The 56,894-nt window shown below is 67.6% G+C and carries 54 protein-coding genes and 2 pseudogenes (2 of these 56 only partly in view); 27 read left to right on the top strand and 29 right to left on the bottom strand.

Annotated features, from left to right (window positions below):
• Both KIH27_RS03125 and KIH27_RS03120 read left to right on the top strand, forming a co-directional pair.
• Positions 1–758, top strand: partial view of a carotenoid oxygenase family protein gene (locus KIH27_RS03125; protein ID WP_214091444.1) — the 3' portion only. Its footprint begins 685 nt before the window's first position; the window shows 758 of its 1,443 coding nt (coding positions 686–1,443); the start codon falls outside the window, past its left edge; it ends in the stop codon at positions 756–758.
• Positions 759–817: 59 nt separating this feature from the next.
• Positions 818–1,096, top strand: coding sequence for an Mtp family mycobacterial-type pilin (locus tag KIH27_RS03120; RefSeq protein ID WP_214091443.1), 279 nt, complete (start codon positions 818–820; stop codon positions 1,094–1,096).
• Positions 1,097–1,108: 12 nt separating this feature from the next.
• Here KIH27_RS03120 and KIH27_RS03115 read toward each other — a convergent pair whose 3' ends face one another.
• The 6 genes from KIH27_RS03115 to KIH27_RS03090 all read right to left on the bottom strand — a co-directional run bounded on the left by KIH27_RS03115 (position 1,109) and on the right by KIH27_RS03090 (position 8,817).
• Positions 1,109–2,401: a pyridoxal phosphate-dependent aminotransferase gene (locus tag KIH27_RS03115; RefSeq protein ID WP_214091442.1), complete on the bottom strand. Its 1,293-nt coding sequence runs from the start codon at positions 2,399–2,401 to the stop codon at positions 1,109–1,111.
• A gap of 65 nt (positions 2,402–2,466) precedes the next feature.
• The gene (locus tag KIH27_RS03110) at positions 2,467–5,262 is read right to left on the bottom strand and encodes a (Fe-S)-binding protein (RefSeq protein ID WP_214091476.1); all 2,796 of its coding nucleotides are present in this window, start codon (positions 5,260–5,262) and stop codon (positions 2,467–2,469) included.
• 205 nt (positions 5,263–5,467) lie between these two features.
• Positions 5,468–6,853 carry an Hsp70 family protein gene (locus KIH27_RS03105; RefSeq protein ID WP_214091441.1) on the bottom strand — a complete coding sequence of 462 codons (1,386 nt, stop codon included), beginning with the start codon at positions 6,851–6,853 and terminating at the stop codon, positions 5,468–5,470.
• Positions 6,850–7,476, bottom strand: a complete 627-nt coding sequence (locus KIH27_RS03100; protein ID WP_214091440.1) for a hypothetical protein — start codon at positions 7,474–7,476, stop codon at positions 6,850–6,852. The genes KIH27_RS03105 and KIH27_RS03100 overlap by 4 nt, the downstream gene beginning before the upstream one ends.
• 58 nt (positions 7,477–7,534) lie before the next feature.
• Positions 7,535–8,200, bottom strand: coding sequence for a hypothetical protein (locus tag KIH27_RS03095; RefSeq protein ID WP_214091439.1), 666 nt, complete (start codon positions 8,198–8,200; stop codon positions 7,535–7,537).
• 50 nt (positions 8,201–8,250) lie between these two features.
• Positions 8,251–8,817: a hypothetical protein gene (locus KIH27_RS03090; protein WP_372451289.1), complete on the bottom strand. Its 567-nt coding sequence runs from the start codon at positions 8,815–8,817 to the stop codon at positions 8,251–8,253.
• A gap of 144 nt (positions 8,818–8,961) precedes the next feature.
• Here KIH27_RS03090 and KIH27_RS03085 point away from each other — a divergent pair, with 144 nt between their 5' ends.
• A complete protein-coding gene (locus KIH27_RS03085) occupies positions 8,962–10,428 on the top strand; it encodes an amidase (RefSeq protein ID WP_307856768.1) in 1,467 nt (488 codons plus the stop codon).
• Here KIH27_RS03085 and KIH27_RS03080 read toward each other — a convergent pair.
• The 3 genes from KIH27_RS03080 to KIH27_RS03070 are packed head-to-tail and all read right to left on the bottom strand — an operon-like array spanning position 10,391 to position 12,780.
• A complete protein-coding gene (locus KIH27_RS03080; RefSeq protein WP_214091438.1) occupies positions 10,391–10,573 on the bottom strand; it encodes a hypothetical protein in 183 nt (60 codons plus the stop codon). The two genes, KIH27_RS03085 and KIH27_RS03080, sit on opposite strands and share 38 nt — an antisense overlap.
• 5 nt (positions 10,574–10,578) lie before the next feature.
• Positions 10,579–12,054: an amino acid permease gene (locus KIH27_RS03075; protein WP_214091437.1), complete on the bottom strand. Its 1,476-nt coding sequence runs from the start codon at positions 12,052–12,054 to the stop codon at positions 10,579–10,581.
• Positions 12,055–12,072: 18 nt separating this feature from the next.
• Entirely contained in the window at positions 12,073–12,780 is a 708-nt protein-coding gene (locus KIH27_RS03070) for a potassium channel family protein (protein ID WP_214091473.1), read from the bottom strand.
• A gap of 71 nt (positions 12,781–12,851) precedes the next feature.
• Here KIH27_RS03070 and KIH27_RS03065 point away from each other — a divergent pair, with 71 nt between their 5' ends.
• Genes KIH27_RS03065 through KIH27_RS03055 form a run of 3 tightly spaced genes read left to right on the top strand, consistent with a single transcriptional unit; the run spans position 12,852 to position 14,546 of the window.
• Positions 12,852–13,733, top strand: coding sequence for an alpha/beta fold hydrolase (locus KIH27_RS03065; RefSeq protein WP_214091436.1), 882 nt, complete (start codon positions 12,852–12,854; stop codon positions 13,731–13,733).
• A 31-nt stretch (positions 13,734–13,764) separates the two neighbouring features.
• On the top strand, positions 13,765–14,040 hold the full coding sequence (locus KIH27_RS03060; protein WP_214091435.1) for a type II toxin-antitoxin system TacA family antitoxin: 276 nt from the start codon (positions 13,765–13,767) through the stop codon (positions 14,038–14,040).
• Positions 14,037–14,546, top strand: coding sequence for a GNAT family N-acetyltransferase (locus KIH27_RS03055; protein ID WP_214091434.1), 510 nt, complete (start codon positions 14,037–14,039; stop codon positions 14,544–14,546). Before KIH27_RS03060 ends, KIH27_RS03055 begins: the two co-directional genes overlap by 4 nt.
• 636 nt (positions 14,547–15,182) lie before the next feature.
• Here the strand turns inward: KIH27_RS03055 and KIH27_RS03050 are convergent.
• The gene (locus tag KIH27_RS03050; RefSeq protein ID WP_214091433.1) at positions 15,183–17,099 is read right to left on the bottom strand and encodes an SIR2 family protein; all 1,917 of its coding nucleotides are present in this window, start codon (positions 17,097–17,099) and stop codon (positions 15,183–15,185) included.
• Positions 17,100–17,385: 286 nt separating this feature from the next.
• On the opposite strand from KIH27_RS03050, the gene KIH27_RS03045 reads away from it, so the two are divergent.
• Entirely contained in the window at positions 17,386–18,654 is a 1,269-nt protein-coding gene (locus KIH27_RS03045; protein WP_307856767.1) for an MFS transporter, read from the top strand.
• 97 nt (positions 18,655–18,751) lie between these two features.
• Here KIH27_RS03045 and KIH27_RS03040 read toward each other — a convergent pair whose 3' ends face one another.
• Entirely contained in the window at positions 18,752–19,126 is a 375-nt protein-coding gene (locus tag KIH27_RS03040; protein ID WP_214091432.1) for an ArsR/SmtB family transcription factor, read from the bottom strand.
• 89 nt (positions 19,127–19,215) lie between these two features.
• On the opposite strand from KIH27_RS03040, the gene arsM reads away from it, so the two are divergent.
• On the top strand, positions 19,216–20,007 hold the full coding sequence (gene arsM / locus KIH27_RS03035; RefSeq protein ID WP_214091431.1) for an arsenite methyltransferase: 792 nt from the start codon (positions 19,216–19,218) through the stop codon (positions 20,005–20,007).
• Positions 20,004–21,526: pseudogene (gene arsB, locus KIH27_RS03030) on the top strand (ACR3 family arsenite efflux transporter). The gene arsM and the pseudogene arsB overlap by 4 nt, the downstream one beginning before the upstream one ends.
• A 109-nt stretch (positions 21,527–21,635) precedes the next feature.
• Here arsB and KIH27_RS03020 read toward each other — a convergent pair.
• Together KIH27_RS03020 and KIH27_RS03015 are read right to left on the bottom strand one after the other, a co-directional pair.
• A complete protein-coding gene (locus KIH27_RS03020) occupies positions 21,636–22,424 on the bottom strand; it encodes a DUF2182 domain-containing protein (RefSeq protein ID WP_214091428.1) in 789 nt (262 codons plus the stop codon).
• Complete coding sequence (locus KIH27_RS03015; RefSeq protein WP_214091427.1) at positions 22,421–22,879, bottom strand: heavy metal-responsive transcriptional regulator; 459 nt, start codon at positions 22,877–22,879, stop codon at positions 22,421–22,423. Before KIH27_RS03015 ends, KIH27_RS03020 begins: the two co-directional genes overlap by 4 nt.
• Before the next feature lie 135 nt (positions 22,880–23,014).
• On the opposite strand from KIH27_RS03015, the gene KIH27_RS03010 reads away from it, so the two are divergent.
• Both KIH27_RS03010 and KIH27_RS03005 read left to right on the top strand, forming a co-directional pair.
• A complete protein-coding gene (locus KIH27_RS03010) occupies positions 23,015–23,305 on the top strand; it encodes a DUF1490 family protein (RefSeq protein ID WP_214091426.1) in 291 nt (96 codons plus the stop codon).
• 55 nt (positions 23,306–23,360) lie between these two features.
• Positions 23,361–25,679: pseudogene (locus KIH27_RS03005) on the top strand (copper-translocating P-type ATPase); the annotation flags it as partial.
• A gap of 482 nt (positions 25,680–26,161) precedes the next feature.
• Here KIH27_RS03005 and KIH27_RS03000 read toward each other — a convergent pair.
• Genes KIH27_RS03000 through KIH27_RS02985 form a run of 4 tightly spaced genes read right to left on the bottom strand, consistent with a single transcriptional unit; the run spans position 26,162 to position 28,371 of the window.
• Positions 26,162–27,121 (bottom strand): M56 family metallopeptidase, encoded by a 960-nt coding sequence (locus KIH27_RS03000; RefSeq protein WP_214091425.1) that lies wholly within the window; start codon positions 27,119–27,121, stop codon positions 26,162–26,164.
• Positions 27,118–27,498: a BlaI/MecI/CopY family transcriptional regulator gene (locus tag KIH27_RS02995; RefSeq protein WP_214091424.1), complete on the bottom strand. Its 381-nt coding sequence runs from the start codon at positions 27,496–27,498 to the stop codon at positions 27,118–27,120. Before KIH27_RS02995 ends, KIH27_RS03000 begins: the two co-directional genes overlap by 4 nt.
• A gap of 4 nt (positions 27,499–27,502) precedes the next feature.
• On the bottom strand, positions 27,503–28,006 hold the full coding sequence (locus KIH27_RS02990; protein ID WP_214091423.1) for a hypothetical protein: 504 nt from the start codon (positions 28,004–28,006) through the stop codon (positions 27,503–27,505).
• A 29-nt stretch (positions 28,007–28,035) separates the two neighbouring features.
• Entirely contained in the window at positions 28,036–28,371 is a 336-nt protein-coding gene (locus tag KIH27_RS02985) for a hypothetical protein (RefSeq protein ID WP_214091422.1), read from the bottom strand.
• Between the two features lie 437 nt (positions 28,372–28,808).
• Here KIH27_RS02985 and KIH27_RS23265 point away from each other — a divergent pair, with 437 nt between their 5' ends.
• Positions 28,809–28,892: a hypothetical protein gene (locus tag KIH27_RS23265; protein ID WP_372451291.1), complete on the top strand. Its 84-nt coding sequence runs from the start codon at positions 28,809–28,811 to the stop codon at positions 28,890–28,892.
• A 527-nt stretch (positions 28,893–29,419) separates the two neighbouring features.
• On the opposite strand, the gene KIH27_RS02975 is transcribed toward KIH27_RS23265, so the two are convergent.
• From KIH27_RS02975 to KIH27_RS02960, 4 genes are read right to left on the bottom strand one after another with little or no spacing between them, the layout of a single operon-like run.
• Entirely contained in the window at positions 29,420–31,129 is a 1,710-nt protein-coding gene (locus KIH27_RS02975) for a TniQ family protein (RefSeq protein ID WP_214091421.1), read from the bottom strand.
• Between the two features lie 31 nt (positions 31,130–31,160).
• Positions 31,161–32,231, bottom strand: coding sequence for an ATP-binding protein (locus KIH27_RS02970; protein ID WP_214091420.1), 1,071 nt, complete (start codon positions 32,229–32,231; stop codon positions 31,161–31,163).
• Positions 32,228–34,282, bottom strand: a complete 2,055-nt coding sequence (locus tag KIH27_RS02965) for a TnsB C-terminal domain-containing protein (protein WP_214091419.1) — start codon at positions 34,280–34,282, stop codon at positions 32,228–32,230. Before KIH27_RS02965 ends, KIH27_RS02970 begins: the two co-directional genes overlap by 4 nt.
• Positions 34,279–35,010, bottom strand: coding sequence for a TnsA-like heteromeric transposase endonuclease subunit (locus KIH27_RS02960; protein ID WP_214091418.1), 732 nt, complete (start codon positions 35,008–35,010; stop codon positions 34,279–34,281). Before KIH27_RS02960 ends, KIH27_RS02965 begins: the two co-directional genes overlap by 4 nt.
• 267 nt (positions 35,011–35,277) lie before the next feature.
• Here KIH27_RS02960 and dnaK point away from each other — a divergent pair, with 267 nt between their 5' ends.
• The 4 genes from dnaK to KIH27_RS02940 are packed head-to-tail and all read left to right on the top strand — an operon-like array spanning position 35,278 to position 39,327.
• Positions 35,278–37,128 carry a molecular chaperone DnaK gene (gene dnaK, locus KIH27_RS02955; protein ID WP_214091417.1) on the top strand — a complete coding sequence of 617 codons (1,851 nt, stop codon included), beginning with the start codon at positions 35,278–35,280 and terminating at the stop codon, positions 37,126–37,128.
• Positions 37,125–37,754 (top strand): nucleotide exchange factor GrpE, encoded by a 630-nt coding sequence (grpE, locus tag KIH27_RS02950; protein ID WP_214091416.1) that lies wholly within the window; start codon positions 37,125–37,127, stop codon positions 37,752–37,754. Before dnaK ends, grpE begins: the two co-directional genes overlap by 4 nt.
• A 23-nt stretch (positions 37,755–37,777) precedes the next feature.
• Positions 37,778–38,959, top strand: coding sequence for a molecular chaperone DnaJ (gene dnaJ, locus KIH27_RS02945; protein ID WP_214091415.1), 1,182 nt, complete (start codon positions 37,778–37,780; stop codon positions 38,957–38,959).
• Entirely contained in the window at positions 38,956–39,327 is a 372-nt protein-coding gene (locus KIH27_RS02940) for a heat shock protein transcriptional repressor HspR (RefSeq protein WP_214091414.1), read from the top strand. Before dnaJ ends, KIH27_RS02940 begins: the two co-directional genes overlap by 4 nt.
• A 168-nt stretch (positions 39,328–39,495) precedes the next feature.
• Here KIH27_RS02940 and KIH27_RS02935 read toward each other — a convergent pair whose 3' ends face one another.
• Positions 39,496–40,389 carry an aldose 1-epimerase gene (locus KIH27_RS02935; RefSeq protein WP_214091413.1) on the bottom strand — a complete coding sequence of 298 codons (894 nt, stop codon included), beginning with the start codon at positions 40,387–40,389 and terminating at the stop codon, positions 39,496–39,498.
• A 57-nt stretch (positions 40,390–40,446) separates the two neighbouring features.
• On the opposite strand from KIH27_RS02935, the gene KIH27_RS02930 reads away from it, so the two are divergent.
• Together KIH27_RS02930 and KIH27_RS02925 are read left to right on the top strand one after the other, a co-directional pair.
• Positions 40,447–41,193: a DUF3592 domain-containing protein gene (locus KIH27_RS02930; protein WP_214091412.1), complete on the top strand. Its 747-nt coding sequence runs from the start codon at positions 40,447–40,449 to the stop codon at positions 41,191–41,193.
• Between the two features lie 16 nt (positions 41,194–41,209).
• Positions 41,210–42,778, top strand: a complete 1,569-nt coding sequence (locus KIH27_RS02925; protein ID WP_214091411.1) for an acyl-CoA carboxylase subunit beta — start codon at positions 41,210–41,212, stop codon at positions 42,776–42,778.
• A 13-nt stretch (positions 42,779–42,791) separates the two neighbouring features.
• Here the strand turns inward: KIH27_RS02925 and KIH27_RS23160 are convergent, their stop codons facing one another.
• The 5 genes from KIH27_RS23160 to KIH27_RS02900 form a co-directional block, all read right to left on the bottom strand.
• A complete protein-coding gene (locus tag KIH27_RS23160; RefSeq protein ID WP_214091470.1) occupies positions 42,792–43,097 on the bottom strand; it encodes a DNA-binding protein in 306 nt (101 codons plus the stop codon).
• Between the two features lie 95 nt (positions 43,098–43,192).
• Positions 43,193–44,344, bottom strand: a complete 1,152-nt coding sequence (locus KIH27_RS02915) for an FAD-binding oxidoreductase (RefSeq protein WP_250149495.1) — start codon at positions 44,342–44,344, stop codon at positions 43,193–43,195.
• Between the two features lie 74 nt (positions 44,345–44,418).
• The gene (locus tag KIH27_RS02910; RefSeq protein ID WP_214091409.1) at positions 44,419–44,679 is read right to left on the bottom strand and encodes a hypothetical protein; all 261 of its coding nucleotides are present in this window, start codon (positions 44,677–44,679) and stop codon (positions 44,419–44,421) included.
• Positions 44,666–45,136, bottom strand: a complete 471-nt coding sequence (locus tag KIH27_RS02905) for a hypothetical protein (protein ID WP_214091408.1) — start codon at positions 45,134–45,136, stop codon at positions 44,666–44,668. The genes KIH27_RS02910 and KIH27_RS02905 overlap by 14 nt, the downstream gene beginning before the upstream one ends.
• Before the next feature lie 74 nt (positions 45,137–45,210).
• The gene (locus KIH27_RS02900) at positions 45,211–45,441 is read right to left on the bottom strand and encodes a ribbon-helix-helix protein, CopG family (RefSeq protein ID WP_214091469.1); all 231 of its coding nucleotides are present in this window, start codon (positions 45,439–45,441) and stop codon (positions 45,211–45,213) included.
• Between the two features lie 178 nt (positions 45,442–45,619).
• Here KIH27_RS02900 and clpB point away from each other — a divergent pair, with 178 nt between their 5' ends.
• The 7 genes from clpB (at position 45,620) to KIH27_RS02865 (ending at position 53,355) form a co-directional block, all read left to right on the top strand.
• On the top strand, positions 45,620–48,166 hold the full coding sequence (clpB, locus tag KIH27_RS02895) for an ATP-dependent chaperone ClpB (protein WP_214091407.1): 2,547 nt from the start codon (positions 45,620–45,622) through the stop codon (positions 48,164–48,166).
• Positions 48,167–48,281: 115 nt separating this feature from the next.
• On the top strand, positions 48,282–49,511 hold the full coding sequence (locus KIH27_RS02890) for a PecA family PE domain-processing aspartic protease (RefSeq protein ID WP_214091406.1): 1,230 nt from the start codon (positions 48,282–48,284) through the stop codon (positions 49,509–49,511).
• Between the two features lie 73 nt (positions 49,512–49,584).
• Positions 49,585–50,502, top strand: a complete 918-nt coding sequence (ttfA, locus tag KIH27_RS02885; RefSeq protein WP_214091405.1) for a trehalose monomycolate transport factor TtfA — start codon at positions 49,585–49,587, stop codon at positions 50,500–50,502.
• On the top strand, positions 50,502–51,281 hold the full coding sequence (locus tag KIH27_RS02880) for an SDR family NAD(P)-dependent oxidoreductase (RefSeq protein WP_214091404.1): 780 nt from the start codon (positions 50,502–50,504) through the stop codon (positions 51,279–51,281). The genes ttfA and KIH27_RS02880 overlap by 1 nt, the downstream gene beginning before the upstream one ends.
• A complete protein-coding gene (pyrE, locus tag KIH27_RS02875; protein ID WP_214091403.1) occupies positions 51,268–51,816 on the top strand; it encodes an orotate phosphoribosyltransferase in 549 nt (182 codons plus the stop codon). The genes KIH27_RS02880 and pyrE overlap by 14 nt, the downstream gene beginning before the upstream one ends.
• A 5-nt stretch (positions 51,817–51,821) precedes the next feature.
• The gene (locus KIH27_RS02870) at positions 51,822–52,712 is read left to right on the top strand and encodes a hypothetical protein (protein ID WP_214091402.1); all 891 of its coding nucleotides are present in this window, start codon (positions 51,822–51,824) and stop codon (positions 52,710–52,712) included.
• On the top strand, positions 52,705–53,355 hold the full coding sequence (locus tag KIH27_RS02865) for a TrmH family RNA methyltransferase (protein ID WP_307856766.1): 651 nt from the start codon (positions 52,705–52,707) through the stop codon (positions 53,353–53,355). The genes KIH27_RS02870 and KIH27_RS02865 overlap by 8 nt, the downstream gene beginning before the upstream one ends.
• Positions 53,356–53,357: 2 nt before the next feature.
• Here the strand turns inward: KIH27_RS02865 and KIH27_RS02860 are convergent, their stop codons facing one another.
• Positions 53,358–54,353, bottom strand: a complete 996-nt coding sequence (locus KIH27_RS02860; RefSeq protein WP_214091400.1) for a heme-binding protein — start codon at positions 54,351–54,353, stop codon at positions 53,358–53,360.
• Between the two features lie 75 nt (positions 54,354–54,428).
• On the opposite strand from KIH27_RS02860, the gene KIH27_RS02855 reads away from it, so the two are divergent.
• The gene (locus KIH27_RS02855) at positions 54,429–55,547 is read left to right on the top strand and encodes a glycoside hydrolase family 76 protein (protein WP_214091399.1); all 1,119 of its coding nucleotides are present in this window, start codon (positions 54,429–54,431) and stop codon (positions 55,545–55,547) included.
• On the opposite strand, the gene KIH27_RS02850 is transcribed toward KIH27_RS02855, so the two are convergent.
• Positions 55,544–56,236: a DedA family protein gene (locus tag KIH27_RS02850; RefSeq protein ID WP_214091398.1), complete on the bottom strand. Its 693-nt coding sequence runs from the start codon at positions 56,234–56,236 to the stop codon at positions 55,544–55,546. The genes KIH27_RS02855 and KIH27_RS02850 overlap by 4 nt on opposite strands.
• 87 nt (positions 56,237–56,323) lie before the next feature.
• Between KIH27_RS02850 and fbaA the strand changes: the two genes are divergently transcribed.
• Positions 56,324–56,894, top strand: the 5' portion of a protein-coding gene (gene fbaA, locus KIH27_RS02845; protein ID WP_214091397.1) for a class II fructose-bisphosphate aldolase. It continues 464 nt past the right edge of the window; 571 of the gene's 1,035 nt are visible here — the first part of the coding sequence; its start codon is at positions 56,324–56,326; its stop codon lies beyond the right edge, outside the window.

Genomic DNA, 56,894 nt, shown 5'->3' with positions numbered 1-56,894 from the left:
CTCCGCCCGGGCTGCGACTGGCGACCCGGCTGATCCTGAACGCGCTCATCGGCCGAGTCCGCATCCCCGACCCGATCACCGCCCGGCTGCCGGCGGGCAACAGTGCCGAGCGGCGGATGCCCTACCGGTGGAACCCGAAATACCCTGCGCGGGTGGGGGTCATGCCCCGCAAGGGTGGCAATGGCGACGTCCGGTGGTTCGAGGTGGAGCCCTGCTACGTGTTCCACCCGATGAACGCGTACGACGAGGGTGACGCCATCGTGCTCGACGTGGTGCGCCACCCGAAGATGTTCGACACCGACTTCAACGGCCCCAACGAGGGGACGCCCACCCTGGACCGCTGGGTCATCGACCTCGCCGACGGCAAGGTCCGGGAGTCCCGGTTCGATGATCACGGGCAGGAGTTCCCCCGCATCGACGAACGCCGACTGGGCAAGCGGCACCGGTTCGGTTACTCGGTCGGGATCGACGGCGCAGCGCCGGACTCGACGCTGTTCAAACACGACCTGATCGGCGGCACGACCGCGATGCGCTCGTTCGGCGTGGGAAAGCAGTTGGGCGAGTTCGTCTTCCAGAACGCACCGGGTGGGGCCGGTGAAGACGATGGCGTGTTGATGGGATTCGTCTACGACGCCGCCACCGACCGCAGCGAACTGGCCATCCTGGACGCGCAGACAATGGACGACGTGGCGGCTATCAAACTGCCGCACCGGGTTCCCGCGGGATTCCACGGCAACTGGGTGCCGGCGGGACGGTAGGGGCCGCTCACCCTGCCGATAACCTTCCGCTGACGCTGCGGCGGTGGTAGAAAACCCACATGGGGAATATCGCTCGGATCGCCCTTGTCGCGGCAGCGTCAGGGCTGGTCGCGTTGGGTGCGGCGGGCGCGGCACAGGCCGAGCCGCGCTACCACTGGTGCCCGGGTGAGCAGTGGAGCGGCTGGATGGGCGGCAACTGGAACGGCAGCTACTGCCACGACAACCACTACCTGGACAACGTGCCGCACACCCCGGAGTACTGGCAGGGCGGCGGCACCTACGACCCGAGTTGGCCGCCGGGACCGCCGCCGTACCACGTCCCGCACTACATCAACTGAGTACGCCGCGCACTACGTGCGGTAGCCCACCAGGAAGTTGCCCAGCCGCTCGATGGCCGCCGACAGGTCACGAGCCCACGGCAGCGTCACGATCCGCAGGTGATCCGGTGCCGGCCAGTTGAACCCGGTGCCCTGGGTGACCAGGATCTTCTCGGACATCAGCAGATCCAGCACCAGTTGCTCGTCGTCCTCGATCGGGTAGACCTCGGGATCCAGCCGCGGGAACGCGTACAGCGCGCCGGCCGGCTTCACGCAGGACACGCCGGGGATCTCGTTGAGCTTGGTCCACGCCACGTCGCGCTGCTCCAGTAGCCGCCCGCCGGGCAGCACCAGGTCGTCGATGCTCTGGTGTCCGCCGAGTGCCACCTGGATCGCATGCTGCGCCGGCACGTTCGGGCACAGCCGCATGTTGGCGAGCAGGTTGATGCCCTCCAGGAAGCTGCTGGCGTGCTCCTTCGGGCCGGTGATCGCCACCCAGCCGGCCCGGTAGCCGGCGACCCGGTAGGCCTTGGACAGGCCGTTGAACGTCAGGCAGAGCAGATCCGGCGCCAGTGATGCCAGGTTGATGTGCTCGGCGTCGTCGTAGAGGATCTTGTCGTAGATCTCGTCGGCCAGCAGCAGCAGTTGATGCTTGCGGGCCAGTTCCACGATCTGGGTCAGCACCTCGCGGCTGTAGACCGCGCCGGTCGGGTTGTTCGGGTTGATCACCACCAGCGCCTTGGTGCGCTCGGTGATCTTCGATTCCATGTCGGCGACGTCGGGCTGCCAGCCGTTGGTCTCGTCGCACAGGTAGTGCACCGGGGTGCCGCCGGCCAGTGAGGTCGACGCCGTCCACAGCGGGTAGTCCGGGGCCGGCAGCAGCACTTGGTCGCCGTTGTCCAGTAGTGCCTGCAGCACCATCGTGATCAGCTCGGAGACCCCGTTGCCCAGGTAGACGTCGTCGACGTCGAAGCGCGGGAAGCCCTCGATGACCTCGTAGCGGGTGACCACCGCGCGACGGGCCGGCAGGATGCCCTTGGAGTCGGAGTAGCCCTGCGCGTAGGGGAGTGCCTGGATCATGTCGCGCATGATGACGTCCGGTGCGTCGAACCCGAACGGCGCCGGGTTGCCGATGTTCAGCTTGAGGATCCGGTGCCCCTCGGCCTCCATCCGGGCTGCGTGGGCGTGCACCGGGCCGCGGATCTCATACAGGACGTCCTGCAGCTTGGTGGACTGCGCGAACGTGCGCTGCCGCTGCGGGCCGCCGGTGGTGTGCCACGGCAGCTGATGAGTAGTCACGCCCACCATGGTCCCACGGCTGTCCAATCAGTTTTTGCCTGCGAAAACAAATCGGGGCCGTATGCACACGCATACGGCCCCGACTCGTTATCTCAGCGTTTGCCCGGACGACGGGCCCCGGGCTGGATGCCCAGGCCCTTCACCGGCGGCTCCGCTTTGGGAGCGGCCTCGGCTGCCGGAGCTTCGGCTGCGGCGGTGGGCTCGGCCTGGACCGGCTCAGCCGGCTCAGCCGGGGCTGCCGGGGCGGCTGCCGCCGGGGCCTTCTTGGCGCCGGGCTTGCGAGCCCCGGCCGCCATGCCGAGCCCCTTGGCGGGCGCAGCGGGTGCGGCCGGTGCCGTCGGAGCGGCGGCTTCCGGAGCCGCCGGGGCAGCCTCGGCAGCGGGTGCGGCGGCCTTCTTGGCACCGGGTCGCTTCGCGCCGCCGGCCATCCCCAGACCCTTGACGGGGGCTGCCGGTGCTGCCGTGGCGGGTGCCTCGGCAGCGGGTGTGGCGGCCTTCTTGGCGCCCGGCCGCTTCGCGCCGCCGGCCATGCCCAGCCCGGTGACCGGCTTGCTCGGCGCCGCCGGTGCTGCCGCCGGCTTCTCCAGCGTCTCGGTGGCCGCCGACGCTGCCGGGGCCGCCGGGGCCTCGACCTTCTTCGGGGCCGCCTTGGCCGCCGCAGCAGCAGCGGTGCCCTTCGCCGGCAGCGTCACGCCGGTCAGGTCCAGCGAGTCCAGCAGCATCTGGGCGATGTCGCGGACCTCCACGCCCTCGCGGCCGGCTGCCTCCTGCCGGTCGCCGACACCGTCGTGCAGCATGATCCGGCAGAACGGGCAGGCCGTCGCGATCTGCGTCGCACCGGTGGCCAGCGCCTCGTCGACCCGGTCGTGGTTGACCCGGGTGCCGATGTGCTCTTCCATCCACATCCGGGCACCGCCGGCACCACAGCAGAAGCTGCGGTCACGGCTGCGCGGCATCTCGATCAGGTTGCGGCCGGACGCCGTGACCAGCTCACGCGGCGGCTCGTAGATCTTGTTGTGCCGGCCCAGGAAGCACGGGTCGTGGTAGGTGACGTCCTGCGACACCGGCTTGACCGGAACCAGCTTCTGGTCGGTGACCAGCTGGTTGAGCACCTGGCTGTGGTGCAGCACGGTGTACTCGCTGCCCAGCTGCGGGTATTCCCGGCTGATCGTGTTGAAGCAGTGCGGGCAGCTGGCGATGATCTTGCGGTTCGGGGTGTCCACACCGTCGAACAGCTCGTTCAGCGTCTCCACGTTCTGGGTGGCGAGCTGCTGGAACAGGAACTCGTTGCCGGAGCGTCGGGCCGGGTCACCGGTGCAGGTCTCGCCCTGGCCGAGCACCAGGAACTTCACCCCGCCGGCGGCCAGCAGTTCGGCGACCGCCTTGGTGGTCTGCTTGGCCTTGTCCTCGTAGGCGCCGGCGCAGCCGACCCAGAACAGGTACTCGAACCCGTCGAAGCTCTCCACGTCCTGGCCGTAGACCGGGATGTCGAAGTTGAGCTCGTCGATCCAGGCGGTCCGCTCGCTGGCGTTCTGCCCCCACGGGTTGCCCTTGTTCTCCAGGTTCTTGAACAGCACACCCAGCTCGGACGGGAACTCCGACTCGGTCAGCACCTGGTAGCGGCGCATGTCGAGGATGTGGTCGATGTGCTCGATGTCCACCGGGCACTGCTCGACGCATGCGCCGCAGTTGGTGCACGACCACAGCACGTCCGGGTCGATGACGCCGCCCTGCTCCTCGGTGCCGACCAGCGGCCGGGTGGCCTGCTCGGCGCCGTGCCCGCCGACCCGCTCGAAGCCCTTCTCCGGCACGTGGTGGCCGGGCAAACGCTCCGCCTTCGACAGGTCGAACTCGCCCTCCGGCATCGCCTTGTCGCCGAGCAGGTACGGCGCCTTGGCCATCCAGTGGTCGCGCAGGTCCATGATCAGCAGCTTCGGGCTCAGCGGCTTGCCGGTGTTCCAGGCCGGGCACTGCGACTGGCAGCGACCGCACTCGGTGCAGGTGGCGAAGTCGAGCATGCCCTTCCAGGTGAAGTCCTCGATCTTGCCGCGGCCGAACACCGCCTCCTCCGGCGGGTTCTCGAAGTCGATCGGCTTGCCCTCGAACTCCACCGGCAGCAGCGGGCCCAGGCCGTTCGGCAGTCGCTTGAACGTGACGTTGATCGGCGCCAGGAAGATGTGCAGGTGCTTGGAGTGCAGCACGATCAGCAGGAACGCCAGTGCGACGCCGATGTGCAGCAGCAGCGCGGTGGTCTCGATCCAGACGTTCGGGCCGGTGCCGCCGGTGCCCAGCGGTTCCATCACGTGGCCCATCAGGTGGGACAGGAACGCGCCGTTGCCGTAGGGGAAGTGCTTGCCGAGGTTGTTCACCGCCGCGCCGCGCAGCAGGCAGTAGGTCCAGACGACGTTGAGGATCATCACCAGGATCAGCCAGGCGCCGCCGTTGTGCGAGCCGTAGAACCGGGACGCGCGGCCCTGCTCGGCCGGGTTCTTCAGGATGCGGATGATCATGAAGACGATGACCGAGATCGTCACCGCGGTGATGAAGAAGTCCTGCAGGAAGCCCAGCGCGTTCCAGTGGCCGATGATCGGCAGCGCGAAGTCTTCCTTGAACAGCAGCCCGTACGCCTCGATGTACACCGTCAGCAGTACGAAGAACGCCCACATGGTGAAGAAATGCGCGACGCCGGGGATCGACCACTTCAGCAGTTTCGACTGCGCGGCGACCTCACGCATGTTCGTCCATGCGCGGGTGAGGACCTCGGTGGTCCGTTCACCACCGGTCTTCTGCCCGGTCATGATCAACCGATAGAGCCAGAGAATCCGTTTGGCGGCGAACAAGCCGACAATCGCGGTGCCAGACAGACCGACCACGAGTCGGATCAATATCTGGGTGTTCTCGGTATCCACGGAACGCCCTCTCCCATCCGTAAGTTACCCTTGGGTAACTTTCGTCTTATTACTCGTCAGTAACTTAGCTTCAAGTCCTGATCAACCTGCCTATAGTGCCACCTTGAAGGCGTCGGCCGCGACACAGGATGGCCTAACTGTATCCGCTGGGCGCGTGCCGGTTGGGCTTTCCGACGCGCTCGCGCTAGCGGCCGGGGCGGTGCTGCCGGTGCGGTGTCGTCGATGACGGCGGGGTGGTCTGCGGCGGCACGGCAGTGGTCGGACCGGTGGTGGTCACCGACGTCGTCTGCGCGGTGTCGGCGCCGGGGCGCTCCGGCCTGTCCGACGAGCGGGTGACACCCCACAGCACGGTCAGGCTCAGCACCGCGGCCAGCACCGCGGCCAATGTGATCAGCAGCAACGACCGGCGGCCCGCGCGCTCGGGTGCGGCGGGGGAATCAGGGCCGTCGGGGTAGGCCGGTTTCGGCGCGCTGACCCGGGTGTGCGGGCCGGCGAAGGTGTAGTCGCTCTCGGAGTACGGCAGCGGCTCGCCGGCTTTCGAATCGTCTTTCGACCAGGCCAGCGATCCGGCGGCGGTCGGTGCGGTGCGGCCGGTGTCCGTCACCGGCTGCCCGGCCAGCAGCGCGGCCCCGGTCGCGGCGGCGCACGCCGGGTCGCTCGCGGCGATCACGGGCACCCCCAAGCGCTCGGTCAACTGCGTGCCGACGGCCGGGATCGCGGCCCCGCCCCCGACGATCGCGACCGCGGTCAGATGGCCCGTCGCGACGCCGTGGCGGGCCAGGGTGTCGGAGACGGCGTCGACCACCCCGTCCAGCGGCACCGCGATGACGGTGGCCAGTTCGGTGCGGGTCAACGGAATCTCACCGGTGAATCCGGGCAGGTCGACGACGACGGTGGTCGCGGTCTGCCCGGTCAACTGTTCCTTGGCGGACCGGCAGTGCTCCCGCAGCCGGGTCAGCGAACGCAGGGCGGTGTCCCCGGCCGGTTCGACACCGCTGGTGTCACGCAGCCGGGCCAGCAGGTAGGTCAGGACCGCCTGGTCGACCTGCTCGCCGGAGAATCCGCCGTAGCGCAGGGTCGGTCCGATCGGCGCGAAACCGGCCGCGGCGTCGACCAGGGTGATGCCGGTGCCGCTGCCGCCGAAATCGCAGAGCGCGACGACGCCGGTCCGGGGCAGACGCGGTTCGAGTGCGGCGACCGCCGCCGCGGCGTCGGGGATCAGGGTGGGCGGCACACCGTCGACCATCAGGCCGGGATGTGACCCCAGCGCGGTGCGCAGCGCCGCGACCGGCCCCGGGCCCCAATGGGCGGGCACCGCGACGGTCACCGGTGCGCCGTACCCGGCCGAGCCGGCCAGTGCGTCCAGTGCTGCGGCGGTGAGGTCCTCACCCCGGTGGGTCGAGCCGTCGGCGGCCTTCAGCGGCGCCGGGTAGCCGACGCGTTCGACGAACCCGCGCATCACCGTGCCGTCGGGCAGTGTCAGCGTCGCCGGTCCCAGTAGTGGCGGTTGGCCGATGCGCGCGGCGACGAGGTTGATCGTCCCGATCGACAGGCCCAGCGGTTCGGTCATAGCCCGGGTGGCAGCGGGATGACGATCTCCGACGGCCGGGACGACGGCGCGGGTGCGCTGCTGGTGGGTGCGGCGGAGCTGGCGGGGGCCTCGGTGCTGGTCGGGGCGGCGGTGGTGGTCGGGGTCTGGGTCTGTGTTGAGGTGCTCGGCGCCGCGGTGCTGGTCTCGGTGCTGGCTGGCGCCTCCGTGGTCGTCGGCGCCTCGGTCGCGCTGCTCGGTGCGGGGCCGGCGGGGGCCGTGCCGTTATCCGGTGCCTGGCTGGTGGCGGCGGTCGGCTCGGTCGCCGGCGCGCCGGGCGAGGTGACGGTGGACGATACCGAGGTTGATGCGGGCGGCGGCGTGTGGTCTGAGCCCTTGCCCATCAGCCGCACCATGCTCCACACCAGCACCGTGATCAGGATCGCCGACAGCACGCCCCAACCGACGATCGCCACCGGCCGCAGGTACCAGGGCGTCGGCGGCGGTTCGGCCGGTTCGGGCGGCTCGATGCGCTCCGGCGGCTGGCGGTACTCGCTGTAGTAGCTCTCCGGGGCGCTGTAGGCGTCGTTCGAGGACCCACCGACAGCGTTCGCCAACTGGGTCGGCTCGTTGTTCGGGTCCTGCGGCGGTTCGTAACGCTCCACGGGAACCGATGGTAGGCACTGCGCCGCCGCAATGCCGGTGCGACACCGAGTCGGCGCCTTACAGGTGCGGCGGCAGCGTGATCACCGTCGGCAGCTCCGGCAGCCGGGGCACCGGCGGGATGGTGATGGTCGAGGGCAGCGGCGGCAGGTGATGGTGGTGCGTCGGCTCCTCCGGAACCGGCTGCTGCGGCGCCCGCGGCGGCGCGGCCGGCGGTGCGGTGCGCCCCGGCTCGCTGGATGCGGAGGTCGACGGCGACGCGGACGACGACGTGCTGGACGACGACGTGGTGGACGACGACGTGCTGGAGGACGTGGATGACGACGTCGTCGACGACGTGCTGCTCGACGAACTGGTGCCCGGGCTGGTCGATCCGCCCGGGCCGCGGCTGGTCAGCTGGATGATCCCCCAGATCACCAGGGCCAGCATCGCGACGATCAGTGCCATCCAGGCGATCAGCACCGGGCGCCGGCGAAACCACGGGGTGGGCGGCGGCGCGGCGAGATCGCCCAGGCCCGGTGCGGCCGGCGGCGGCTGCTGCTGGTCGAGCGGGATGTAACTGGCGTACTGCGTCGGCGCGCTGTCGGGCTGCTGCGCCGGATTCGGCGGGCCGAAGGGGACCGGCGACGGCCCGGGCTGCTGATGCCCCTGGGTGCTGTGCCGGGTGGTCTGAAACGGATCGTCCCCCGGGTTGCCGGGGCCATTGGAAGAGCCGAAGCGCGCCATTCGAATGATCGTAATGTCCGCTGCGCGGTTTCGCCCGGGTCGGGCGGTGGTTAGAACGCTGTGACGTCGTCGATGCTGACGAACATGCCGTGCCCGGTGCGGTCGTTCGTGAACCGGGTGCCGTCGACGGTGGCGGCGATCGTCCAGCCCTGTGCCTGGTAGGTGAGGTAGTCGATGGTGACGGCCGGGATGTTGCCGAGGTTGCCCAGGATCCAGGAGATCGTGCCGGTGGAGGTGATGTTGACGCCGTTGGCGTGTTCGCCGTCCCGCAGCGGTGAGTTGGTGAATTCCGCCTCGCAGCCGACGGTGTCCGGCGAGATCTGACAGCGGGTCCGGCCGGATTTCGTCTCGATGAAGACGTAGCCGTCGGCGTTGGGCAGCAGGGGAACCGCGTCGGAGGGGCGGCCGGGCTGCCGCGGGTGCGCCGGCGGTGTCGTCGGCGTGGTCGGCGCCGGCACGCTGCTGGTGGACGTCGCGGGCGTGGTCGGGCCGGCGACCGGGGTGCCGTCGGTGGTGTGGCTGCACCCGCCGACCAGCACTGCTGTTGCCGGCAGCACGACGGTCAGGGCAGGCCAGCTGACGGCCCGGCCCGGCCTGGTTCGATCCGATCCGCGCACTGCACTCCCCCGACTGCGACACATACCGGCACCCAGCGTACGCAGCCTGTGGCATGAGTGACTGAAGTGACTCATTGGGCTTACTGGGACAATGCTGTCTATTCCAGCACCTCCGGTTTCCGGGGGCCGCGTAGGTTTGGCGCCGTGAGCGATGACGGACTTCTGGACCGCACCGATGCCGTCGGATTGGCGGAACTGGTCAGCGCGGGCGAGATCAGCCCGGCAGAACTGCTGGAGGCGGTGGCCCGTCGCATTGATGAGCGCAACTCCGACCTGAACGCGGTGGTCGCCACCCGCATCGAGCAGGCGCGGGACGAGATCGCCGCGGGTCTGCCGGACGGGCCGCTGCGCGGGGTGCCGTTCGCGGTCAAGGACCTGCACTGCGACGTCGCGGGGCTGCCCACCACCGCCGGATCGCGGCTGTTCGCCGACGCCGTCGCCGAGCGCGACGGCGTGCTGGTGTCGCGGTACCGCCGGGCCGGGCTGGTGATCGTCGGCAAGACCAACGCGGCCGAGCTGGGCCTGAACGCCAGCACCGAGCCGGCGCTGTTCGGGCCCACCCGCAACCCGTGGCGGCTCACCCATTCGCCGGGCGGTTCGTCGGGCGGTTCAGCGGCCGCGGTCGCCGGTGGCCTGCTGCCGGCAGCCCACGCCAGCGACGGCGGCGGCTCGGTGCGCATCCCGGCGGCGTGCTGCGGGCTGCTCGGGCTCAAGCCGTCCCGTGGCCGGGTCCCCGACGACCACGGCGGGAGCGCGTTCGCCTACCCGCTGCCGGCCCACCACGCGGTGACCCGCACCGTGCGGGACAGCGCGGCGCTGCTCGACGCCGTCGCCGGACCGCTGCCCGGTGACCCGTACGCGACGCTGCCCGCCCCGGAGTTCGGCAGTTTCCTGGCCGGGGTGGACCGGGAACCGGGGCCGCTGCGGGTCGGGACAGCCATCGCGTCGGCGGACGGTGTGCCTGCGTTCCCGGCCGGTGCGGCTGCCGTCGGGCGTATCGCGGGCGTGCTCACGAACCTCGGTCACCGTGTCGATGAGGCTGCGCCGCAATGGGATCCAGTGGCCGCGTCGATGGCTGGCGCGGCGCTGATGATCACCCAGGCCCGGGTGCGGATCGCCGAGCGGCTGGCGGCGCTGGGCCGGGAACTCGCCGCCGACGACATCGAACCGTTCAGCCGATTCCTGCTGGAGGAACTGCCGGCCCAGAGTGGTGCCGACGTGTACGCCGCGCTGCAGACCATCGAGGCCACCGGCCGGCAGGTGGCGCCGTTCTTCGCCGACCACGACGTGTGGCTGACCCCGACGCTGCAGGTCCCGGTCCCGCGGCTGGGGGTGCTGGACACCGCCGATCCGATGGCGGTGTTCGCCCACAGCCCCGCGCTGGCCGCGTTCACCTCATTCTGCAACGCCACGGGTCTGCCGGCGGTCAGCGTGCCGGCCGGATTCGACGACGACGGTCTGCCGATCGGCGTCCAGTTGGTCGGGCGGATGGGGGCCGAGGACACCTTGCTGCGGGTGGCCCGTCAACTGGAGCGGGCGGTGCCGTGGCCGTGGCAGGCGCCGGCGGATCAGTTCACGAGAAGTCGCGGAACGCCAGTGCGAAACCCGTGACCGCGAGCACCGCCGCGGCTCCGTAGCCGACCAGCGACCAGCCGCCGGCGTGCAGGTAGGCGGTGACGGCGACGGTCGCGATCGCCAGGAAGATCAGCACCATCCCGTACAGCGGTGGCCGGGCGGCATAACGGTTGCGGGACATGGCTTTCACTCTTCCGATTCGCAGAGCGCCGCGGTGGGCCGGTCCGGTTCGGCGGCGGCCTGTCCGGCCAGGGTCAGCACCCGGCTGCGCACCAGGAACCAGCCGACGATCAGTGCCGGGGTGCCGATGAGCAGCACTGCGCGCACGAACGGGCCGCTGCGCTCGTCGAAGATCATCAGCACCAGCACACTGGCCAGGAACAGTAGCGTCGCGTAGCCGCTGTAGGGAGCCAGTGGCATCTGGAACGACGGGCGGGTCAGCACGCCGGACTTCGTCAGCCGGTGGAATCGCAACTGGCAGGCCACAATCGTCGCCCAGGCCGCCATCACCCCGAGCGCGGCGATGTTCAACACGATCTCGAACGCCTGTCCCGGCTTGACGGCGTTGAGTACCACCCCGAGAAAACCGACCGCACCGGTCAGCAGGATGCCGCCGTAGGGCACCCCGTTGCGTGACATCCGGCCGGTGAACGCCGGCCCGCTGCCGTTGACCGCCATCGACCGCAGGATGCGTCCGGTCGAGTACAGCCCGGCGTTCAGGCTGGAGAACGCCGCGGTGAGCACCACCAGGTTCATCAGGCTGCCGGCGCCGGTGAACCCGATCTTGGAGAAGAACGTGACGAACGGGCTCTCGTGCTCCTTATAGGAGGTGTAGGGCAGTAGCAGCGACAGCAGCACCACGGATCCGACGTAGAACACGCCGATGCGGGCCACCACCGAGTTGATCGCCCGCGGCATGATCTTCCCCGGATCGGGGGTCTCGCCGGCCGCGGTGCCGACCAGTTCGACTCCGGCATAGGAGAACACCACCCCCGAGGTGACCAGGATCAGCGGCAGCAGTCCGGTCGGCAGGAACCCGCCGTTCTCACTCCACAGGTGCAGGCCGGTGCTCTGGCCGTCGACCGTGTAGCGGCCGCCGAGGAAGATGGTGCCGACCACCAGGAACGTCATCAGTGCGACGACCTTGATCAGCGCCGCCCAGAACTCCAGCTCCCCGAACAGCTTCACCGAGATCAGGTTCATCGCCAGCACCGCCAGCAGCGCCGCCAGGGCCAGCGTCCACTGCGGGATCACATCGAACAGATGCCAGTAGTGGAAGTAGCTGGCGATCGCGGTGGTGTCGACGATTCCGGTCATCGACCAGTTCAGGAAGTACAGCCAGCCGGCGACGAAAGCCGTTTTCTCCCCGAAGAATTCCCGGGCGTAGGAGACGAACGACCCCGACGACGGGCGGTGCAGCACCAGTTCGCCCAGGGCCCGCAGGATCAGGAACACGAACCCGCCGCAGATCGCGTAGATCAGGAACAGGCCCGGCCCGGCCGAGGCGAGCCGCCCGCCGGCGCCGAGGAACAGGCCGGTGCCGATCGCGCCGCCGAGCGCGATCATCTGCAGCTGCCGCGGCGCCAGGCCCTTGTGGTAGCCCTCGTCTTCGCGGGCGAGTTGGGCCGGCGGCGCCAAGTGGGGGTCGGGGGCGTGTGACATCGGTGCGAGGGTAACGGATCAGCCGGTTGTTCCGGGCGGTTCCGGCTGGGTGGGCACCGCCCCGGCCGCGCGCAGGTGCGCATGCAGCGCACGGATCTCACTGCGCAGTTCTTCGATGTGTGCGGCGGTGACCGCCGGCTGCGCCGAACCCTGCGCGCCGGCCCGCCGGACGATCCAGGATGCGACGGTGGCGGTGACCATCCCGACCAGGCTGATGCCGCCGATCATCAGCAGCGCCGCGATCAGCCGGCCGGTGGGGGTGGTCGGATGCTCGAAGCCGTACCCGACGGTGGTCACCGTCGTGATTGCCCAGAACAGCGCCTTGCCGAACGTGTTGATCGTGGCGTGCGGGTCGTGCCGCTCCACCTGCAGTTCGGCCAGCGACGCCACGTAGATGACGAGGGCGGCGCTGGCCAGCGTGTAGATCGTGACGCGACCGTGGATGGCGTTGCCGATCGTCTTCTGCAGGGCGCCGACCAGGATGATCAGCCGCACGACCCGCAGCGGTTGCAGCAGCGGCAGCGCGACGACCGCCAGGTCCAGCAGATGCCGTACGAACCAGCGCCGGCGGTTCGGTGCCAGCCACAGCCGGGCGCCGTAGTCGATCGCGAACGCCAGCCACGTCACCACCGTTAGGGCGTCGATGACGTGTGTGAGCCAGCCCTGCGGCTGAACGAGCACCCGGATCGAGTACGCGGCCAGGAACACCAGGGCGATCGCGGCCATCGGCCACTCGGCGCTGCGCTCCCAGCGGTCCAGCGAGGTTGTCGGCACCGATCCAGATTAGGGTCGGGGCCGTGAGTCCGTCGCAGTGCCGCCTGGTCGACGTGGGGAAACGGGCGCTGCGCGTGCAGGTGCGCGGACAAGGGCCGACCGTGGTGCTGGAAGCCGGCGGGGCCGGCGAGGGGACGACGGCGATGGGCTTCGGTGCGGCCCTGGAGGATGCGTTGGCCGGCTTCGCGACCGTGCTGACCTATGACCGGGCCGGCAGCGGGAGCCTCGGCGGCGCTCCCCGGCGCAGCGTCGCGGCGATGGCCGACGACCTGGCCGCGGTGCTCGACGCGACGGGCTGCGCGGCGCCGGTGACGGTCGTGGGCTGGTCGGCGGGCGGGCTGGTCGCGGAGATGTTCGCCGTGCGCCATCCCGGGCGGGTCGCTGGTCTGGTGCTGCTGGACCCGACCTGCGCGATGCCCGACGAGCCCCGCGGGCTGCAGTTCCTGCGGCTGAGTCTCGGTGCCGTTCAGCTGGCTGCGGGAGCGCTGGCCGCCCGGCTGGGCTTGTTGCGGGGTCGCCTCGGTCGCAGGTTCGCGCGGTACACCGCCGGCCCGCAGGCCAGTGCCGCGGGCCTGGATTATGCATACCGGGCGTGCAACGACCCGCGATCGATCTGGCAGCTCGCCCGGGCCATGCCGCGCTTCGACCGGTACGTCACCGAGACGGCGGCGGCCCTGGCCGACGGCCCGGTGCCGGACATTCCGGTGCGGGTGGTGGTGCCGCGTGACCGGACCGGCCTGCCGCCCACCTACGCCCATCGGATCGACGCCGCCCACGCGGCGCTGGCCCGGCGGTTCCCGCGGGGGAGGCTCGTGCCGGCCGACCGCACCGGCCACCTGGTGCCGATCGACCGGCCGGACCTGGTCACCGCCGTGGTGCGGGAACTGCTGCAGGAAAACGATTGACCAGTGCGCCTATCAGGCACACAATCGACGGATGGCTGTGAAAACGGAGCGGTTCGCCGTGCGACTGACCGCCGAGCAGGATGCGCTGATCCGCAGAGCCGCAGAGGTCGAGGGGACGGACCTGACGAATTTCACGGTGACCGCGACGCTGGCGCACGCCCGCGATGTACTGGCGGATCGCCGACTGTTCGTCCTTGACGACGGGACCTGGGCTGATTTTCTGGCCGTGTTGGACCGGCCGGTGTCGCACAAGGCGTCGCTGGAGAAGCTCTTCGGCGAACAGTCTGTGTTCGACGGCGGAGCGTGAGCGGCTACAGCACTCCGCGCCCGATCCGCGAGGACGACGACGTCGCCGCGTTCGACAGCGGCGAATCGAGTCTGGATGCGTACCTGCGCTCTCGCGCGCTGCTCAACCATCTGCGGGGCGTGTCCCGTTGTTTCGTGACGTGCCGCGATGGCCGGGTGGTCGGCTTCTATGCGCTGGCATCGGCTTCGGTGGAACGCAGTTCCGCGCCGGGGCGGGTCCGCCGCAATGTGCCTGATCTGGTGCCGGTCATCCTGCTCTCCCGTCTGGCGGTCGACCGTGCGGAGCGGGGGAAAGGCCTCGGAAAGCACCTGCTGCGGGATGCGATCGTCCGCAGCGTGCAGGCGGCCGACCTGATCGGCGTCCGGGCGCTACTGGTGCACGCCCTGCACGACGAGGCCCGCGCGTTCTACCGGCATTTCGATTTCGAGGCATCGCCGACGGATCCGCTGCACCTGCTGCTGTTGATGGACGATGCGCGCGCACTCGTCGGCCGTTCGTCACGTTAGTGTAGGAAGTCACCGATCCTGTCGGATCTGAGAGCCGGCGACCTGGGGATTCTCGCCAGCGTGTCGTGCGGGCGTTCTCACTACCGTGTCGGAATCCTCAGATCGGTGATCGCATGGCGGACACCGTCCCCACGGGGCTACGGCGCTTGTCCGCCCCACGGCGACACGTAGCGCTGTCGGTGAGGTGTTGTGGACGGTCGCTTTTCCACCTTTCAGTGCTACCCGCGCCCCGGATTTTGCGCTCTACCAGCTGATTCGCGATTCAGGCATGTAGACCGCCCCTGGCGGACGATCCCCGTAGTGGGATTCGTCGGGCACTGACCGTACTTCGAATCCAGCCACTATCACTGTCGTTCCGGGTATAGCAAGACGCCAAAGCTCGTCTCGGATTAGCAGCACGACTACTTGGGAGCTGGCTGCTCGGATTGCGGTCTCGCTGGCACGCACATTGTCGTCTTCGACGGCCTGGACCACGAGGTTGCCAGCGGGAGCTACTAGCCTGCGTGTTGAGGCTCGATCGTCCAACTTGGCCAATAATGCGGTGACATTGCGTGCTGTTAACTCGACGATGCGATCTTTATCAATGTATTTCACGGAACCAGCTCCTCGTGCGCAGAGCCCAACTTCGGATGCGTTTCAGTGGTTGGTGTCCAGCCAGATCTCGTTGGGCAGAATGCCGCTAACCCAGTTGGCCGGGTGCTTTTCGGCGGCTTCCCCCACAGCACGGCTTACAGCGTGCAGAGCTAGTTCGATGTTGACGGGTTCGGCATCGAACGCAATTACCAGCGGGTGCAGTTGTCCTTCGCGGTTTACTTCGGCGGCGAGCCGTTCGGCGCTAGGAGAACCCCACCGCCGACCGGCGCCAGCGGCGTAGGACTTGTCTGCGGCCAGCAAGTGCAGACCGGTCGGATGACATCGGAACGCGACCTGGTCGAGGATTTCGCGCTTCTCCCTCGCGGCGGTGGCTATTGCTGCCGGGTCGTGTTCTCGCGTGGCTTCGGCGCGCCGATCCGCGCTTGCGAGTGCGACTGCGGCAGCAGCGACGTCAGTGTCGTTCATCAGTTGCTTTGCCAGTCGCACGATTTCGAATAGTTGCCAGGCGTCGTCAACAACGTCGCCACCAACTCCCAACGCTTCCGTTAGTACCGTGGCCACCGCATCGTGGTGGTCAGGTTCGCTCAACCCTGTCGCGCCAGGATTCGGCGCCAGCATCGTCATGAGGGGTGCAGGACCGCCAATACTGCTGATTGGCTCCCCATCGAGGCCGAACAATCTCGCCACGCGTGTGTAGTCCTGTGCCGCCACGCTGGCCACGCCGGCTGAATAGAACAGAATCGAAGCAGCGACGAGGGGGAGGTTGATCAGCCACAAACTCCCACTCTGTGGGGCTGGGCGGGCGAAGCGCTGCAAGTCGGGCGTCCACCACCGGTCGGTTGTCGATTCCCCCCAGTAGGCCAGCACTGCGATAGCCGCCGCGGGTACCCGGCTGGCTTCGATGACTTGGCTCAGTAGTTGCTCGAAGCGGCCTTGATCATTGCCGTTGTAGTCGGTGAGGGCGAATGCCGGTTGTTGGCGGAGCCGAGTCAATTCGTCGGCCAGCATGTCGTGCGCACTGATTGCTGGTCGTTGGCCGTCGAGTTGGCGTTTGATACGGCTGGCGGCGACCTGCACTGTTAGGGGGTGCCGGGCCCGCTTTTCGCGGATCGCAATGATCTGATCCGCGAGGCGCGCGAACGCGTCATCGGCGGTGGTGCTAAGGACGGTCGCAGAGCGGGTGTCGATGAGTTCACGGGCGGCGTCTGTGATTTGGCCCGGTTCGATCCATCCAAGGCTGAAGCGGTTGGTGCAGTGGGCCGCAGCGGCCTCACGCAGTGCGATGTCATGCGTTACTGACCAGCCCGCTGCGAGTAGGCCGTAGTCGCCCAGGATGTGGGTGAGCAGCTGGCCCATGTGCGGGGGGTAGCCCCTGAGTTCGGCCTCAGTGTTGAGCATCGAGGTCGGGTTGAGGTAATCGCCGTGCAGATGGATGACACAAGCCTGGACCAGGCGAAGTGGTCCCACTCCCTGGGCGTCGGCTTCGGTCGCAACGATGGTCGGCTGGATGCCCCGTTCCGCGAGTGCCTGTTCGAAGAGTCGATCGAAGTTCATCGTCACGATCACTCTGATGATTCCCATCTCTACGAGCTGTGCGATCGCTCGATGTGCTGGTGACGGTTTGGGGACGATTGCCTGAGTCTCTTCGTCGGCAGGTTCGAAGTAGCCCCGCAGCAGAGCCTGCCGCTCATGTGGCGTCCGGGCGACCTCTTCAATGACGCTGCTGTACGTGAGCGCCTTGCCGTAGTTGTCCGAATACCACTGTTCGGCGTTGGTGTCGTTGATAGTGATCGCGGCCTTGTCTCGTTGCGCGATCTGGCGGACCAGGTCGACCACGATGTCCCACGCCGAAGGTAGGCCAGCGCCCTTCGAGATACCGGCGCCAGCCAGCACCGCGTACGCGCCCGGGCTGGAAGCCAACGAGAACGCTAAGGGTAGATACGGATCGTCAGTCGTCACAGTGATGGAGCCTACGAAGAGGCTCCGACAGGAAGCGCACTATGTCGTCGGAGCCGAACTGCCCGCAGATCGCCTCAGCCTGGCAACAGGGACCGATGCTCAAATCAGCAGAATTTAGTCGGTGGGGACCGTCGATGCCTGGTGGTTGTCGACCCCAACGGCCCTCAGCCCGAGGGTTACGCTCGCGAGGATTCTCGCTGCACGCCGCGCGGGGCTGGGGTTCTCGCGAGCTCGGCGAGTTGGCCCTGTTGTCTGCAGGGATTCGGTGATCAGAGGAGCGCAGCGGGTGACACAACAGGGTGGGGACCCCGATCCGATCCAGACCGTGCAGAACGCCGCGGGGTCGCGGCCGGTCTGGATGACGCGGGGGGTCGGCGGGATCGGCATGGCGAGTCTGCTGGCCGATGTCGGACATGAGGTACCGACCGCGCTGATGGCCAGCCTGGTCACTGGCACTCTCGGTGCGCCCGCGTCGGCGCTGGGGCTAATCGAGGGGATTTCCGATGGGCTCGCCGGGGCCGGCCGATTCCTGGGTGGCCCGCTGGCCGATGACGTCGGCCGTCGCCGCCGGGTGGCGGTCGGCGGCTACACCGCCACCGCGGTGCTCTCGTCGCTGATCGGGACGGCCGGCAGCGTGGTCACCGCTGGCTTGCTGCGCGGTGGGGCCTGGGCCGCCCGGGGTCTGCGGGTTCCAGCGCGCAACGCGCTGCTCGCCGATGTCGTCCCGGCCGCCGCCTATGGGCGCGCCTACGGGTTTGAGCGCATGATGGACAACCTCGGCGCGATCCTGGGGCCGCTGCTCGCGCTGGGCCTGGTGGCGGTGTTCTCGGTACGCACCGCAATCCTGCTCTCGGTTATCCCCGGCCTGTTCGCTGCGGCTGCCATCGTGTACGCGATTCGCCAGGCCAAGCTTCCCGCCGTGCGGGAACGCCGCAAGCTTCGTGTGCAGATCCGGCCAGTGTTGCGCGGACAGCTCGGGCGACTGCTGGGGGCGTTCGCTCTATTCGAGTGCGGCAACCTCGCCGCGACCCTGCTCATCTTGCGCGCGATCGACCTCCTGACCCCCGACCATGGCACGCAAGCGGGCACCCAGATTGCGCTTGCGCTCTACACCGCCTACAACATCGCCGCCACCGTGGTGTCCTTTCCCGCCGGCCACCTCGCCGACCGGCTGGGCACCCGGGGACCGCTGCTGGTCGTTGGCGCCGGGGTGGTGGCGTTCCTAGTGGCCTACCTGCTGTTCGCAATCACCGGCCCGGTGATCGCGGTACTGGCGGTGGCGTTCATCGCCGCCGGGATCGGCATCGGCTGCGCGGAAACCGCCGAGCACGCCGCGGTGGCTGCGCTCGCACCCGAGCAGGTGCGCGGATCGGCGTTCGGGTTGCTGGCCACCGTGCAGGCCGCCGGGAATCTGCTCGCCAGCGCCATCGCCGGTCTGCTCTACACCGTTGCGTCGCCGACAGTTGCGTTCGGCTATGTCGCCGCGTGCATGGCCACCGCACTGGCCGGTCTGGCCTGGGCCGCCAAGCCCGCCACCTCACAGCCGGCCCACTGACTGCCGGTTGTTCAAGGCGCGCCACGCAGGGGCTTCAAACCTGCTGCGGACGATCAACACTGCCGCACGGACGTGTCTGCGGCGCCGGGTCCGTATCTCAGTGACGACCAGCGCGGGCGAATACCCCAGCCAGCGCCTCCAGGGCGGCCGGCACCACCCGGTAATAGGCCCATTTGCCGCGTTGTGTTCGTTCCAGCAAGCCAGCTTCGACCAGAATTTTGAGGTGGTGTGACACTGTCGGTTGGGTCAGTCCCACCGGTGCGGTCAGGTCGCACACGCAGGCCTCGGCACCCTCATAGCCCGCGATCAGCGATACCAGCCGCAGCCGGGTCGGCTCAGCCACCGCCTTGAGCACGCCCGCCAGCCGCTCGGCAGCCGCCACGTCCAGCACGCCGTCGGTGAGCGGGCTGCAACACGCTGCCACGTCGGCCGCCAGCAGCGGGACGGTAGTGGAGGTGGTGACAGCGGGCATGATCACATTATGCCATACGTATTGACAGTCATCGATGGATTGTGCAGACTGCACCCATAGACATCTGTCGATGAATGGAAGTGAGACGAATGACCACCGAACACGACGCACTGCGTGACCAGGTCAAGGCGAGCTACGGTGCCGCCGCCGACGCGGTGCGCAGTGGCGACACCAACAGCGACGTGCTGAGCGCAGCGAGCTGCTGCGGGTCCAGCGATTCAGCCGATGTCGGCACCATCTTCGGCGCCGGCCTCTACGGTTCCGACGAGCACTCCGAGCTGCCCATCACAGCCGTTGAAGCCAGCCTGGGCTGCGGCAACCCGACCGCGGTCGCCGACCTGCGCCCGGGCGAACGAGTACTCGACCTGGGGTCCGGTGGCGGTATCGACGTGCTTCTCTCGGCACGTCGGGTCGGCCCGCAGGGGTACGCGTACGGCGTCGACATGACCGACGAAATGCTCGCCCTGGCCGAGGAGAACAAAGCCAAGGCCGGCGCCACCAACGTCGAGTTCCGCAAGGGCACCATCGAGGACATCCCGCTGCCGGACTGCGCCGTCGACGTGGTGATCTCCAACTGCGTGATCAACCTGTCGGCCGACAAACCGGCCGTGCTCGCCGAGATGTTTCGCGTCCTGGTCCCCGGTGGACGGATCGGGATCTCCGATGTCGTGGCCGAAGACCACCTCAGCGCAGCCGAGCGCTCCGAACGCGGCTCCTACGTCGGCTGCATCGCCGGGGCACTGTCACGCCAGGAGTACCTCGACGGACTGGCCGCGGTCGGATTCACCGACGCCACTGTCGAGTTCACCCACGAAATCGCCGAGGGGATGCACGGCGCGATCATCCGCGCCACCAAAGCCGACGCTGGGTGCTGCGGATGAGCGACACCGCCGTAGCGACTGCTGGATCCGCAGTGGCCGCCAAAATGTCGACACTGGACCGGTTTTTGCCGGTGTGGATCGGGCTAGCAATGGCCGCCGGCCTGACGCTGGGCCGGGTGGTGCCCGGCCTGGGCGAAGCACTGGGCGCCGTTGGGATCGACGGGATCTCGTTGCCGATCGCGCTCGGACTGCTGGTGATGATGTACCCGCCGCTGGCCAAGGTCCGCTACGACCGGCTCGGCGAGGTCGCCGCGGACCGCAAACTGCTGGTGTCCTCGCTGGTGTTGAACTGGCTGGTCGGGCCGGCGTTGATGTTCGCACTGGCGTGGACGCTGCTGCCCGATCTGCCCGAATATCGCACCGGGTTGATCATTGTCGGGTTGGCCCGTTGCATCGCCATGGTGATCATCTGGAATGACCTGGCGTGCGGGGACCGCGAAGCCGCCGCGGTGTTGGTCGCCTTGAACTCGGTCTTCCAGGTGGTCATGTTCGCCGTACTGGGCTGGTTCTACCTGTCGGTGCTGCCTGGCTGGCTGGGCCTGCCGCAGGGCGGAATCGACGTCTCGGTGTGGCAGATCGCCAAATCCGTGCTGATCTTCCTCGGCATCCCCTTGCTAGCCGGATACCTGTCGCGGCGCTTCGGCGAACGCGCCAAAGGCCGCGATTGGTATGAGTCGCGGTTCCTGCCCCGCATCAGCCCGTGGGCACTGTATGGGTTGCTGTTCACCATCGTCATCCTGTTCGCCTTGCAGGGCCACCAAATCACCTCCCGGCCAGGGGATGTCGCCCGCATTGCCGTGCCCTTGCTGGCGTACTTCGCGATCATGTGGGCAAGCGGCTACCTGCTCGGGGTTGTGCTGAACATGGGCTACGAGCGCACCACCACGTTGGCGTTCACCGCCGCCGGCAACAACTTCGAACTGGCGATCGCGGTGGCGATCGCCACCTACGGCGTGACATCCGGGCAGGCCCTTGCCGGGGTTGTCGGACCGCTCATCGAAGTACCCGTGCTGGTCGGTCTGATCTACGTCTCCTTGGCGCTACGCACCCGCCTCTTCCGACCTGAGCCGCAACCAAGCGGTGCCCGCTGATGGCCGACAAACCCAGCGTGCTGTTCGTCTGTGTTCATAACGCTGGGCGCTCCCAAATGGCGGCCGCGCTGCTGACCCACCTGGCTGGTGACCGCATCGAGGTCCGCTCCGCCGGTACCGAACCCGCCGATCAGCTCAACGCGGTCGCCGTAGCGGCGATGGCCGAGCTGGGCATCGACATTACCGCCGCCACCCCCAAGGTGCTCACCGGCAATCAAGTGCAGACCAGCGACGTCGTGATCACCATGGGCTGCGGCGACACCTGCCCCTACTTCCCCGGCGTCGCCTACCGCGACTGGAAACTGCTCGACCCCGCCGGCCAACCCCTCGACACCGTCCGCTCCATCCGCGACGACATCGCCAACCGCGTCCAAGCCTTGATCGCCGAACTCCTGCCCACCACAGGCAACGGTCGGTCGGGTAGGTAACGACGCCGCAACTCTTGCCGCAACCGGGCAGGCCGCACGGAACTCATGGCGGCCCCCCTCGGGGGAGCGCGCGGGTTCGCTGTTGCGTCGTCGCCACGACGTGTCTGAATTAGACGAGGTGGGTGACAAGTGCGGGGTGTGCCAGCAACACGAGACCAAGGACGATCAGCATGGCCGCTGTTACTCGGGTGAGCCGATCACCGAAAGGGGTTACTTTCTCGAGCCAGATCAGCACCGAGAGCGCCAGCATCCACGCCAGTTGCATGGTGCCCAGGGCGATGAGCAATACGAATAGCATCCAGCAGGAGCCGAGGCAAAACGTGCCGTAGCGGCCGCCCGCACCAAAGGCCCGGGCCAGACTGTCGAGGTGCGTCCCCGCCGGCAGGGATAAGGAAGTCGGCGCGTGACAGTGCCGCAGGCAGGTCGCTTTCAGCGGTGTGAGCTGATACAGCCCGGCGGCCACCGCCACGGCGCCGGCGAGCCTGCCGGCCCACGGATCGGCGTGTGCCAGTGGTTCATTGAGGCGGCTCCACGCTAGAAACGCGGGGATTCCCGCAACACTCCACAGGGCCAGGTATGTGGCGACGAAGATAACCCCTGGCGCGGCGCCGCCGCCGGCGGCGCGGGCATAGCGGCGCACAACGGGTAGGACCGGGGGAAGCATCATTGCGGCCATCATGGCCGCCCACGCGAGGAGGAACGCGGCGAACGACATCGGCGCCATGGTGCCCATGGGCATTTCCGGCTGGGTATCCATGGACATTGCGGACATTTCGTCGCCGCTCATGTCGCCGGCGCTGATCACGGTCCACCACCAGCTCACACCCGCCACACCCAGCAGGGCTGCCGGCAACCAGGTATCGGTCCATGACCGTCCACGCACTTCGCTATCGCTCACCGTCTCGTCCTAGTCGCGGGGTGGCTGAGTTCAGCGGCGGCGTCGGCGTCGGCGTCCAGGTTGTTTTCCAAGATCCAGCACACCGTGGAATGGTCGTGTTCGGTGGGCGCGGCGTGCGATGCGTGGTCGAGCAGCGTCTGCAGGTGACCTTCGAGGGCGATCAGTTCGGCGATCTGGGCGCGGACCTGGTCGAGGCGAGTGCCCAGGACCTGTCGGACGTGCCCGCACGGTGCCTCGCCGCGGTCGTGGATCGCCAGGATCTGGCGCACCTTCTGCAAGGTCAGCCCGGCGGCTTGACCCCGATGGATGAACCGGATTCGCTCCACGACCTCCGGTCCATAGTCGCGGTATCCGGATGGGGTGCGCGCCGGCGGCGGCAACAGCCCCGAGTCCTCATAGAAACGAATGGTTTTCGCGCTGGTATTGCTGAGTTTCGCTAATTCACCGATCTGCATGGCACCCATCCTTGACCTTCCAGCGTAGTGGAGGGTCAAGGATGGGTTGTATCGCCACACGGCGAAGCTGCCCCACGGCAAGAGCGTCAGGCACTTCACCGTTCGGCGGGAAACGATAGGAAGGGAGTGCAAGCAATGGCATGGCATGGATTCGTGGTGAAAGCGGCGCCCACGGTGGTGACCGGGGTGGTGGGGGTTGCGGCCTATGAGGCGGTGCGCACGGTGGTGGCGAAGGCTCCGCTGCGTCAGGCAACCGTCACGGTGACCGCGTGGGGCATCCGCGCTGCCCGCGAGGCGCAGCGCAAGGCCGAACACGGCGCCGAGCAGGCGCGGTTGACGGTCGCCGACGTGATGGCCGAGGCACGCGAGCACGCCGGCGAGGTCATCGAACCGGTAACGGATTCGGGTGATGACCATGACCGTTGATGTCCTGCCGGCCGCCGACGCCACACTGCAGGTCGTATCGGACGCGTCGGGGCGGATGCGGGTGCACATCACCGGATTTCGTGTCGATGCGATTCGGGCCGTCGCGATCGAGGACACCGTCATTAAGGTGCCCGGCGTGCAGGCCGTGGAAGCCTATCCGCGGACGGCCTCGGTGGTGATCTGGTATTCGCCGGAGCTCTGTGACACCGCGGCCATGCTGTCCGCGATCGCTGACGCGCAGGACATCCCTGCAGAGTTGGTGCCCGCACGGGCCCCACATTCGGCTCAGGTGCGCAAGACCGGTGTGGTGCGCAAGATTGCCGGCGGGATCGCCGTGGCGTTGTTAGGCATGCGCCGTCAGGTGACGGACGCTCCGTCAGACGTCGAGGATCGCATCGGCTGCGGTTCCGGGCCGGTCGCCGCGTGCGGCAAGCCGTCGTCAGGTGAGCTCAACAGGCGCGAGCGGCGCAAGTGGTTGCGGCGACTGTGGCTGGCGATGCCGTTGGCGCTACTGGCGTCTGCTTCGACGATGGTTTTTGGTGCTTATCCGTGGGCGGGCTGGCTGGCTTTCGCCGCCACGGTGCCGGTGCAATTCGTCGCCGGGTGGCCGTTTCTGGCCGGTGCGGTACAGCAAGCCCGGGCGAGAAGCGCGAACATGGACACACTGATCACGCTCGGCACGCTGACCGCGTTCCTCTACTCCACCTATGAGCTGCTCGCCGGTGGCCCGCTGTTCTTCGAGACCTCGGCGCTGATCATCGCGTTCGTCGTGCTGGGCCGCTATTTCGAGGCCCGAGCCACCGGCAAGGCGTCGGAGGCGATCAGCAAACTGCTCGAGATGGGCGCCAAGGAAGCCTGCCTGCTGGTGGATGGTCAGGAGCTGCTGGTCCCGGTCGACCAGGTGCAGGTCGGAGACCTGGTGCGGGTCCGGCCCGGGGAGAAGATCCCGGTCGACGGTGAGATCACCGACGGACGCGCCGCCGTCGATGAATCGATGCTGACCGGTGAGTCGGTCCCGGTGGAGAAGACGGTGGGTGATCGTGTTGCCGGGGCCACCGTCAACATCGATGGGCTGCTGACCGTGCGTGCCACCGCCGTCGGGGCCGACACCGCGCTGGCGCAGATTGTGCGCCTGGTCGAACAGGCCCAGGGCGGCAAAGCCCCGGTGCAACGGCTGGCTGACCGGGTCTCGTCGGTGTTCGTCCCGGCGGTCGTCGGTGTTGCCGCGGCAACGTTCGCCGGGTGGACACTGATCGCCGCCAACCCGATCGCCGGGATGACCGCCGCGGTGGCGGTGCTGATCATCGCGTGCCCGTGCGCGTTGGGTCTGGCCACCCCCACCGCGATCACGGTCGGCACCGGCCGCGGCGCCGACCTGGGGATCCTGGTCAAGGGCGGCGAGGTGATGGAGGCCTCTAAGACGATCGACACCGTGGTGTTCGACAAGACCGGCACCCTCACCCGCGCCCAGATGCGGGTCACCGATGTGATTGCCGACAAGCGGCGCCAGCCCAACCTGGTGCTACGGATCGCCGCCGCGGTCGAGTCGGGCTCCGAACACCCGATCGGCGCGGCGATCGTTGCCGGTGCGCGTGAGCTGGGATTGCAGATTCCGGCCGCCACGAAATTCACCAACGTCGCCGGGCACGGAGTGCGGGCCCAGATCGACGGCCGGACAGTGCTGGTTGGGCGACGCAAGCTGGTCGACGACCACGATCTGCTGCTGCCCGAGCACCTCGCCGCAGCCGCCGAGGAGCTCGAAGAGCAGGGCCGCACCGCGGTGTTCGTCGGCCGCGACGACCACGTTGTGGGCGTGCTCGCGGTGGCTGACACCGTCAAGGACGACGCAGTCGACGTGGTCCGGCAGCTGCACGCCATGGGGCTGCAGGTCGCCATGATCACCGGCGACAACGCCCGCACCGCCGCCGCGATCGCCCAGCAGGTCGGCATCGACCAGGTGATGGCCGAGGTACTGCCGCAGGACAAAGTAGCCGAGATCAAGCGACTACAAGATCGGGGCCGGGTGGTCGCGATGGTGGGCGATGGCGTCAACGACGCCCCCGCGCTGGTGCAGGCCGATCTGGGCATCGCCATCGGCACCGGCACCGACGTGGCCATCGAGGCCTCCGACATCACGCTGATGTCCGGCCGGCTCGACGGTGTCGTGCAGGCGATCCAACTCTCGCGGCAGACCCTGCGCACTATCCATCAGAACCTGGGCTGGGCGTTTGGCTACAACACCGCCGCGATCCCCCTTGCCGCACTCGGTTTGCTCAACCCGGTCATCGCCGGAGCGGCGATGGGACTCTCCTCGGTCAGCGTGGTCACCAACTCCCTGCGGCTACGCCGCTTCGGCCGCGACACCCACCAGGCGCTCCCGGCCGCCCCAATCCCCCGTCGGCTGATGGGTAAACAACCGCCACCCGATGCGCTCCACACAGTGAACATCGCTGTCGCAGGACGGCGAACCGGTGAATGACGTTGGTATACCACGACATCGGCGCTCGCTCACCCGGAGCATCGGGTCAAGGCCGCACACATGGTGATCGATGCACAACCGGCCGGCCGCTGAGGTAGCCCGCGAGCGAAGCGTGGGCCTAAGGAGGAGCGTATCCACACCACGCGATCGTTGCCAGCACCGTGGCGGGCCCGCCCTCCTACAGTCAGGCAGAGGTCCTGGAGGGGGCCCCGGTCTTGTTCACCCTGTGCCTTTGGCCGTCGCTGTCGCCGCCGTGCACTGGTGGCGACCCCGCTAGGCGCGGCATGGGTCAAGGTTCAGCTAATCCGAATCCCTGCCCTGGTCAACGAGTGTGGGAAAGATCGCACACACCCCGGCATGTCGATGTACTCGATGGCTTAAAGTGCCGCAAAGCCGCAGAGCCCGGAGTTCACCGCGGTCACTGTTGCCACCGCGATCGGACTCGTTATGAGCACCCCGGTTACGACGAGCCGACTGCACACCGCCAGTGGCAGACGATGGCCACGCGGTGGGGACATCAGCCGCTGCACGCGGCTGAGCATGTCGCCGCCGGTGGCGGCAAGTGCTGCGGCGGGTACGCCCGAACCTGTGGTGAGTGCTGCGAAAGCTTCGAGTAGCGTTTGGTGGCCGTGTGCGCGCACGGCCGCATCGTCGGCCCGCATCTCCAGCAGTCGAGCGATCTCGGCCGCACCGCGGGTGAACAGTGCAATCCAGGGCAAGGCGGTGGCCAGGCTGCGGGTCAAGGTGATCAGCAGGTGGTGGTGTTCGTCGAGGTGGGCACGTTCATGGGTGAGGACGGCGTCTAGTTGGGCGCTGTCGAGGACGTGAAGTGCGCCGGTGGTGACGATCGTGGTCCGTGTCGGATCGGCGACGCAGTAGGCGGCCGGTGTGCGGCCATCGAGCACGACGGCATCCAGTCCGGGGTAACGGCGGCCCACAATTCTGGCCGCGTGAGCATGTTCGGCTGCCTGCCGGTCGGCCCGGCTGAGTGCACAATGCACCCGCCAACCCAGCCGGCCGAGACCGAACATCGCGGACGCAACGATTGCCAGGGCGATGGCCTGGACGAGGAAGCCGTGCTCGCCCGCCGCCACGTTACGCACCACTGCCAAACAGGCGCGCCACATCGCCACACCGGTCCAGCCGGTGTGTACCACGTCCGCGGCTAAAAATATCGTCGCTGAAATCCAGGACCCGAGCACACTGAGCATTGCGGCCAGCCAAACCGACACACCGAGCCCCGGGGCATCTCCGCCGCGCGTCAGCCAAGTCAGCGCCAGTGGGCCGACGGTGAGGGCCAGGACGCTGTAGAGCAGCAGGCACATGGCGACGCTCACCGGGAACGCCCCCGGGATGCTTGATCGAGCACCTTGCGCAGCGCCGCCGACTCCTCGGCGGTCATCTCCTGCACGAAATGTGCGAACACCATGTCGGGGTTGTCAGCGGCGCCCGCCAATGCCTGGCGCATCAGGCGGGCGCTGTGCTCTTCGCGGCTGAGCACCGGCCAATACCGGAAAGCCCGGCCGTCCCGATCTCGGTCCAGCCAGCCCTTGGAGTGCAGGTTGTCCATGGTGCTCATCACCGTCGTGTAGGCGATGGCGCGAGTGGCCTGCAACTCCTCGAACACCTCCCGCACACTGGTGGCACCGTCGCTGGCCCACAACCGGTCCATGATCACCGCTTCCAAAGACCCGAACTCGCGTGCCGCACTCATGGCTTCACATTGCCATGCCTGCACAGCAGGGCAGTGTGCCCCACACCGCTTGTGTTCCGCTGTCGCCGGCCCGCACCGTCGACCAGACGCAGGCCAGCGCAAACAGCAATGTTGCGGCACCGGCGCCGGTGGCACCGATCCGGCGGGCCGCCGGCGCAACGGCGCCCACGGTGCCGGCGAAGATCGGGGTGTGCAACGCCCACCAGCAGGTCAGTGCGATGGTCAACAGTGCAACCCAGACGATGACCTGCCCTCCCAGCGTGACGTGTCGACTCAGCACCGCTCCGCCCATCATCACCTGCGCTCGCAGCGTGCCACCGGCTGCCGTGGTCAGCGGAACCAATAGCAGCGCCGCCGTGGCAACGAACAGCGGTATCGCACCGATGCGGCGCCGCGCTGCGGGCCACACCACCGCCAGGATCGCCAGCAGTGCGGCCAGTGGCACCAACGCCGCCACCAGATGTGCCAAAAACGGATGTGTCGGCAGCCCGTGAACCATCCCAACCATGCAGAACTTCGCTTCCCGGTCGCAGATGGCTATTTGTCGCAGCAGTCCATACCGGCTTTCGGTCCCATCTTGTCCATGGGCATGTTGTCCATGGGCATGCCTTCGCGCATCTTCGGACCCTGGTGGTCCTTGTCCATCATCATCGGTTTTCCACAGCACGGCTCATCCGGGCCGTGTCCGGCGGGTGCATCGTTGACCGGCGGGGCCGACGCGGTCACCGTGCCGAAGGTGAGCGTGCCGGTGGAGCCGGCCCATGTCCCGACGAAGAAGACCCCCAAACCGATGACTGCGAACGCCAGGACCGCCGCGATCGTGGCCTTACGCTGCCGCAACTTGACTCCCACCGTGCCGAACAACCCCATCATCTGTTCCCTTCTGACCGGTGCGCCAGATGCGCCACAATCGAACTACGTATTACGTACGTAGATAGTAGATCAGGTGGAGGGTTGCGCCGCAAGCATTTCGAGGGCCCGCCCTGGTTGGCCGCATGCGTCGGCGCGGCCGAGGTCAAGCCACATCTTGCCGATAAGCCGTCAGCGAGCCGAGCGAGGCTGCGTGTCCCAGGGTCGCCGCTGTCGGCTCCGGTTGAACCCTGGGCAGCCCACGCTCGGGATTCAACCGGAACCGACAGCCGTGGCGTTGCCGGCCCACGGCATATATTGATATTGCAATATGATGATGCGAATGCGGGCGAAGGCCAAACGTTTTGCCGATCGGGGGAACGGAGATGAAAGGGTGCTGGTAGCGATGTACGCATTGTTGGGTAAGGCGGGGGCCGCGGTAGTCGCAGGACTGGTCGGGGGTGAGTGCCTATGAGGTGTTGAAGAGGGCGGTAGGCAAAGCGCCGTTTCGGCGGGCTGCGGTGGTAACGACGGAGTTGAGGTGAGTACACCCCAAGGGGCTCAACCTCGTCTGGTCGGGGAGTGCATACCGTGAGGCACTCCCATTCCTCGACCGCCGCATCGCCGACTTGCAACGATCTCACCGCCGTGCGCCTTGAGTCGGCGGACCGTGTTCGCTGCCGGCGAGTACATCAGACCAAAGACTTCGGCCGTAGCCGAGAGTGTGGTTAGCGCGAGCAACGATATGCGAAACTCGGGATCGATCGTGGAGCGATATGTCTAGCGTTCTATCGGCCAGCCAATCGTGGATCTCGACGATCTGGCCAAGCCTGACGCCACGAGTCCCGTCGCTTCGAAGCCTACGTGCGGCGAGAATAGGTTTCGATATCGCCCAACCGCGGACTTCTTCTTCTACTTCGTTGAGTAGCTGAGCTGTTGAGAGCGAGCGGATGTCCCGCGATTGAAGCTTCAGCACCGTTACCGTCACCAGGTCTTGCAGTTTTGCCCGCCTGTAGACGGCAGGACCAACGGCAACCTGACCACAGGCGCTGGGTGGGTTCACACTGGCTATTCATGGCGGCTGCCACGTCAGAGGACCGCTGGGGGGGAGCGCATTCGCAGCGGTCATGAGCGCGTAGGCATTCCGAAAGGTCTCATTGTGGTCGTCGTCGATGTCAGCTCGCTTCGTGGGCCAGTCCCTGTGTTGCTCGGCGGGGAGCGTGTACGGGGGAGCTGCATAGCGAATATCGCCGCCGGTGAAGAGTTCCCAGTAGCGGCGGACAACGCCGTGGAACTCCCTACCGTCACAGGTGCGCCCGCCGACACCGGCAGATTTCAGTGCACGCACTAGCCGCCGAGGGTCGTCGGCGATGATGCGTCGCTGCTGGTAGTCGATCGGGGGTGGGTTGCGGCGCAGCTGCTCCTTCAGCTCCGTCAACGCAGCAAGGGCTTCCGGCCACAGTCCGTCGCGAACGACTCGTCGCCAATACTGCGTTACCGGGACCGCGATGCCCTTCGGTAGTCCGAGGTCTAGAGCGATGATGGCCCATGGGCGGGTGTTGCCGATCTTGGCCAGCGCCATCGCTTGGGCCGCAGCAGCCAAGGTGGTGGCATCTTCGGCGCCGGTCCATACGGTGCCAGACCAGAGAACTTGGGGAATCTGTGCGTGATCGATCTCGGCCAGCTCGGGGTGGTGTTCGGGGAGCCGTAGCCAGGTGCGGTCATCATTTTCACGAACTGGGTAGCGAGGATGGCGATTGCCGCAGTCGAACGTGAGCTGGGCGGCTGGACTGAACGTCGCGCGGACAGAACCCAGGCGTATCGCGGCGAGCAGCGGATTGCGTCTGCGGCGCAGCAACACGTTGTCGGGACCGACGGGAGTGACAGATCCGGCGGGGTTCAGTAGCCCCACAGCGTCCGCTTGCTGCGCGGCGACCGTCGCCGAGGTGGAGGAGAGCACCTGGCCGGCGTTGCGCAGCGCACGCACCAATGCGGTGCGATCGTAGGTGTCTTCGAACAGGGTCACGATCCTGATGGATTCGTCGACGAGTTGACACAGCCCGTCGAAGGCGATCGTTGCGGTGATCTCGATACCGACAACGCGCAGCAGGCTGGCGGGATCGTGGACGTACTGCTGCCAGAGTCGAAACGCCAGTCTGTGCGCATCGACCGCCTCGGCGTCCATGCCGTAAGGGCTGATCGTTCGCAGGTCGAAGTTGCAGCGGCGCCCGCGCCGCATGCGGCCACTGGGACGACGCGGCCGGTTTGGGCAACGGTAAAGCGGAGCATCGGCGTCGAGCGACAGCCACGACACCGTCGACCAGGGCTGTTCACCACAGCGCGGACAGGTGCGCACGAGCAAACACGCGTGCCGGACACAGGCGATCGCCAACATGCTGGACCATTCGCGCTTCCAATGCGGGTCGGGCACCGCCAGGCAGACAGGACAAAACGCGCTCCCCGCCGGTATTGGCCGAGTAACCCCGCGATAGCGGGCCAGGTAGTCCACGACGGCGGCATTGGGCGCCATCTCGGCCGCAGTCGCGATCGTGTCGGCTTCCGGACAGCCGAGCTTGAGCGCGAGCACGCCGGCGTGCTGACGAATCAGCCTCGTCAACTGGCCTGGGCGCTGTAAGCGATCCTGTGCGCCCGCTTCGGAGATCAACTCCCGCGGTGTGATGCCGTACCGTTTGGCGGCGCGCGTCAACCAAGACTCAATCGTCTCATCAGGGCGGATCGCGACTGCGACCGGCCAGCGATCGATGTCATAGCCGGCCGGCACCGACCGAAGCAAGCGGCCCCGGCCGGACGGCTTAGACGGTTGAGCTGCTGCTGATCTGGGCCGCATTGTCGATCGTTGTTGCCGCGATCAGTTCATCAGTGATGGTTTCAACGCCGGTTGTGATCGCGAGGTAGCTGACGCGGTCGAGAAGATTGGTCAGCGACGCGATTCTTTCTTGGGTTCGCCGGTACAGCTCTTTGGCGTGATCGACCAGCATGCCTGGCTTGGCGTCGGCGAGCTTGATGTGACTTTCGAACGCGCCAAGCACGCTGACCCAACCGCGGAACCCCGCGTCACTGTCGACCGCGAACGGCGCGACCGGACACCGCGTGGCACGGCGGCTCGTCTGCGCGTAGCTGGCTTGCTCCCCGATGAGCCCCTCGTCAAAGAAGCGTTTTTCGCGCAGCTTCACGCCGACGTAAACGAACGTGACCGCCATCTCGTTCGCCAACCCCTTGAGGTGGTTAGACACTTCTACGCCGTTGCGATGTCGAAAGTCGATGAAGTGCAAGTCATCTATCACGATCAACCTCGTCGCGCACGACGTCACACAGTCAACGGCCAAGGCCCCCAGTTTCGACGTGGAGGCTCGGTCGACGGCGGGATGCCCATAGAACCGCAGGATCTGTTGATTGAGCCCCTTGAGCGTGATCCCGGCGCTGAGCGAAACGAAGGCCACCGGCAGACGCTGGTGGCCTTCAGGTGTTTTAGGTCCCTGGCGCCGGTAGACCGCACGGTGGAAACCTCGCGCGTAACGAGTGGCGATCGTTGTTTTACCCAACCCGGGCTCGGCGTCGATCACCACCGAACCGCGCAGGCGGTCACTGTCGCGTCGATTGGAAGACATGACCTGGTCGATGATGCCGTAGGCGGCCTTGAGCTGTGCCGTCTTCACCGTCGGAAGATTCGCGTTCCATACCATCCGCGCCTCGTTGTAGTCCTCCCGATGATCGTCGGGGAGCGCGTCCATTTGTTTGCGACTCAAGACTTCGAAGTCGTCACGAGGCCCCGAACTGGCGAACGCGTTCCACCCCTGTTTGCGGGACAGCTGGTATGAGGCAGTGCCGTTCCTTGCCAGCCAGCGGGCCCACCGGTTCGTCATTCGTCGAAAACCTCGAATGCGGCTTCGTCGGGGTGCTCGTCGTAGTAGCGGTCGAACACGTCATCGAGATCGTCCGTTACATGGGTTCGTGTCTGCTGGCGTCGCGCAACAAGATCGATGACTGCCGGTAGCGAGGCCGACATGCGTTCGTCTTCATCGCTGATTTCTTCGATCGTGGGCTGAGAGTGGGAGACGCGACCTGCGGCGATCCGTTTCGCAAGAACCCGGTCTCGTCGGGTCCGGACTGCATCTCGACTCCATGCCTCCAACAGGTCATGTACCGCCTGCGAGGGGTCGACGTGGCGGTTTTGGCGCAGACTGATGCTCTTGGCGTAGTCGGCGGCGTCCTGGCCGAATGGACCGTGCAGCCCAGCAGCGTGTTCCCACTCCAGGCAGTGCCATTCGTTGGTATCGGGGTTCCTGAAATAGACGAATCTCACGTCGTGGGTGTCGATACTGAAGGGCCAGTGACCCGCGTGCTTGCCGCCGTAGGGAGACCGGGCACCGCGGAAGCCGTTGAGGCCCTCGCCGTCATAGCGTTGCCCGTTGATTTCGACGCCGTAGTGCTGAATGGTGCGCCACTTAACGTCGAGGAATTCGTAGGCCAAGTCGCGACGTGCCGGCAAGGTCAATGCGCCAGAACGAGCCAAACCTATCTCCCACATCTCGGCCGGGGAGAAGTTGCCCGGACCCAGCTCTGGCACGCACAGTCCGCGGTGTTTCGTACGGTGATACACCGAACCGACCCACTCGCGGATGATCTGTTCGAGTTCTCCGACGTAGTAGAACGCCTGACCTTCCACGTCCTTGCCTCGCGAGTAGACGTCCGGGCCCTTGTACGCCGGAAGGTGTTGCAGCAGCGACTGCCGCAGGGTGAGAAAGAAGCGTTCGATCGTCGGTTTGTCCGTCGGTTTGTTCGGGATTGCCGGCTGGATCGAGATGCCGAATCGTGCACACACACCGATGACATGAGCCGAGAGGTACTGGCGGCCGTGATCGACCACGATGATCTCTGGCACAAGAGCGGGACGACGATCCGGTGACGATTCAGCGATCGCCTCGATGTCCTCGGAGCCCAGCAGAACGTTCTTCGGTACGCCGTGAAATGGCCACACGGACTGTTCGCCGTCATCGATTCCGAACTGCTGGGTGACGGACTGGTAGAGCACGTTCGCGACGTCCTGGGACTTAGTCGACACCGGCATCAGGCGCAAGCCAAGTACACAGCGGGTGTAGAGATCCATCGCCACCGTGAGTTCCACCGGAACCCATCGCAATGTCACCGGCTCCATCGCGAAAACATCGAGGGCATTGGTGTCCAAGACGATGTACTCACCAGGCCGGGTCGCCCGTAGGCGGCCGTATGGACCTGCAGGACGACCGGCGGCCGAACGACGTGCCTTGGCACTGCCGAACGTGTACATCCCCTTGGAATGCACCTCCACACGCCGGTAAGCGGCGGAGCGGGAAGGCAGCACAACGGCGTCGGCGCCGTACTCGGTCACAACTGCTCGATGTGTCGCGTCGATCACGGCGCCCCGCGTCGGCGTCGACGCGTTTGCGAAGCTGACCAGTACGGTCTTGAGCATTGTTTCCCACCGGGGATCAACCTGCGGCGCACGCTTTCGCGTTAGCTTCGAATCCGCAAGACCGGCCACGCCCGACTGCGTGTAACCCTCTATCCACCGACGCATGGTTTTTGTGGAGACGGATAGCTCGGCGGCTTTGCGTTCGATCGCGCGTCCTCGGTCTCCCTTGCGGAGGCACGGCTCGTCAAGAATCGATCGGACAGCGTTGGCGCGCCGTTCAAGATCGGCTAACGCAGCCGAGTCGAGCATGCCGAGGACGACGGGCACCAATTCGCGGTCCTGGGGGCTTGGCGAAGGTTCCGTTATTGGCTGGGCGGACATCGCCAACGTCGAAATGGTGGCAGTGCGGACCGATTGCCCCGACGACAAGGTGACGACTCCCCGACCGAACTCGGTGATGGTCCAAACATCACCGTCAAACCACACCTGGCTGCCGAGCACTAATTCGACGGAGGCGGTCACGATGGAACCGCAATTTCAACGATCGAATCCGGGCTCAGAGGCCGCGTCAGGTCCGTCCGGAGTTCATGGCGCCAAAGCAGCCAGAGCATCGCTCTGCGGACCGCCCAACGAGGCCGTCTCGCCGCAGATTCCAATTGACCGAACGTCAGTCCGGGACGGATGGCGGATCGAACAGCGGCGACGCTCGCACCGTCAACGAATTCGCCTCGCCTGCCGGCCGCCATCTGACGAACGTTGGCGAGCACGATCGGGTCAGCACCAGTCCAGACCTCGTACCTCCATTGCTGCGATGCGCAGACTCGCGAAGTCCATGCGAAGACAGCCGAGACCTTGGGATGCGTCAGCATGTCCGCAGGTTTTACGTCCACCACCACGAAGCTGCCGTCGCGGCGGGCCAGCAGCAGGTCGGGAACATGTCGGCGGGCCGCACCGTTGTCCTCCCCGACAAGCCATAGCGGCTGGGCCGCGATGCCGACAACGTCCGAGTCGAAATCGGCGAGCAGCAGACGGTCGCGTTCAAGAAGGCTCTCGTAACCCAAGTGGCTCTTGGTGGTCATGGACCAGAACAAGCCCGGGTAGTGCCGCTGCCCGGCGAAAGACCGTATCGGACGAACGGGCAGCCCCTGAACCACCGATGCCAACTGGACCTTGCCGACGGTCGTCGACTGCTCGTCTCCGCCAGCCGACACGTAGTGACATTGCGTCGCGCTGAGCTGGCCTCGGGCCATATCCGGAAGTGTGCGCTCCGTGGACACCGTATTGAGACAACGACACGCTCAGGACACGTCTTGGACACGTAAGTGGGATTTGGACACGACACGCGGGTTCCTACAGTTAGGAAGGCGCCCGGAACAAATCTGCGGCACCGCCCGTTGACCACATCGACAAGTTGAGTGATAGTCACTCAAGTCGGAGTTGACAGCAGGGTTGCGGTAAGCGCATCCTTGAGCGCAGTCCGCTCAGACTTCACAATCTCTACCAGGGAGGAAAACACCATGGCTCGTGCGGTCGGAATCGACCTCGGGACCACCAACTCTTGCGTTTCGGTGCTTGAGGGCGGTGACCCCGTCGTCGTAGCCAACTCGGAGGGCTCGCGCACCACCCCGTCGGTCGTCGCGTTCGCGCGCAACGGCGAGGTGCTGGTCGGCCAGCCCGCGAAGAACCAGGCGGTCACCAACGTCGACCGCACCATCCGTTCGGTCAAGCGCCACATGGGCAGCGACTGGAAAGTCGAGATCGACGGCAAGGACTACACCGCGCAGGAGATCAGCGCGCGCGTCTTGATGAAGCTGAAGCGTGACGCGGAGGCCTACCTCGGTGAGGACATCACCGACGCCGTCATCACCGTGCCGGCCTACTTCAACGACGCCCAGCGTCAGGCCACCAAGGAGGCCGGCCAGATCGCCGGCCTGAACGTGCTGCGGATCGTCAACGAGCCGACCGCCGCCGCGTTGGCCTACGGCCTGGACAAGGGCCAGAACGAGCAGACCATCCTGGTCTTCGACCTCGGCGGCGGCACGTTCGACGTGTCCCTGCTGGAGATCGGCGAGGGTGTCGTCGAGGTGCGCGCCACCTCCGGTGACAACCACCTCGGCGGCGACGACTGGGACGACCGCGTCGTCGAATGGCTGGTCGACAAGTTCAAGGGCACGTCCGGCATCGACCTGACCAAGGACAAGATGGCGATGCAGCGGCTGCGTGAAGCCGCCGAGAAGGCGAAGATCGAGCTGTCCAGCTCGCAGAGCACCTCGATCAACCTGCCCTACATCACCGTCGACGCCGACAAGAACCCGCTGTTCCTCGACGAGCAGCTGACCCGCGCGGAGTTCCAGAAGATCACCCAGGACCTGCTGGACCGCACCCGCAAGCCGTTCCAGTCGGTCATCAAGGACGCCGGCATCTCGGTCTCCGAGATCGACCACGTCGTGCTGGTCGGTGGGTCCACCCGGATGCCCGCGGTGACCGACCTGGTCAAGGAGCTCACCGGCGGTCAGGAGCCCAACAAGGGCGTCAACCCCGACGAGGTCGTCGCGGTCGGCGCCGCACTGCAGGCCGGTGTGCTCAAGGGCGAGGTGAAAGACGTTCTGCTGCTTGACGTCACCCCGCTGTCCCTGGGTATCGAAACCAAGGGCGGCGTGATGACCAAGCTGATCGAGCGCAACACCACCATCCCGACCAAGCGGAGTGAGACCTTCACCACCGCCGACGACAACCAACCGTCGGTGCAGATCCAGGTCTACCAGGGTGAGCGCGAAATCGCCTCGCACAACAAGCTGCTCGGCTCCTTCGAGCTGACCGGTATCCCGCCGGCCCCGCGCGGCGTGCCGCAGATCGAGGTCACCTTCGACATCGACGCCAACGGCATCGTGCACGTCACCGCCAAGGACAAGGGCACCGGCAAGGAGAACACGATCAAGATCCAGGAGGGCTCCGGCCTGTCCAAGGAGGAGATCGACCGGATGATCAAGGACGCCGAGGCGCACGCCGACGAGGACCGCAAGCGTCGCGAAGAGGCCGACGTGCGCAACCAGGCCGAGTCGCTGGTCTACCAGACGGAGAAGTTCGTCAAGGAGCAGAAGGAGGCCGAAGGCGGCTCCAAGGTGCCCGAGGACGTGCTGGCCAAGGTCGAGGCATCGGTCGCCGACGCCAAGAAGGCCTTGGAGGGCACCGACATCGGCGCGATCAAGTCCGCGATGGAGAAGCTCGGCGAGGAGTCGCAGGCGCTCGGTCAGGCGATCTACGAGGCCACCCAGGCCGAGCAGGGCGCTGACGGTCACGCCGGGCACGCCGGTGCCGACGACGTCGTCGACGCCGAAGTGGTCGAGGACGACGGAGCCGCCAAGTGACCTCGGAAACCGGTGCGGAATCCGAACCCGAACCCGAGGTGATCACCGTCACCGACAAGCGGCGGATCGATCCCGAAACCGGTGCAGCACGTGAAGGCACGTCCGGCCCGGCCCCCAGTGGGCCGGCGCCGGGCGAGCCGGAAGTCGTTGAATCGCAAGAGGCTCCCGAGGCCGACCCGGTCGCGGAGCTCACCGCCGACCTGCAGCGGGTGCAGGCGGACTTCGCCAACTACCGCAAGCGCGCGCTGCGCGATGCGCAGGTCGCCGGCGACCGGGCGAAGGCCGCGGTGGTCACCGAACTGCTCGGCGTCCTCGACGACCTGGACCGGGCCCGCACCCACGGCGACCTGGAGTCCGGACCGCTGAAGGCGTTGGGGGACAAGCTGACCGGTGTGCTCACCGGACTCGGCCTGGCACCGTTCGGCAGCGAGGGTGACGAGTTCGACCCGTCGCTGCACGAGGCCGTGCAGCACGAGGGCGATGGCACCCACTCGGTGATCGGTGCCGTCCTGCGGCAGGGTTACCGGCTCGGCGAGCAGGTGCTGCGGCACGCGATGGTCGGCGTGGTCGACACCGTGCCGGATGCCGACGCCACCGGCGCCACCGCAGAACCGACGGCCGACTGACACCGCAGAGGGGGTGACGCGATATGGCCCAGCGTGAATGGGTCGAGAAGGACTTCTACAAGGAGTTGGGCGTCTCCTCCGGCGCCAGCGAGAAGGAGATCAAGAGCGCCTATCGCAAACTTGCCTCGGAGCTGCACCCGGACAAGAACCCGAACAATCCGGCGGCTGCGGAGCGGTTCAAGGCGGTGTCGGAGGCCTACAGCGTTCTGTCGGATGAGGCCAAGCGCAAGGAGTACGACGAGACCCGGCGACTGTTCGCCGGCGGCGGTTTCGGCCGGCGCGGCGGCGGTTTCGGCGGGGGCGGTGGTTTCAGCCCCGGTGCCGACGGTGCGGAGTTCAACCTCAACGATCTGTTCGGCCAGGCCGGGCAGACCGGCGGTGCCAACATCGGCGACCTGTTCGGTGGACTGTTCGGTCGCGGCGCGCAGCAGCGGCCCAGCCGGCCGCGGCGGGGCAATGACATGGAGACCGACTCCGAGTTGAGTTTCCTGGAGGCCACCAAGGGCGTCGAGATGCCGCTGCGGCTGACCAGCGCGGCGCCGTGCACCAACTGCCACGGCAGCGGCGCACGTCCGGGCACCAGCCCCAAGGTCTGCGCGGCGTGCAACGGCTCCGGGGTGATCAGCAGCAACCAGGGCGCGTTCGGGTTCTCCGAGCCGTGCACCGACTGCCGCGGCAGCGGATCACTCATCGAGCACCCGTGTTCGGAGTGCAAGGGCACCGGCCGGGCGGCGCGGACCCGCACCATCAACGTGCGGATTCCGCCGGGAGTCGAAGACGGCCAACGGATTCGGCTGGCCGGTCAGGGTGAGGCCGGGCTGCGCGGTGCGCCGTCCGGCGACCTGTACGTGACGGTGCGGGTCCGCCCGGACAAGGTGTTCAGCCGCGACGGCGACGACCTGACCGTCACGATCCCGGTCAGCTTCTCCGAGTTGGCGCTCGGCACAACGCTTTCGGTGCCGACGCTGGACGGCAAGGTCGGAGTTCGGGTGCCCAAGGGCACCGCCGACGGCCGCATCCTGCGGGTCCGCGGCCGGGGTGTGCCGAAACGCAGCGGCGGCAACGGCGACCTGCTGGTCACCGTCAAGGTCGCGGTGCCGCCGAACCTGGAGGGTGCGGCGGAGCAGGCGCTGGAGGCGTACGCGGAGGCCGAGCGGTCCAGCGGCTTCGACCCCAGGGCGGGCTGGGCGGGCAACCGGCCATGAGTCCCTCGGAGAGCTCGCGGACGTTCCTGATCTCGGTGGCCGCCGAGCTCGCCGGGATGCACGCGCAGACGCTGCGTACCTACGACCGGCTCGGCCTGGTCAGTCCGCGGCGCAGTTCCGGTGGCGGGCGGCGTTATTCGCAGCACGACGTCGACCTGCTGCGGGAGGTGCAGCGGCTCTCCCACGACGAAGGCGTCAACCTGGCCGGCATCAAGCGGATCATCGAGCTGACCAATCAGGTCGAGGTGCTGCAGTCGCGGGTTGAGGAGATGGCCGCCGAGGTGGAGATGCTGCGGCGCAACCAGCGCCGGGAGGTCGCGGTGATCCCGAAGAGCACCGCCGTGGTGGTCTGGCAGCCGCGGCGATGAACCCAGACGGCCAGGACCACCCCCGGAAGCGCCGGCGCAGCTGGCTGTGGGGCTACGAGGATGAGCAGGAACTCTCACCGGAGCAGCGCGCGGAGCGCAGGCGGAGCCGAGTGCGGGATGTGTGGGATTGGATCATCGATCTGATTCCCTGGTGATCGGCGGGATCGTTCAGCTGACCCGGATCGAGAACTGTGCGACAGCCGGCTCGCCCGGCTGCGCCACCCGATATCCGCCTTGCCGCAGCGCATCGGTGGGTGCGGCCATCGGCTCGAAGCAGACGACGTCGTCGCTGTGCGGGGCGTAGATCTGCGCGGCCGGATAGCCGCCGTCGAAGTGCACCGTGATGCGGCGGTCGCCACCGGAGACCGCGAACACCGCCCCGGGCGGAACCTCGTCGTAGCCGTCGTCGAAGGTGTTGTCGCCCAACGGCTCATCGAGCGCCGGCTGCGGGGCCACCACGCCGGTGGGCAGGCCGTGAGCGTCGACCTCGCGCCGGCGCATCGCCGGTGCCTCGATCCGCCACTCGTTGCGCGGCACCCCGGGAATCGTCAGATACGGGTGGAACCCGAAACACAGCGGCACCGCGGCATCAGTCGTGGCGGTCACCGTGGTGCGAACCCGCAGCGTGCGTTCGGCCAGCAGGATGTTCATCTCCAGCAGGTGCGGGAACGGGAACGACGCCAGCAGCTCCGGGTCGGCGCCGAAGTCCAGCTCTGCGACCAGTTGTGAGTCCGACAGCGCGTTGACCCGCCACCGGGGGCAGGCGGCCAGCGTGCCGTGGATGGGGGAGCCGTGCTCGTCGGTGTGCACCCCGCCGGTGCCCGGGGTCAGCGTCACCGCCGTATCCCCGACGCGGTAGTCGTTGCCGCTCAACCGATTCGCCCACGGATACAGCAGCGGGATGCCCATCGTCTTGTGCTCGGTGACGTAGGCGTCCAGGCCGCGGCGCTGCCCGAGCAACTCCACGCCGTCGTCGGCCAGTGACGTGCAGATCATTCCTGCATCTGGAACATACATGGCAGTCAGCGCGGATACCGGGTCGCGGAGCGTGAGGATCTGCACGCTGTCAGCCTAGCCAGTCCTGCGTGCGTATCGTCGTTCGATGACGAAAGGAGACCGATGCAGCACCCCGAGGACGAGGCGGTGACCGACCCGAAACGACAGTTGGCGCTGCGTGCGGCTCGGAAGCGGGATGTCATGGATTACGTCCCCTGGGCATTCGCGATACTGGGGGTGCTGTTCCTGGTCATCGGGGTGGGCGTGGCCTGGCGCACCGTGAACTTCCGGGCCGGGGCACAGACCGCCGACGCGGTGGTGGTCGAGCGGATCGAGTCCCGCGACAAGGAGGGCTCCACCGTGTACGCGATCACCGTCGAATACACCGTGGACGGGCGCAGCTACCGGTACGCGCCGGGTGATCGCTCGAACTCGGAACCGGAAGTGGGGGAGCACCTGTCGGTGTTCTATCGGCCGGACAATCCCGGCGACGCGCGACTCGGCGGCTTCGCGGGTTGGAGTAACGCGCTCATCTTCACGTTTCTCGGATCGGTGTTCGGCCTGCTCGGTGGAACCTTCATCTTCTTCACCCGCCGCGACCGCCGCCGCCAGGAACGCACCGTCCGGATCGGGGAACCCCTCACCTGTGTGGTCGAGTCCATCGTCGAGAACACCACCTACAGCCCGAACGGCGACAGCAGCACCGAGTGGGTCCTCACCGCCCGTTACGACGACCCGGCCAACAACAGGGTGCTGCGCTTCAAACGCAACTACTCGCAGAAGCCCCGCGGGATCGTCGTCGACCGGGACCTGGTGACGGTGTTCGTCGATCCGGATGACCCGTCGAATTACGTGATCGCTGCCGACTGACGAAGGAACTCAGCCCATGTCCGACGACTCGCTGCGCGACGACCACCTGGAACTGCTGCGCCGCCGCGCACTGACCGAGGATGCGGCGCGACCGGAGGCGGTACGGCGCCGGCACGAGGCGGGCGGACGCACAGCGCGGGAGAATATCGCCGACCTGGTCGATCCCGGGACGTTCGTGGAGTACGGCCGGTTCGCGATCGCCGCGCAGCGTGCCCGCCGGAGCGTCGACGACCTGATCGCCAACACCCCCGCCGACGGCCTGCTGGCCGGGACCGCCACGATTAACGCCGCGCAGTTCGGGCCCGACCGCAGCACCTGCGCGGTGCTGGCCTATGACTACACGGTGCTGGCGGGCACGCAGGGTGCCCTGGGACATCTGAAGAAGGATCGGCTGTTCGACCTGATCGCCCGGCTGCGCCTGCCGACGGTCTTCTTCGCCGAAGGCGGTGGCGGACGGCCTGGCGACACCGACTACCCGACGGTATCGTCGCTGAACGTTCCGGCATTCGCGCTGTGGGCCAAGCTTTCCGGGCTGGTGCCGCGGATAGCGGTGGTCAACGGGCGCTGCTTCGCGGGGAACGCCGTCATCGCAGGCACCTCCGATCTGATCATCGCCACCGCGGACACCTCCATCGGGATGGCGGGTCCGGCGATGATCGCCGGTGGCGGACTGGGCGACGTCGCCCCCGATGACGTCGGGCCGCTGAGTGTGCAGGCGCCCAACGGCGTCGTCGACGTCGTGGTGGCCGACGAAGCCGAAGCCGTCGCGGTGACGAAACGGGTCCTCGGCTACTTCCAGGGCGCGACTGCGCCCGGTGCTGCCGCAGATCAGAACGCCTTGCGCACAATGATTCCCGAACGTGCCCGTCGTGCCTATCCGCTGAAGCCGATCATCGAAACGATTGCCGACGCCGACTCGGTGACCGTGCTGCGGGAGCGGTTCGCACCCGAGATGGTCACCGCACTGGCCCGTATCGAGGGCCGCCCGGTCGGAATCATCGGCAACAACACCATGGTGATGGCCGGTGCGATCACCGCCGCGGCATCCGACAAAGCCGCGCGTTTCCTGCAGTTGTGCGATGCGTTCGGGCTGCCGATCCTGTCGCTGGTCGACTGCCCGGGCTACATGGTCGGTCCGGCCGCCGAAGCAGAAGCGCTGGTACGACGGGGATCTCGGCTGCTGGTGGCCGGTGCTGCGCTGCGGGTGCCGATGGTGGCGGTGATCCTGCGTCGTGGCTACGGGTTGGGTGCGCAGGCCATGATGGGCGGCAGTCTGCATGAATCGGTGCTGACGGTGGCGTGGCCGGGCGCGCATCTGGGTCCGATGGGACTCGAAGGAGCCGTGCGGTTGGGGCTGCGCAAGGAGTTGGCCGCGATCGCTGACCCCGATGAGCGGGAGCAGGTGGTCCGGCAGGCGACCGCCGTCGCCGAAGAGAACGCCAAAGCCCTCAACGCCGCAGCGCTTTTCGAGATCGACGACGTCATCGACCCCGCGGAGACCCGGAGTCTTGTCGCGGCTGCTCTGGCGGCATCCGCCGGTGTCGGAAGAGGCGAGCCGAGGCCGCGCTTCGTCGACACGTTCTGACCGGGTTGCGCCTTCAGTCCTGCTGCGAGACGAATTCGTCGAGCACCTGTCGAGACAATCTGGAGACGCTCATGTTGCGGGCCTCGGCGATCGCTTGCAGCCTGGCCCTGGTGTTCTCGGAAACGCGCACCTGCACCACCGGCGAGTGTTTGGCGCCGCCTGACAACGACTTTCCGCCCGGAATGAGGTTGCGTGAGCGTGCCTTGGCCAGGACATCGGCGGCGATCTGTGCGGCGCGTTCGTCGGTGAGACGTTCGCCGTCGACGAAGATCTGGGCTGTGGTCAGGTCGACGTCCTCGACGAGGGTGTGCTCTCGCAGTGGAGGCGCTGCTCGTCACTTCAGTCAGGCTTCGGGCCGCAGTGGGCTGATCTGACCCGCTGGCCGGTGTTCGGTGACTGAACTCGTGCTGATCGCTACGCCAGCAGCGGATCGTGCCGAATCTGCTCTGGTGCAGCACCTTTCGCTAGCAGCGCCGCTTCGGTGGCCCGGGTCATGTCCGGGCCGCCGCAGATCAGGATCTGCCGGTCGCCCCATCCGCCGTACCGGGTGACCACCTCCGGCAACCGCCCCGTCTGCCGCAGATGCAGTCCCCGCGGCGGCGTCGGATCCGGGTAGTCCGCGGCCCAGTCCGGGTCGCCCGGGTACTCCGACACCGGGGTCACCGACAGCCACGGGTTGTGCACACCGATCTGCCACAGGGTCGGCAGGTCGTACAGTTCGCACGGGTAGCGGCCGCCGAAGAACAGCTGCACCCGCGGGTTCACCGCCCACCGGCACATGTCCATGATGATCGCGCGCAGCGGTGCCAGGCCGCTGCTGCCGGCCACCATCAGCACGTCGCCGCCGTCCCGGTCGACGTGCAAGCCGCCGTGTGGACTGGACAGTCGCCAGCGGTCACCGGGTGCGGTCTCGTTGACGATCGCGGTGCTGACCAGGCCGCCGGAGACGGCGCGGACATGGAATTCGATGGCGCCGGTCTCGTCGGCGGGCATGCTCGGGCTGAGGTAGCGCCACAGCCGGGGGCATTGCGGCGTCTCGACTTTCACGTACTGGCCGGGGTGGTACGGCAGCGGCTGCTCGAGTTGCATGCGGACGACGGCCAGGTCGCGGGAGACCCGCAGATGCTCGACGACGGTGCCATCCCACCAGGCCGGGCCATCCTCCGCGTCGGCGGCGCCGCTCATCACACCGATGACCAGCTGCAGCGACTCGCGGGCCGCCTCGTCGACGGCGGGAGTCCAGCCGTCACCCAGCGCGTCGCGCAGCGTGGCGTACAGCACCGCACCGAGGGCGTCGTAATGATCTTGTGTCACACCGTATTTGCGGTGGTCGCGACCGAGCTGGGCGAGGAACGCCACCGGCTGCTGCGCCCGGTGTGCGGCGAACTCGCCGTACACCCAGCCGATGGCCTGGGCGAACGCGCTGCGAATGCTCCCCAGGTCGGTGGGGAACAGGTCGCGGATTTCGGGGCGGGCGCCGAACCAGCGGGTGAACAGCCGCGCCGCGAAGTCATCGGAGCCGGTGACCGCATCTTGCAGCACCCGCAGCGCGTCGCGGTCGTCCATGCCCACGGCCGCGATCCTATCTACGAGGTCCGCCGGTTCAGGAGATGAGCGCCGTCACCGGCGTCGGCCACGAGTCAGGCGGCTGAGTGCACCCGTTTTGCCAGCGCCAGGTAATCCTCGATTGAGCCGGGCAGGATGTTGAGGTGCACGATCGTGCCGTTCGGGTGCGCGACCAGATCGACGACGACTGCGACCGCAGCCGTATCGGGATCACCTGCGACTACCAGCGCACCCGGGGTGATGATCGACGGCTCGCGTGCTTCGTCGAGGAACGTCCAGACATACCCGGTCTGGTCCTGCGCGTTCAGGTCCGCAGCGATATCAACGACGGTCATCGGTCGACCTCCAATGCTTGCTCCCACCATAGTGGTCGTTGCCGTGCGTTGGGCCAAGCGCGGCCAGTAGCGCCGGTATCTCATTGATGGATCCGACCAGCACCGTGACGTGCGGCCGGCGAAACGTTGGGACGACTCGGAATCCTGCTGTCATCAGGTCTTCGGCCTGTACCGTGTGGATGAGCCGGTAGGTGGCCAGTTGGCCGGCCAGTAATCCGTCCAGCGAATCGGGGCCCATGTCGTCGATTGCGGCGAACATCGAGATGCCCAGGACGGGATCGCCGTCGAGGCAAAACATGCGACGCGTTCGCTCAGCGTGCCGAAGAAGCTTCTCAACCGAGTCGGGGCCGCCCCGCAGCAGCAGACAGTCGGCGGGCAGCTGCTCATCTCGGATGCCGTCGAGAAGATCGGGCAGGTCGGCTACGCGATTGACCGTACGGCCGGCCGCCGACAGCACCGCCCCATGTGGGTAGTTACCGTGCCCCAGGAGAGCTCATGGTCGGTGTCACGACGATGCGATGTCGCCCGGGTTCAGCTCAGACCGACGGTGAGGTTGGCCCGGCACACCTTCTGCGCGTAGTCCTCGATGCCCAGAGCCGGGACGGTGTGTGCCGCGTAGTTCGCGAGGGAGATCCGAAGATGCTCGTGGCGAAGGGCCTGCTCGATCCGCTCGGACCGATTCAAACCGGCCGCCTTGGCGTCGGAGTCTGCCGCGGCCAAGACCGCCCGATCCACCGTCACGGAGATCTTCTCTTTCGGCATGCGAATCATCCAACCGATTGTCCGATAAGCATCCGAACGTGCGGTTTGATACGGCCGCACTCGCACGTTGCGGATCGAACCGCACGCTCGATACCGAAAAGTTAGAGTTGAGCGGAACAGACTCAACATCTCGTGCGTTGGACAGCCAAGAATCGTTTCAGACCCGAATGGAGGCCTTGTGGACTCGTTCAACCCGACCACCAAGACGCAGGCGGCGCTGACGGCGGCGTTGCAGACGGCCACCGCCGCGCGCAACACCGAGATCCGGCCCGCGCATCTGCTGCAGGCGCTGCTGACCCAGAACGACGGGATCGCCGCACCCCTGCTGGAGGCGGTCGGCGTCGACCCGGCGACCATCCGCACCGAGGCGCAGCGCCTCATCGACACCGCGCCGCAGGTCACCAACGCCAGCGCACAGCCGCAACTCTCCCGCGAATCGCTGGCCGCGATCACGACCGCCCAACAGCTGGCGACCGAGATGGACGACGAGTACGTCTCCACCGAACATGTCATGGTCGGTCTGGCCACCGGGGACTCCGACGTCGCCAGGCTGCTCACCGGCCACGGCGCCTCCCCGCAGGTGTTACGGGAGGCGTTCGTCAAGGTCCGCGGCTCCGCCCGGGTCACCAGCCCCGACCCGGAGAACACCTACCAGGCGCTGGAGAAGTATTCCACCGACCTGACCGCCCGCGCCCGCGAGGGCAAGCTGGACCCGGTGATCGGTCGTGACACCGAGATCCGCCGCGTCGTGCAGGTTTTGAGCCGCCGCACCAAGAACAACCCGGTGCTGATCGGTGAGCCCGGCGTCGGCAAGACCGCCATCGTGGAGGGTCTCGCCCAGCGCATCGTCGCCGGTGACGTGCCGGACAGCCTGCGCGACAAGACCGTCGTCTCCCTCGACATGGGTTCGATGGTGGCCGGCGCGAAATACCGCGGGGAGTTCGAGGAACGCCTCAAGGCCGTCCTCGACGACATCAAGAACTCCGCCGGGCAGATCATCACGTTCATCGACGAGTTGCACACGATCGTCGGCGCCGGTGCCACCGGCGAGGGTGCGATGGACGCCGGCAACATGATCAAGCCGATGCTGGCCCGCGGCGAGCTGCGGCTCGTGGGTGCGACGACGCTGGAGGAGTACCGCAAGTACATCGAGAAGGACGCCGCCCTGGAACGCCGCTTCCAGCAGGTGTTCGTCGGTGAACCGTCGGTGGAGGACACCGTCGGCATCCTGCGTGGGCTCAAGGACCGCTACGAGGTGCACCACGGCGTGCGGATCACCGACTCCGCACTGGTCGCCGCGGCCACGCTGTCCGACCGCTACATCACCGCGCGGTTCCTGCCGGACAAGGCAATCGACCTGGTGGATGAGGCCGCATCCCGGCTGAAGATGGAGATCGACTCCCGCCCCGTCGAGATCGACGAGGTGGAGCGACTGGTGCGCCGCCTGGAGATCGAGGAGATGGCGCTGCAGAAAGAAGAGGACGACGCCTCCAAGGAGCGGCTGGAGAAGCTGCGCACCGAACTGGCCGACCAGAAGGAGAAGCTGACGCAGCTGACCACCCGCTGGCAGAACGAGAAGAACGCCATCGACGTGGTGCGTGAACTCAAGGAACAGCTGGAGATCCTGCGCGGCGAATCCGATCGTGCCGAACGCGACGGGGATCTGGCCAAGGCCGCCGAACTGCGCTACGGGCGGATCCCGGAGGTGGAGAAGAAGCTGGAGTCGGCGATTCCGAACGCGCAGGCCCGCGAAGACGTGATGCTCAAGGAGGAGGTCGGTCCCGACGACATCGCCGACGTCGTCAGCGCCTGGACCGGAATCCCGGCCGGCCGGATGCTCGAAGGTGAGACCGCCAAGCTGCTGCGGATGGAAGACGAACTGGGCAAACGCGTTGTCGGGCAACGCAATGCGGTCACCGCCGTCTCCGACGCGGTGCGCCGCGCCCGGGCCGGGGTCGCCGACCCCAACCGGCCCACCGGTTCCTTCCTGTTCCTGGGCCCGACCGGCGTCGGCAAGACCGAACTGGCCAAGGCACTCGCTGACTTCCTCTTCGACGACGAGCGGGCGATGGTCCGCATCGACATGAGCGAGTACGGGGAGAAGCACTCGGTGGCGCGGCTGGTCGGGGCGCCCCCCGGATACGTCGGCTACGACCAGGGCGGGCAGCTGACCGAGGCGGTGCGCCGCCGGCCCTACACGGTGGTGCTGTTCGACGAGGTGGAGAAGGCGCACCCGGACGTGTTCGACGTGCTGCTGCAGGTCCTCGACGAGGGCCGGCTCACCGACGGGCAGGGCCGCACCGTCGACTTCCGCAACACGATCCTGATCCTGACCTCGAACCTGGGCCACGGCGGCACTGACGAGCAGGTGATGGCGGCAGTGCGGGCGGCGTTCAAACCGGAGTTCATCAACCGGCTCGACGACGTGCTGATCTTCAGCCACCTCGACTCCGACGAACTGGTCCATATCGTCGACATCCAGCTGGAGCAACTGGCCAAGCGGCTGCAGCAGCGCCGGCTGACGCTGGAGGTGTCGCTGGAGGCCAAGAAGTGGCTGGCAGACCGTGGCTTCGATCCCGTGTACGGGGCGCGGCCGCTGCGCCGGCTGATCCAGCAGGCCATCGGTGACCAGCTGGCGAAGCTGCTGCTGGCAGGGGAGGTGCACGACGGTGACGTGGTGCCGGTGAACCTCGGTCCCGACGGTGAGTCGCTGAAACTGGGCTGATTTTCACCTTCGCGGGGGAATCTCCAGGTGCGCTTGTCGGACTGATCGGTTAGCCTAACGGCTACTGAGAAGGTTGCGGCGTCGCTTAGGGCGCGGTTCAGCGGAGGGGTAAGCGATGTCACGTCGTCGTGTTGTCGGGGCGGTGGGGGCCGTCGGTGCGTTCTTGGCGATCGGGGTGGTGCCACTGGCGCCGGCCGCGAACGCCGACTGGGACGACTGGCTTCAGCCGATCGCCGACCTGTTCTCCGGCGCGGACACGGCCGGATCGGCCCTCGCACTGACGCCGTCCGACGCTTCGTTCGACGACTTCTACCAGGACTACATCGTCGCGCCGTTCCAGAGCCTGGAGCACGACCTGGGCTGGCTGAACGGCACGTCCACCGCGGATATCTCCGGCAGTGCGGCGGCCGGCGGCTCCACTAATCTGGGGCCGGACCAGATCCCGCTCACCGTCAACCCGTCGTACGTCAGCGCCGACGGTGCGACGAAACTCGGCGGCGAGCCGGTGATCAACGTCAACGTCGGCGGCGGTCACGACACCAACGTCCTGGTCGACACCGGCTCCAACGGCCTGGTGATCCCGTGGCAGGACTACGGCTGGCAGGGCGCGGGTATGCCGACCAACTTCGGGGTCGGCAGTTTTGCCGGCGGTGTCGGTTACGTCTACATGACGGTGCCGACCACGGTGGAGTTCGGTCACAACGTCGACCTGACGGCGACCGACACCGACGTGAACGTCGTGCTGTTCTCGTTCCCGACCACCCTGCAGCAGATGTTCGCCGGCCACTGGACGATCGGTAGCATGCTCGGACCGGCCGACGCCACCGGCATCCTGGGCATCGGGCCGAACGCGAGCGGCCCGATGGATCACAACCCCATTCAGGACCTGCCCGGTGACCTGGGCAAGGGTGTGCTGATCGATCAGGCCAACGGCACGATGACGTTCGGTGCCGACCCGCTGACCGGTGGGGTCACGATCGCGGGTGCACCGATCACTCCGCTCTGGGTGTCGTTCGATGGCGGGCAGACGGCACACCAGGTCACCGGGATCATGGACTCCGGCGGCGTGTTCGGCACCATCCCGCAGAACCTGACCGAGGGCAAGGTCGGCGACATCTTGGCATCGGGGCAGCAGGTGACCGTCTACAACGGCGACCCGACCAAGGGTGGGACCGAGTTGTACGACTACACCGTCAACTCCACTGGAACCAACAGCCCGGTGATTGGTCAGATGGGTTCGTACATGAACACCGGCAACTGGCTGTTCCAGCAGAACCAGGTGTACGTCTCGATGGCAGGCAACGGGTCCATGCACATTGTCCCGAACGAGACGGTGACGCCCTAGCGGCGCCGGTGATGCACGGTTGTGACCCGATAGCATTCGTCTATCGCGCCTCGAAGCGGATACGCTAGGCCCGATGGTCCCCCTCTGGTTCACCCTGTCCGCGCTGTGCTTCGTCGGCGCGGCCGTGCTGCTGTACGTGGACCTCGACCAGCGTCGGGGCCGCAGCAGGCGCCGCAGATCGTGGGCCCGCTCGCATGGTTTCGACTTCGAACCGGAGTCCACCGACATCGTCAAACGCTGGAAGCGCGGCGTGATGTCGTCGGTCGGCGACGTGCCCGCCCGCAACGTGGTGCTCGGCCAGATCCGCGGTGAAGCGGTGTACATCTTCGACCTGGAGGAAGTGGCGACCGTGATCGCCCTGCACCGCAAGGTCGCCACCAACGTCGTCGTCGACGTCCGCCTCAAAGGCCTCAAGGAGCCCCGGGAGGGCGACGTCTGGCTGCTCGGCGCGATCGGCCCGCGGATGGTGTACTCCACCAACCTCGACGCCGCCCGGCGGGTCTGCGACCGGCGGATGGTCACCTTCGCCCACACCGCACCGGACTGCTCCGAGATCATGTGGAACGAGGAGAACTGGACGCTGGTGTCGATGCCGGTGTCCAGCAACCGCGCCCAGTGGGACGAAGGACTGCGCAGCGTTCGCCAGTTCAACGACCTGCTGCGGGTGCTGCCCCCGGTGCCGCGCCAGGCCCGCGTGGAGGCAAAAGCCGCACCGGCGTCCCGGCGCAACGGGGAGCCCAGCCGCCCCAACGGTTCGGAGGCCGCCGAGGACCGGCCGGCCAAGCCCGCCGCCCGCGAGCGGGTCACCCCACCCTCGAAGGCCATGACACCGCCGCTGGGCAACGCGGCCCCGCCCGCGCAGCCGCGGCCGCGCCGCCGCCCGATCGACTCCGCCGACCCGGTGCGCAAGACCAACGGGCACGCCGAACCGAGCATGCGGCACGCGCCGGCCGGCCGCAACGGTCGTCAGACCGCGCACTACCCGCGCTGATGTCGCAGAAACCCACCGCCCTGATCACCGGGCCCACCTCCGGGCTGGGTGCCGGCTATGCGCGCCGCTACGCCGCCGACGGCTACGACCTGGTGCTGGTCGCCCGCAACGCCGCCCGGCTGGAAGAGTTGGCCGCCGAACTGCGCGGCACCCACGGCGGCGCCGTCGAGGTTCTCCCCGCCGACCTGGCCGAGGCCGCCGGGCGCGAGCGGGTCGCCGAACGGCTGGCCGCCGGGGTGCGGGTGCTGGTCAACAACGCCGGATTCGGCACCTCCGGGGAGTTCTGGACCGCCGACCCGGCGCTGCTACAGGCTCAGCTGGACGTCAACGTCACCGCGGTGATGCAGCTGACCCGTGCGGCGTTGCCGGCGATGATCGACGCCGGCGCCGGCACCGTCATCAACGTGTCCAGCGTGGCGGGCCTGCTGTCCGGGCGCGGATCCACGTATTCGGCGTCCAAAGCCTGGGTGGTGTCGTTCACCGAGGGGCTGGCCGGCGGGCTGCACGGCACCGGCGTGAGCATCCACGCCGTCTGCCCCGGCTATGTGCACACCGAATTCCACGAACGGGCCGGGATCGACATGGCCTCACTGCCGTCGTTCATGTGGATGGAGGTCGACGACGTCGTGTCGACGAGCCTCGCCGACATCGCCCGGGGCGACGTCCTCAGCGTCCCGGGAATCCAGTACAAGACGCTCACCACCGTCAGCCGGCTGCTGCCGCGCGGACTGTCGCGGGCGATGACCAACACATTCGGACGGGGCCGTGGGCGCACTTAATTCAACAGCACGTGACGAGCTGGCCGGGCTGGTCAAGGAACTGTCGGTGGTGCACGGCCGGGTCACGCTGTCGTCGGGCAAGGAAGCCGACTACTACGTCGACCTGCGCCGCTCCACCCTGCATCACCGCGCCGCGCCGCTGATCGGCCGGCTGATCCGGGAGCTCACCGACGACTGGGACTACGTCGCCGTGGGCGGGCTGACCCTGGGCGCGGACCCGGTGGCCACCGCCGTCATGCATGCACCGGGCCGACCGATCGACGCGTTCGTGGTGCGCAAGGCGGTGAAAGCCCATGGGATGCAACGGCTTATCGAAGGCGCCGACGTCGCCGGTCGTCCGGTCCTGGTGGTAGAGGACACCTCCACCACCGGCGGGTCGGTGCTGACCGCGGTGCGTTCCGTGAGGGAGGCCGGCGGCCAGGTGGTTGGCGTGGTGACCGTGGTGGACCGGGCCACCGGGGCGGCGGAAGCCGTTGCCGCCGAAGGCCTGCCGTACCGCAGCGTGCTCGGTCTGTCGGATCTGGGGCTGCAGTAGCCGCCGTGCGCACCCTGATCGCGACGCTGCTGGCGCTGGCCCTGACGGCGTGCTCGGGCTCGCACGGACCGACCGGGCCGTACGGCGCGCAGGGCGGCACGCTGGGCACCGCGCTGAGCGTGCTCGGCTGGGAGCTGACGGTGTCCAACCTGCGCTGGCAGTCCGACCGGGTGCTGATCGACGTCACCGGGCACGTCACCGACGCGAACGCCCCGCACGCCGCGGCGAAAGACCTGCGGTTCGGGATCTACGGCAATCCGCTGCACCCGATCGAGGCGACCGGCCTGGACAGCTGCGACCCGCTGCTGGCGTTGACGTCCAGCCCGCTGGACAACCGTGAGGCCGACCGACTGTCCGGCACCGTCTGCCTGGGGCCGCTGAAGGAACGCAGCGCGGCGCGCGGGGTCTACGTCTACTCACCGGCCGATCGGATCAAGGAGAGCACCGTCGCCTACGCCGCGGCGTTCCCGGTGGGCATCGCCCCGGACAACTCGGCCGACACCGGACTGGTGCTCACCACCCAGGGCCTGTCGGCGTGGCGATCCGACGGGGTACCGCTGGCGCCGGCCGCGCTCGGTGATCCGAAGGCGTTCACCGGCAACGGATTCATGGTGATCAGCCTGGTCGCGGACGCGTCCGCGGCGCAGTACCGCACCGATGCGCTGGCCCGCGGTGGACCGCTGATGCTGTTGGCCGGCCCGGCGACGCCGGTGCCCGGGCTGAGCCCGGAATGCCAGGCGTTCGGCTCCTCGGTGCTGATCCTGCCGGAGGCATCGCTGAGCTCGGTGCACGTCCCGGCGTCGCTGTGCACGCACGGCGAGATCAGCGCGGCGCTGCTGTACGCCTCGGTGTCGGTGGTCGGTACCCATGCCGCGGTGTGGACCATCGGTGCCTGAGCAACCGCCGGGGCCCACCGAATGGTTCCCGCCGCCCAACGGCGTCGGGCCGTGGCCGGGACCGCTACCCGACGACCCCCGCTACGACCCGGAGTTGTTGCGCGAGGGCGACACCCGCAACGTCGTCGACGCCTACCGGTACTGGACCCGCGAGGCGATCATCGCCGACATCGACTCCCGCCGGCACCGGCTGCACATCGCGATCGAGAACTTCGGCCACGACGCCAACATCGGCTCGGTGGTGCGCACCGCCAACGCGTTCGCCGTCGACACCGTGCACATCGTCGGGCGACGGCGCTGGAACCGGCGCGGCGCCATGGTCACCGACCGCTACCAGCGGCTGGCCCACCACGACACCGCCGCCGACCTGCTGAACTTCGCAGCCGCAACGGGTTTGACCGTCGTCGCGGTGGACAACGTCGCCGGCTCGTCACGGCTGGAGCAGACCGCGCTGCCGGCCGACTGCCTGCTGGTGTTCGGCTCCGAGGGCCCAGGCATCACCGAGGATATGAAATCCGGTGCGGGCCTGACCGTGTCGATCGCCCAATTCGGCTCCACCCGCAGCATCAACGTCGGGGTGGCGGCCGGAATCGCCATGCACGCCTGGATAACTCAGCACGGGCACCTCGACGCCGCCTGGTGAGGCTAGACCGCCCGGTGCAGCGTCGACACCGAGACGTGCGGCCAACTGAGGTTCGGCTGCCCGGACCGGGAGCGGGCCGGGAAGTTCACCAGTGCCGTTTGCACGTACTGCAATTGCAGCAGGGTGGGACGGCCGTCGGGGTGGCTCAGCCGCTGGATCCAGAACGTCGCGTAGACGCCGGCCACGCTGAGGTTGGGCTGCCGGTCTGAAGCACCGCGCAGGAATCCGAGATTGGTGACGCCGCCGCCGAATTGAGGCAGTTCGACGGCCCCGGAGGCGAACGGCACCGACGCCGCCGTCGAGATGTTCAGCGCCACCCCCTCGAACGCGTAACCGTCGGCGACTTGCTGCTCGATCACGCTCTGCAGCAAGGTGATCGGGTCGTTGACCAGTTGCTGAGTGATCGCGAGCGGCAGCGCCGGATGACTCTCCACGCGGTACTCACCGAAGCCGGCTTCCGCGGCGCCGGCGGGGCTGATCGTCGCCGCCGGGTCGGGGAACGCCGGGGAGAGCGGAGTGCTGTTGAACGACGGGAAGCATGAGAATGCCGGGGCGGCACCGCCATTGAGTACCGGCGGGCCGGAGAACGGCAGAGCGAAGCCCTGCGCCACCATCGACGCGCCGTGCGGAATGCTCCACATCCGGGCGATCAACTGCCCGCCCGGCGGGGGAGCCGCCGCCGGGCTGGTCGTCGGCGGCTGGTTGATCCAGAACCCCGGCTCGGCGTGGATCGGGCCGCCGGTGGTGGCGTCGGTGCTGTGCTGCAGATACGTCATGCCGAACAGTTCGATGTCGGCCTGCGCGAACCCGCGGTTGTGGATGATCGCCGGCACCGGATCGAACGTCACCGTGTCGACGGTGAGATTCAGGTTCAGGAACACATCACCGCCGCCGCCGAAATCCGGGCTGGCGGCGATGTTGAAGCCGGTGCCGTGCCAGGTTCCGGGGAGGTCGGTGAGCAGGCCCAGCTTCGGCACTATCGGTTCCGCAGTCGTCATCGTGTCGCCTCCGCCTCGGCTCGCCATCTCGACATCACCGAACTTACGCCGCCCGGTAGGGCAGGATCGGAAACCATGGATCAGGTTTGGGCCAACCGGGCGGAGAGCGCCGAGGCCGCCGTCACCGCACGCCACCTCAAATCGCTCTGGCATCTCCCCGGAACCCAGCTGGGCGTGGTGGCGTGGCCGCCGATCCGGCGCGCCCCGCACTGGCACTACTGGTGGCAGGCGCACCTGCTGGACTGCTTGATCGACGCGCAACTGCGCGACCCGCAGCACGAGCGGGCGGTGCGGATCAAACGGCAGATCCGCGGACACTGGGTGCACAACGCCCTGCGATGGACCAACCAGTACTACGACGACATGGCGTGGCTGGCGCTGGCGATCCAGCGGGCCGAACGGGTCACCGGGATCGACCGGCACCGAGCACTGAACGCCCTCACCCGGCAGCTGGCCGAGTCGTGGATGCCCGAGGCGGGCGGCGGCATCCCGTGGCGCAAAGAGGAGCCGGGCGTCGCGCCCTTCTTGAACGCGCCCGCGAACGGGCCGGCCGGGATCTTCCTGGCCCGCCACCCGGATTGGCTGGCGCGCGCCCAGGCGATGGGCGACTGGCTCGACGCCACCCTGATCGACCCGGAGACCCACCTGGTGTTCGACGGGATCCGGTCGGGCTCGATGGTGCGCGCCCAGTACACCTACTGCCAGGGTGTGGTGCTCGGGCTGGAGACCGAACTGGCCGTGCGCACCCGCGACCCGCGGCACGCGCCCCGGGTGCACCGGCTGGTGGCCGCCGTCGCCGAGCACATGGCGCCCGGCGGGGTGCTCAAGGGCGCCGGCGGCGGTGACGGCGGGCTGTTCGCCGGGATCACCGCCCGCTACCTGGCGCTGGTCGCCACCGACCTGCCGGGGGAGTCCGCCGACGACGATGCGGCGCGTGCCACCGCCGCCAAGATGGTGCTGTCGTCGGCGAAATCGGCGTGGGATTACCGGCAGTCGGTTGCCGGGCTGCCACTGTTCGGGGCGTTCTGGGACCAGACCGCCGAGGTGCCGCGGGCCGAGGGGGCCACCGCCCGGTCCGTCGGCGGGGCGGTCACCGAATCCGAGGTGCCCGAACGCGACCTGTCGGTGCAGCTGGGCGGGTGGATGCTGATGGAGGCCGCGCACGCAGTCAGTGTCGCGACCGTGAGCAGCTAAGCCGTGCTCTCCGTCGCCGGCTCGTCGGCCGCCTCGGCTTCACCGGCCACGCGGTGCCGGTTCCGGTAGGCCTTACCGGCGGCGAGGAACGCCGGAATCATCGACACGAACAAGATCACCAGGATGATCTTCTCCAGGTTCTCGTGCACGACCGGAACGTTGCCCAGGAAGTAGCCGAGCGTCGTCACCCCGCCGCCCCACAGCACACCGCCGACGATGTCGAACCCCAGGTAGACCGGGTAGCGCATGTAGGAGACCCCGGCCACCACCGGCACGAACGTCCGCACGAACGGGGCGAACCGGGCCAGGATGATCGCCCACGGCCCGTACTTCTCGAAGAAGGCGTGCGACTCGGTCACGTAGTGCTTCTTGAAGAACCGGGAGTCTTCCTTCTTGAACAGCGCCGGGCCGATCCGTCGGCCGATGAAATAGCCGCACTGATCGCCGAGCACCGCCACCACCGCGACCGCCGGCGCCAGCACCCAGATGTCCGGCGCCAGGCCCTTGGCCGCCAGCAGGCCGCCGGTGAACAGCAGCGACTCACCCGGCAGCAGCGGGAACAGCAGGCCGGTCTCGATGAAGACGACCACCAGGATCGCGGGCAGCACGGCGCCGTGGAAGACGCCGCCGGCGCCCAGCCAATACATCGGGTCCAGCAGGCCGGGCATCGCGACAACGGTGGTGCTCATGACGCACCAACATACCGGGGGGTGCCGGTGAAACCGTTGCTGAGATACTCGACGTCAGGTCCGGTCAGCTGACGAGGAGAGAGTTCCATGCCTATCGCAACCCCCGAGGTCTACGCCGAGATGCTGGCGAAAGCCAAGCAGAACGCCTACGCGTTCCCGGCGATCAACTGCACCTCCTCGGAGACCATCAACGCCGCGATCAAGGGTTTCGCCGACGCCGGCAGTGACGGCATCATCCAGTTCTCGACCGGTGGCGCGGAGTTCGGCTCCGGGCTCGGGGTCAAGGACATGGTGACCGGCGCCGTCGCGCTGGCCGAGTTCGCGCACGTCATCGCCGCCAAGTACTCGGTGAACGTCGCGCTGCACACCGACCACTGCCCGAAGGACAAGCTGGACGGCTACGTCCGCCCGCTGCTGGCGATCTCCACCGAGCGCGTGAAGGCCGGCAAGGCCCCGCTGTTCCAGTCGCACATGTGGGACGGCTCGGCGGTGCCGATCGACGAGAACCTGACCATCGCCAAGGAGCTGCTGGCCGCCGCGGTGGCCGCCAAGATCATCCTCGAGGTGGAGATCGGCGTCGTCGGCGGCGAGGAGGATGGCGTCGAGGCCGAGATCAACGAGAAGCTGTACACCTCACCGGAGGACTTCGAGAAGACGA

The organism is Mycolicibacter acidiphilus (genome assembly GCF_018455725.1).
Classification (GTDB): domain Bacteria; phylum Actinomycetota; class Actinomycetes; order Mycobacteriales; family Mycobacteriaceae; genus Mycobacterium; species Mycobacterium acidiphilum.
Note: the sequence above shows the minus strand (reverse complement) of the source record. Positions and strands in the feature narration are given on the sequence as shown.

Excerpts from the sequence above, each read along its gene's own strand:
- KIH27_RS03120 (WP_214091443.1), top strand. The coding sequence starts at position 818 with ATGGGGAATATCGCTCGGATCGCCCTTGTCGCGGCAGCGTCAGGGCTG.
- KIH27_RS03105 (WP_214091441.1), bottom strand. The coding sequence starts at position 6,853 with ATGACCGAACCGCTGGGCCTGTCGATCGGGACGATCAACCTCGTCGCC.
- KIH27_RS03095 (WP_214091439.1), bottom strand. The coding sequence starts at position 8,200 with ATGGCGCGCTTCGGCTCTTCCAATGGCCCCGGCAACCCGGGGGACGAT.
- KIH27_RS03080 (WP_214091438.1), bottom strand. The coding sequence starts at position 10,573 with ATGTCCCGCAACCGTTATGCCGCCCGGCCACCGCTGTACGGGATGGTG.
- KIH27_RS03075 (WP_214091437.1), bottom strand. The coding sequence starts at position 12,054 with ATGTCACACGCCCCCGACCCCCACTTGGCGCCGCCGGCCCAACTCGCC.
- KIH27_RS03070 (WP_214091473.1), bottom strand. The coding sequence starts at position 12,780 with ATGGCCGCGATCGCCCTGGTGTTCCTGGCCGCGTACTCGATCCGGGTG.
- KIH27_RS03060 (WP_214091435.1), top strand. The coding sequence starts at position 13,765 with ATGGCTGTGAAAACGGAGCGGTTCGCCGTGCGACTGACCGCCGAGCAG.
- KIH27_RS03040 (WP_214091432.1), bottom strand. The coding sequence starts at position 19,126 with ATGCCCGCTGTCACCACCTCCACTACCGTCCCGCTGCTGGCGGCCGAC.
- arsM (WP_214091431.1), top strand. The coding sequence starts at position 19,216 with ATGACCACCGAACACGACGCACTGCGTGACCAGGTCAAGGCGAGCTAC.
- KIH27_RS03015 (WP_214091427.1), bottom strand. The coding sequence starts at position 22,879 with ATGCAGATCGGTGAATTAGCGAAACTCAGCAATACCAGCGCGAAAACC.
- KIH27_RS03010 (WP_214091426.1), top strand. The coding sequence starts at position 23,015 with ATGGCATGGCATGGATTCGTGGTGAAAGCGGCGCCCACGGTGGTGACC.
- KIH27_RS02995 (WP_214091424.1), bottom strand. The coding sequence starts at position 27,498 with ATGAGTGCGGCACGCGAGTTCGGGTCTTTGGAAGCGGTGATCATGGAC.
- KIH27_RS02990 (WP_214091423.1), bottom strand. The coding sequence starts at position 28,006 with ATGGTTGGGATGGTTCACGGGCTGCCGACACATCCGTTTTTGGCACAT.
- KIH27_RS02985 (WP_214091422.1), bottom strand. The coding sequence starts at position 28,371 with ATGATGGGGTTGTTCGGCACGGTGGGAGTCAAGTTGCGGCAGCGTAAG.
- KIH27_RS02970 (WP_214091420.1), bottom strand. The coding sequence starts at position 32,231 with ATGACGAACCGGTGGGCCCGCTGGCTGGCAAGGAACGGCACTGCCTCA.
- KIH27_RS02960 (WP_214091418.1), bottom strand. The coding sequence starts at position 35,010 with ATGGCCCGAGGCCAGCTCAGCGCGACGCAATGTCACTACGTGTCGGCT.
- dnaK (WP_214091417.1), top strand. The coding sequence starts at position 35,278 with ATGGCTCGTGCGGTCGGAATCGACCTCGGGACCACCAACTCTTGCGTT.
- dnaJ (WP_214091415.1), top strand. The coding sequence starts at position 37,778 with ATGGCCCAGCGTGAATGGGTCGAGAAGGACTTCTACAAGGAGTTGGGC.
- KIH27_RS02940 (WP_214091414.1), top strand. The coding sequence starts at position 38,956 with ATGAGTCCCTCGGAGAGCTCGCGGACGTTCCTGATCTCGGTGGCCGCC.
- KIH27_RS02930 (WP_214091412.1), top strand. The coding sequence starts at position 40,447 with ATGCAGCACCCCGAGGACGAGGCGGTGACCGACCCGAAACGACAGTTG.
- KIH27_RS02925 (WP_214091411.1), top strand. The coding sequence starts at position 41,210 with ATGTCCGACGACTCGCTGCGCGACGACCACCTGGAACTGCTGCGCCGC.
- KIH27_RS02915 (WP_250149495.1), bottom strand. The coding sequence starts at position 44,344 with ATGGACGACCGCGACGCGCTGCGGGTGCTGCAAGATGCGGTCACCGGC.
- KIH27_RS02910 (WP_214091409.1), bottom strand. The coding sequence starts at position 44,679 with ATGACCGTCGTTGATATCGCTGCGGACCTGAACGCGCAGGACCAGACC.
- KIH27_RS02900 (WP_214091469.1), bottom strand. The coding sequence starts at position 45,441 with ATGCCGAAAGAGAAGATCTCCGTGACGGTGGATCGGGCGGTCTTGGCC.
- KIH27_RS02890 (WP_214091406.1), top strand. The coding sequence starts at position 48,282 with ATGTCACGTCGTCGTGTTGTCGGGGCGGTGGGGGCCGTCGGTGCGTTC.
- ttfA (WP_214091405.1), top strand. The coding sequence starts at position 49,585 with ATGGTCCCCCTCTGGTTCACCCTGTCCGCGCTGTGCTTCGTCGGCGCG.
- KIH27_RS02880 (WP_214091404.1), top strand. The coding sequence starts at position 50,502 with ATGTCGCAGAAACCCACCGCCCTGATCACCGGGCCCACCTCCGGGCTG.
- KIH27_RS02860 (WP_214091400.1), bottom strand. The coding sequence starts at position 54,353 with ATGACGACTGCGGAACCGATAGTGCCGAAGCTGGGCCTGCTCACCGAC.
- KIH27_RS02855 (WP_214091399.1), top strand. The coding sequence starts at position 54,429 with ATGGATCAGGTTTGGGCCAACCGGGCGGAGAGCGCCGAGGCCGCCGTC.
- KIH27_RS02850 (WP_214091398.1), bottom strand. The coding sequence starts at position 56,236 with ATGAGCACCACCGTTGTCGCGATGCCCGGCCTGCTGGACCCGATGTAT.